The 55,162-nt window shown below is 54.8% G+C and carries 58 protein-coding genes, 3 tRNA genes and 4 pseudogenes (1 of these 65 running past the window's edge); 26 read left to right on the top strand and 39 right to left on the bottom strand.

Going from position 1 to position 55,162, the window contains the following annotated elements; genetic code table 11:
* A protein-coding gene (ispH, locus tag ELB75_RS10895) for a 4-hydroxy-3-methylbut-2-enyl diphosphate reductase (protein WP_064089908.1) crosses the window boundary here: on the top strand, positions 1-391 show its end. It extends 542 nt beyond the left edge of the window; only the last 391 of its 933 coding nucleotides appear in the window; its start codon lies beyond the left edge, outside the window; it ends in the stop codon at positions 389-391.
* A gap of 256 nt (positions 392-647) precedes the next feature.
* On the opposite strand, the gene ELB75_RS10890 is transcribed toward ispH, so the two are convergent.
* From ELB75_RS10890 to groES, 4 genes are all read right to left on the bottom strand, one after another.
* Entirely contained in the window at positions 648-1,178 is a 531-nt protein-coding gene (locus tag ELB75_RS10890) for a hypothetical protein (protein WP_126983917.1), read from the bottom strand.
* Positions 1,179-1,504: 326 nt separating this feature from the next.
* Positions 1,505-3,148, bottom strand: a complete 1,644-nt coding sequence (gene groL, locus ELB75_RS10885; RefSeq protein WP_126983916.1) for a chaperonin GroEL — start codon at positions 3,146-3,148, stop codon at positions 1,505-1,507.
* Positions 3,149-3,225: 77 nt separating this feature from the next.
* Positions 3,226-3,858, bottom strand: a complete 633-nt coding sequence (locus ELB75_RS10880; RefSeq protein ID WP_126983915.1) for a glutathione S-transferase family protein — start codon at positions 3,856-3,858, stop codon at positions 3,226-3,228.
* Between the two features lie 50 nt (positions 3,859-3,908).
* Complete coding sequence (gene groES, locus ELB75_RS10875; protein ID WP_003824210.1) at positions 3,909-4,196, bottom strand: co-chaperone GroES; 288 nt, start codon at positions 4,194-4,196, stop codon at positions 3,909-3,911.
* A 387-nt stretch (positions 4,197-4,583) separates the two neighbouring features.
* On the opposite strand from groES, the gene ELB75_RS10870 reads away from it, so the two are divergent.
* The 4 genes from ELB75_RS10870 (at position 4,584) to ELB75_RS10855 (ending at position 7,049) form a co-directional block, all read left to right on the top strand.
* Complete coding sequence (locus tag ELB75_RS10870; RefSeq protein ID WP_067524091.1) at positions 4,584-4,853, top strand: hypothetical protein; 270 nt, start codon at positions 4,584-4,586, stop codon at positions 4,851-4,853.
* Between the two features lie 93 nt (positions 4,854-4,946).
* The gene (gene glmU / locus ELB75_RS10865) at positions 4,947-6,317 is read left to right on the top strand and encodes a bifunctional UDP-N-acetylglucosamine diphosphorylase/glucosamine-1-phosphate N-acetyltransferase GlmU (protein ID WP_126983914.1); all 1,371 of its coding nucleotides are present in this window, start codon (positions 4,947-4,949) and stop codon (positions 6,315-6,317) included.
* 59 nt (positions 6,318-6,376) lie between these two features.
* Positions 6,377-6,574 (top strand): hypothetical protein, encoded by a 198-nt coding sequence (locus ELB75_RS10860; RefSeq protein WP_126983913.1) that lies wholly within the window; start codon positions 6,377-6,379, stop codon positions 6,572-6,574.
* 70 nt (positions 6,575-6,644) lie between these two features.
* Entirely contained in the window at positions 6,645-7,049 is a 405-nt protein-coding gene (locus ELB75_RS10855; protein ID WP_126983912.1) for a hypothetical protein, read from the top strand.
* Between the two features lie 106 nt (positions 7,050-7,155).
* Here the strand turns inward: ELB75_RS10855 and ELB75_RS10850 are convergent, their stop codons facing one another.
* The 13 genes from ELB75_RS10850 to ELB75_RS10790 all read right to left on the bottom strand — a co-directional run bounded on the left by ELB75_RS10850 (position 7,156) and on the right by ELB75_RS10790 (position 17,143).
* Positions 7,156-7,776, bottom strand: a complete 621-nt coding sequence (locus ELB75_RS10850; protein ID WP_126983911.1) for a hypothetical protein — start codon at positions 7,774-7,776, stop codon at positions 7,156-7,158.
* Between the two features lie 376 nt (positions 7,777-8,152).
* Positions 8,153-8,542, bottom strand: a complete 390-nt coding sequence (grcA, locus tag ELB75_RS10845) for an autonomous glycyl radical cofactor GrcA (RefSeq protein WP_126983910.1) — start codon at positions 8,540-8,542, stop codon at positions 8,153-8,155.
* Positions 8,543-8,623: 81 nt separating this feature from the next.
* Entirely contained in the window at positions 8,624-8,962 is a 339-nt protein-coding gene (locus tag ELB75_RS10840) for a cupin domain-containing protein (protein WP_126983909.1), read from the bottom strand.
* A gap of 437 nt (positions 8,963-9,399) precedes the next feature.
* A complete protein-coding gene (locus tag ELB75_RS10835; protein WP_126983908.1) occupies positions 9,400-9,846 on the bottom strand; it encodes a molybdenum cofactor biosynthesis protein MoaE in 447 nt (148 codons plus the stop codon).
* A 1-nt stretch (position 9,847) separates the two neighbouring features.
* A complete protein-coding gene (gene moaD, locus ELB75_RS10830; protein ID WP_070542654.1) occupies positions 9,848-10,102 on the bottom strand; it encodes a molybdopterin converting factor subunit 1 in 255 nt (84 codons plus the stop codon).
* The gene (gene moaC / locus ELB75_RS10825) at positions 10,086-10,559 is read right to left on the bottom strand and encodes a cyclic pyranopterin monophosphate synthase MoaC (RefSeq protein ID WP_126983907.1); all 474 of its coding nucleotides are present in this window, start codon (positions 10,557-10,559) and stop codon (positions 10,086-10,088) included. The genes moaD and moaC overlap by 17 nt, the downstream gene beginning before the upstream one ends.
* A 1-nt stretch (position 10,560) precedes the next feature.
* A complete protein-coding gene (locus tag ELB75_RS10820; protein ID WP_126983906.1) occupies positions 10,561-10,758 on the bottom strand; it encodes a hypothetical protein in 198 nt (65 codons plus the stop codon).
* 24 nt (positions 10,759-10,782) lie between these two features.
* Positions 10,783-11,388, bottom strand: coding sequence for a molybdenum cofactor guanylyltransferase (mobA, locus tag ELB75_RS10815; protein ID WP_126983905.1), 606 nt, complete (start codon positions 11,386-11,388; stop codon positions 10,783-10,785).
* 14 nt (positions 11,389-11,402) lie between these two features.
* Positions 11,403-11,924, bottom strand: coding sequence for a molybdenum cofactor biosynthesis protein B (gene moaB / locus ELB75_RS10810; RefSeq protein ID WP_126983904.1), 522 nt, complete (start codon positions 11,922-11,924; stop codon positions 11,403-11,405).
* Positions 11,925-12,911, bottom strand: coding sequence for a GTP 3',8-cyclase MoaA (moaA, locus tag ELB75_RS10805; RefSeq protein ID WP_126983903.1), 987 nt, complete (start codon positions 12,909-12,911; stop codon positions 11,925-11,927).
* A gap of 158 nt (positions 12,912-13,069) precedes the next feature.
* Positions 13,070-14,296, bottom strand: a complete 1,227-nt coding sequence (gene moeA / locus ELB75_RS10800) for a molybdopterin molybdotransferase MoeA (RefSeq protein ID WP_126983902.1) — start codon at positions 14,294-14,296, stop codon at positions 13,070-13,072.
* A 94-nt stretch (positions 14,297-14,390) separates the two neighbouring features.
* Positions 14,391-15,770: a NarK family nitrate/nitrite MFS transporter gene (locus tag ELB75_RS10795; protein ID WP_126983901.1), complete on the bottom strand. Its 1,380-nt coding sequence runs from the start codon at positions 15,768-15,770 to the stop codon at positions 14,391-14,393.
* Positions 15,771-15,892: 122 nt separating this feature from the next.
* Positions 15,893-17,143 carry an MFS transporter gene (locus ELB75_RS10790; RefSeq protein WP_126983900.1) on the bottom strand — a complete coding sequence of 417 codons (1,251 nt, stop codon included), beginning with the start codon at positions 17,141-17,143 and terminating at the stop codon, positions 15,893-15,895.
* Positions 17,144-17,464: 321 nt separating this feature from the next.
* On the opposite strand from ELB75_RS10790, the gene ELB75_RS10785 reads away from it, so the two are divergent.
* The gene (locus tag ELB75_RS10785) at positions 17,465-19,363 is read left to right on the top strand and encodes a histidine kinase (RefSeq protein ID WP_126983899.1); all 1,899 of its coding nucleotides are present in this window, start codon (positions 17,465-17,467) and stop codon (positions 19,361-19,363) included.
* On the top strand, positions 19,360-20,037 hold the full coding sequence (locus ELB75_RS10780) for a response regulator (protein ID WP_126983898.1): 678 nt from the start codon (positions 19,360-19,362) through the stop codon (positions 20,035-20,037). Before ELB75_RS10785 ends, ELB75_RS10780 begins: the two co-directional genes overlap by 4 nt.
* 141 nt (positions 20,038-20,178) lie before the next feature.
* On the opposite strand, the gene ELB75_RS10775 is transcribed toward ELB75_RS10780, so the two are convergent.
* Positions 20,179-20,655, bottom strand: a complete 477-nt coding sequence (locus ELB75_RS10775) for a hypothetical protein (RefSeq protein WP_126983897.1) — start codon at positions 20,653-20,655, stop codon at positions 20,179-20,181.
* Positions 20,652-21,447, bottom strand: a protein-coding gene (locus ELB75_RS10770) for an IS5 family transposase (protein WP_126982325.1) whose coding sequence is annotated in 2 segments (ribosomal slippage) — positions 20,652-21,080 and positions 21,082-21,447 — 795 coding nt in all. Because the reading frame shifts where the segments join, the coding sequence is not laid out codon by codon here. Before ELB75_RS10770 ends, ELB75_RS10775 begins: the two co-directional genes overlap by 4 nt.
* Before the next feature lie 165 nt (positions 21,448-21,612).
* Here ELB75_RS10770 and ELB75_RS10765 point away from each other — a divergent pair.
* The 13 genes from ELB75_RS10765 to ELB75_RS10705 all read left to right on the top strand — a co-directional run bounded on the left by ELB75_RS10765 (position 21,613) and on the right by ELB75_RS10705 (position 31,363).
* Positions 21,613-21,688: transfer RNA gene (locus tag ELB75_RS10765), tRNA-Phe, on the top strand.
* Between the two features lie 199 nt (positions 21,689-21,887).
* Positions 21,888-23,081, top strand: coding sequence for a tyrosine-type recombinase/integrase (locus ELB75_RS10760; protein ID WP_023887086.1), 1,194 nt, complete (start codon positions 21,888-21,890; stop codon positions 23,079-23,081).
* A gap of 53 nt (positions 23,082-23,134) precedes the next feature.
* Positions 23,135-23,959, top strand: a complete 825-nt coding sequence (locus tag ELB75_RS10755) for a DUF6387 family protein (RefSeq protein ID WP_126983896.1) — start codon at positions 23,135-23,137, stop codon at positions 23,957-23,959.
* Positions 23,960-24,131: 172 nt separating this feature from the next.
* Positions 24,132-24,395 carry a helix-turn-helix transcriptional regulator gene (locus tag ELB75_RS10750; protein WP_126983895.1) on the top strand — a complete coding sequence of 88 codons (264 nt, stop codon included), beginning with the start codon at positions 24,132-24,134 and terminating at the stop codon, positions 24,393-24,395.
* Positions 24,392-24,916, top strand: a complete 525-nt coding sequence (locus ELB75_RS10745) for a hypothetical protein (RefSeq protein ID WP_126983894.1) — start codon at positions 24,392-24,394, stop codon at positions 24,914-24,916. The genes ELB75_RS10750 and ELB75_RS10745 overlap by 4 nt, the downstream gene beginning before the upstream one ends.
* Positions 24,917-25,240: 324 nt before the next feature.
* Positions 25,241-25,435, top strand: coding sequence for a hypothetical protein (locus tag ELB75_RS10740; protein ID WP_126983893.1), 195 nt, complete (start codon positions 25,241-25,243; stop codon positions 25,433-25,435).
* Positions 25,432-25,839, top strand: a complete 408-nt coding sequence (locus tag ELB75_RS10735) for a hypothetical protein (RefSeq protein ID WP_126983892.1) — start codon at positions 25,432-25,434, stop codon at positions 25,837-25,839. The genes ELB75_RS10740 and ELB75_RS10735 overlap by 4 nt, the downstream gene beginning before the upstream one ends.
* The gene (locus ELB75_RS10730) at positions 25,836-26,231 is read left to right on the top strand and encodes a hypothetical protein (RefSeq protein WP_126983891.1); all 396 of its coding nucleotides are present in this window, start codon (positions 25,836-25,838) and stop codon (positions 26,229-26,231) included. Before ELB75_RS10735 ends, ELB75_RS10730 begins: the two co-directional genes overlap by 4 nt.
* 162 nt (positions 26,232-26,393) lie before the next feature.
* Positions 26,394-27,467 carry a DUF7146 domain-containing protein gene (locus ELB75_RS10725; RefSeq protein ID WP_126983890.1) on the top strand — a complete coding sequence of 358 codons (1,074 nt, stop codon included), beginning with the start codon at positions 26,394-26,396 and terminating at the stop codon, positions 27,465-27,467.
* Between the two features lie 13 nt (positions 27,468-27,480).
* Positions 27,481-29,445 (top strand): DUF927 domain-containing protein, encoded by a 1,965-nt coding sequence (locus tag ELB75_RS10720; RefSeq protein ID WP_126983889.1) that lies wholly within the window; start codon positions 27,481-27,483, stop codon positions 29,443-29,445.
* Positions 29,446-29,872: 427 nt separating this feature from the next.
* Entirely contained in the window at positions 29,873-30,226 is a 354-nt protein-coding gene (locus tag ELB75_RS10715; RefSeq protein WP_126983888.1) for a hypothetical protein, read from the top strand.
* Positions 30,227-30,720: 494 nt separating this feature from the next.
* The gene (locus tag ELB75_RS10710; protein ID WP_126983887.1) at positions 30,721-30,960 is read left to right on the top strand and encodes an antitoxin; all 240 of its coding nucleotides are present in this window, start codon (positions 30,721-30,723) and stop codon (positions 30,958-30,960) included.
* 4 nt (positions 30,961-30,964) lie between these two features.
* Complete coding sequence (locus ELB75_RS10705; protein ID WP_126983886.1) at positions 30,965-31,363, top strand: type II toxin-antitoxin system VapC family toxin; 399 nt, start codon at positions 30,965-30,967, stop codon at positions 31,361-31,363.
* Between the two features lie 131 nt (positions 31,364-31,494).
* Here ELB75_RS10705 and ELB75_RS13290 read toward each other — a convergent pair.
* The 15 genes and pseudogenes from ELB75_RS13290 to ELB75_RS10620 form a co-directional block, all read right to left on the bottom strand.
* A pseudogene (locus tag ELB75_RS13290) lies at positions 31,495-31,887 on the bottom strand (RHS repeat family protein); the annotation flags it as partial.
* A gap of 198 nt (positions 31,888-32,085) precedes the next feature.
* Positions 32,086-32,373 (bottom strand): hypothetical protein, encoded by a 288-nt coding sequence (locus tag ELB75_RS10690; RefSeq protein ID WP_126983885.1) that lies wholly within the window; start codon positions 32,371-32,373, stop codon positions 32,086-32,088.
* A gap of 168 nt (positions 32,374-32,541) precedes the next feature.
* Positions 32,542-33,648 (bottom strand): annotated as a pseudogene (locus tag ELB75_RS12945) (RHS repeat-associated core domain-containing protein); the annotation flags it as partial.
* A 275-nt stretch (positions 33,649-33,923) separates the two neighbouring features.
* Positions 33,924-34,607, bottom strand: a complete 684-nt coding sequence (locus ELB75_RS10680) for a hypothetical protein (protein ID WP_126983883.1) — start codon at positions 34,605-34,607, stop codon at positions 33,924-33,926.
* A 344-nt stretch (positions 34,608-34,951) separates the two neighbouring features.
* A pseudogene (locus ELB75_RS10675) lies at positions 34,952-35,446 on the bottom strand (RHS repeat-associated core domain-containing protein); the annotation flags it as partial.
* 540 nt (positions 35,447-35,986) lie between these two features.
* Positions 35,987-38,524 carry a phage protease gene (locus ELB75_RS10665; RefSeq protein ID WP_126983881.1) on the bottom strand — a complete coding sequence of 846 codons (2,538 nt, stop codon included), beginning with the start codon at positions 38,522-38,524 and terminating at the stop codon, positions 35,987-35,989.
* Positions 38,525-38,628: 104 nt separating this feature from the next.
* Entirely contained in the window at positions 38,629-38,886 is a 258-nt protein-coding gene (locus tag ELB75_RS10660) for a hypothetical protein (RefSeq protein ID WP_064084043.1), read from the bottom strand.
* Complete coding sequence (locus ELB75_RS10655) at positions 38,886-39,599, bottom strand: tyrosine-type recombinase/integrase (protein ID WP_126983880.1); 714 nt, start codon at positions 39,597-39,599, stop codon at positions 38,886-38,888. Before ELB75_RS10655 ends, ELB75_RS10660 begins: the two co-directional genes overlap by 1 nt.
* A 289-nt stretch (positions 39,600-39,888) precedes the next feature.
* Positions 39,889-40,113 carry a hypothetical protein gene (locus ELB75_RS10650; RefSeq protein ID WP_126983879.1) on the bottom strand — a complete coding sequence of 75 codons (225 nt, stop codon included), beginning with the start codon at positions 40,111-40,113 and terminating at the stop codon, positions 39,889-39,891.
* A gap of 1 nt (position 40,114) precedes the next feature.
* Positions 40,115-41,566 (bottom strand): hypothetical protein, encoded by a 1,452-nt coding sequence (locus tag ELB75_RS10645; protein ID WP_126983878.1) that lies wholly within the window; start codon positions 41,564-41,566, stop codon positions 40,115-40,117.
* Positions 41,559-42,911 (bottom strand): hypothetical protein, encoded by a 1,353-nt coding sequence (locus tag ELB75_RS10640; RefSeq protein ID WP_126983877.1) that lies wholly within the window; start codon positions 42,909-42,911, stop codon positions 41,559-41,561. The genes ELB75_RS10645 and ELB75_RS10640 overlap by 8 nt, the downstream gene beginning before the upstream one ends.
* On the bottom strand, positions 42,895-43,089 hold the full coding sequence (locus ELB75_RS10635; RefSeq protein ID WP_126983876.1) for a hypothetical protein: 195 nt from the start codon (positions 43,087-43,089) through the stop codon (positions 42,895-42,897). The genes ELB75_RS10640 and ELB75_RS10635 overlap by 17 nt, the downstream gene beginning before the upstream one ends.
* On the bottom strand, positions 43,086-44,732 hold the full coding sequence (locus tag ELB75_RS10630; protein WP_241236077.1) for a hypothetical protein: 1,647 nt from the start codon (positions 44,730-44,732) through the stop codon (positions 43,086-43,088). The genes ELB75_RS10635 and ELB75_RS10630 overlap by 4 nt, the downstream gene beginning before the upstream one ends.
* A complete protein-coding gene (locus tag ELB75_RS12550) occupies positions 44,729-44,899 on the bottom strand; it encodes a hypothetical protein (RefSeq protein WP_206501453.1) in 171 nt (56 codons plus the stop codon). The genes ELB75_RS10630 and ELB75_RS12550 overlap by 4 nt, the downstream gene beginning before the upstream one ends.
* A gap of 124 nt (positions 44,900-45,023) precedes the next feature.
* Positions 45,024-45,974, bottom strand: a complete 951-nt coding sequence (locus ELB75_RS10620) for an FmdB family zinc ribbon protein (RefSeq protein WP_126983874.1) — start codon at positions 45,972-45,974, stop codon at positions 45,024-45,026.
* Between the two features lie 92 nt (positions 45,975-46,066).
* On the opposite strand from ELB75_RS10620, the pseudogene ELB75_RS13285 reads away from it, so the two are divergent.
* A pseudogene (locus tag ELB75_RS13285) lies at positions 46,067-47,035 on the top strand (recombinase family protein); the annotation flags it as partial.
* Between the two features lie 543 nt (positions 47,036-47,578).
* Here ELB75_RS13285 and ELB75_RS10605 read toward each other — a convergent pair.
* Both ELB75_RS10605 and ELB75_RS10600 read right to left on the bottom strand, forming a co-directional pair.
* Positions 47,579-47,653, bottom strand: a tRNA-Glu gene (locus ELB75_RS10605).
* Positions 47,654-47,663: 10 nt separating this feature from the next.
* Positions 47,664-47,740 (bottom strand) — tRNA-Arg (locus ELB75_RS10600).
* Between the two features lie 265 nt (positions 47,741-48,005).
* Between ELB75_RS10600 and dapE the strand changes: the two genes are divergently transcribed.
* Positions 48,006-49,142, top strand: coding sequence for a succinyl-diaminopimelate desuccinylase (gene dapE / locus ELB75_RS10595; protein ID WP_126983873.1), 1,137 nt, complete (start codon positions 48,006-48,008; stop codon positions 49,140-49,142).
* 378 nt (positions 49,143-49,520) lie between these two features.
* Here dapE and ELB75_RS10590 read toward each other — a convergent pair whose 3' ends face one another.
* From ELB75_RS10590 to ELB75_RS10580, 3 genes are all read right to left on the bottom strand, one after another.
* Positions 49,521-50,324: a lysophospholipid acyltransferase family protein gene (locus tag ELB75_RS10590; protein ID WP_126983872.1), complete on the bottom strand. Its 804-nt coding sequence runs from the start codon at positions 50,322-50,324 to the stop codon at positions 49,521-49,523.
* Positions 50,325-50,345: 21 nt separating this feature from the next.
* A complete protein-coding gene (locus tag ELB75_RS10585; RefSeq protein ID WP_126983871.1) occupies positions 50,346-51,095 on the bottom strand; it encodes a GNAT family N-acetyltransferase in 750 nt (249 codons plus the stop codon).
* Between the two features lie 278 nt (positions 51,096-51,373).
* Positions 51,374-51,919: an RNA 2'-phosphotransferase gene (locus ELB75_RS10580; protein WP_126983870.1), complete on the bottom strand. Its 546-nt coding sequence runs from the start codon at positions 51,917-51,919 to the stop codon at positions 51,374-51,376.
* 357 nt (positions 51,920-52,276) lie between these two features.
* On the opposite strand from ELB75_RS10580, the gene rpmB reads away from it, so the two are divergent.
* From rpmB to lolD, 4 genes are all read left to right on the top strand, one after another.
* Positions 52,277-52,510, top strand: a complete 234-nt coding sequence (rpmB, locus tag ELB75_RS10575; protein WP_035579964.1) for a 50S ribosomal protein L28 — start codon at positions 52,277-52,279, stop codon at positions 52,508-52,510.
* A gap of 26 nt (positions 52,511-52,536) precedes the next feature.
* On the top strand, positions 52,537-52,692 hold the full coding sequence (rpmG, locus tag ELB75_RS10570) for a 50S ribosomal protein L33 (RefSeq protein WP_003822324.1): 156 nt from the start codon (positions 52,537-52,539) through the stop codon (positions 52,690-52,692).
* 386 nt (positions 52,693-53,078) lie between these two features.
* Positions 53,079-54,329, top strand: a complete 1,251-nt coding sequence (locus ELB75_RS10565; RefSeq protein WP_126983869.1) for a lipoprotein-releasing ABC transporter permease subunit — start codon at positions 53,079-53,081, stop codon at positions 54,327-54,329.
* The gene (gene lolD, locus ELB75_RS10560) at positions 54,322-55,002 is read left to right on the top strand and encodes a lipoprotein-releasing ABC transporter ATP-binding protein LolD (protein WP_064088683.1); all 681 of its coding nucleotides are present in this window, start codon (positions 54,322-54,324) and stop codon (positions 55,000-55,002) included. Before ELB75_RS10565 ends, lolD begins: the two co-directional genes overlap by 8 nt.
* The last annotated feature ends 160 nt before the right edge of the window (positions 55,003-55,162 follow it).

Genomic DNA, 55,162 nt, shown 5'->3' with positions numbered 1-55,162 from the left:
GCGGGCGCGTTTCCCCAATATCCGCAGCCCGCACAAGGAAGACATCTGCTATGCCACCACCAACCGCCAAGAAGCAGTGAAGCAGCTGGCGGCGGCCAGTGATGTAGTGGTGGTGGTGGGCTCGCCCAATTCTTCTAATAGCAACCGTTTGCGCGAAGTGGCCGCACAACATGGCGTGGATGCTTATATGGTGGACAATGCAGGCTACCTGAAAAAAGAATGGTTTGCCGGCAAAGAGCGGGTGGGGATTACGGCCGGAGCCTCCGCGCCGGAAGTACTGGTACAAGAGGTGGTGGACACTGTGCACGGCTGGGGCTTTGAGACGGTGCGGGAAGGCGAAGGGGAAGAAGAGAGCATTGTGTTTGTGCTGCCCAAAGAGCTGCGTGGATGAGCAGGGGCAGATTTGAAGCAACTGATATGCAAAAAAGGCTACCTGAAAAATATTTCAGGTAGCCTTTTGCTTGGTATGGAAAGGGTAGTGGATTCGATTTAAACCAGTATGGTGTTTGTCACATGCCGCAGCATACTCTTTGCGGCTCGTCACCTAGTGCTGATTGAAGTGGAATCCACTAAGCCTTTTAGCCACAGGAAAAAAGCAGGCTACCTGAAAAATCAAGCAGCCTAAAAGAACAGCTAGAGAGTAACTTTTACTGGGCGCAGATGCTTTCGATAGCCTGCGGGATGTCGCCGGCACAAGCCCAAATCAGCTGGCCTTGCGATTGCATCGGCAGCAGCAGAACTGCACGCTCGGCAGTGCTGCCGGCCGGAATAGCGGTAATCGCGCCTTGGCTGAGGGTAATGCTCTGCCAGAATTCCTTCTGGCTGGCGGGCACGTCGATTGCTTCGTTGATTTCATTCAAGCGGGTGCCTTTGGCCAAGCGGGTTTCCACCCATACCTTCGCCATATTCAGCGCTTCAACGGCTTTAGGATCGGTGATGGTGGGGGCGGCGGGAGCCTGTTGGGCGGCCGCACCACTGCCCATGTTGCCTTCATCAGCCGGTTCAGCCAAGCCGACCATGGCTTTTGCCTGCTCGATGATTTCCGGGTTCATATAGGCATAAACACCACCGCCCACCAGAATCAGAACCAGCAACAGGCCGATTGCGCGCAATGCGCCGCCGCTACTATTGCCGCTGCGTTTGCTGCGGGATTTGTTGTTACGGGATAATTTTCTCACTGCTGTAGTCATTGTATTGGGTTTCCTAATAATTGTTGGGATGTTGGATAGTTAGAAAAAGAAATTTCGATAGTAGATAAGCATAAAGCGTGCCAAAGTTTGATATTGGATTAGATTTGGCATGATAAATTTCTATTTTGATTGTTATTTATTGTTATATATGAATATTTATTTATGGAGATGTGGCGATTGGTGATGAGACGAGGCTACCTGAAAACGCTGTAAAGTTTCTGCGAAGCTAAAATTTCAGGTAGCCTTTAAACGACAAACGGCAGGCAAGAAAAAGCACCCTCGCTCGAGGGTGCTTTTGCATGGCGTTGGGATGATTACATCATGCCCATTCCGCCCATGCCTCCCATTCCGCCCATATCGGGAGCGGCAGGGTTGTCTTCCGGAATGTCGGCTACCATGCATTCGGTGGTCAGCATCAGGCCGGCGATAGAGGCAGCATTTTGCAATGCGAAGCGGGTAACTTTGGCCGGATCGATTACACCCATTTCCAGCATATCGCCGTAGCTGTCGTTGCCGGCGTTGTAGCCGAAGTTGCCGTTACCTTCCAGCACTTTGTTCACCACCACGCTCGGCTCGCCGCCGGCGTTGGCCACGATCTGGCGCAGCGGAGACTCAACCGCACGCAATACGATTTTTACGCCGGCTTCTTGGTCGGCATTGGCGGTTTCCACCGATTTCAACGCCGCACGGGCACGCAGCAGAGCCACGCCGCCGCCGGCCACCACGCCTTCTTCCACGGCGGCACGGGTGGCATGCAGCGCGTCGTCCACGCGGTCTTTTTTCTCTTTCATTTCCACTTCGGTGGCTGCGCCCACTTTGATTACGGCCACGCCGCCGGCCAGTTTGGCCACACGCTCTTGCAGTTTTTCCTTGTCGTACTCGCTGGTGGCAGTTTCAATCTGGGTACGGATTTCGGCCACGCGGGCTTCTACAGCGGATTTGTCGCCCAAACCATCGATGATGGTGGTGTTTTCTTTGCCCACTTCAATGCGTTTGGCCTGACCCAAATCTTCCAGCGTGGCTTTTTCCAAAGACAAGCCCACTTCTTCGGCGATCACGGTGCCGCCGGTGAGGATGGCGATGTCTTGCAGCATGGCTTTGCGGCGGTCGCCGAAGCCGGGGGCTTTCACGGCCACGGTTTTCAGGATGCCGCGAATGTTGTTCACCACCAGAGTGGCCAAGGCTTCGCCTTCCACGTCTTCAGCGATAATCAACAGCGGGCGGCTGGTTTTGGCTACTTGCTCCAACACGGGCAGCAGGTCGCGGATATTGCTGATTTTCTTGTCAAACAGCAATACAAACGGGCTGTCCAGTTCGGCCAGTTGTTTTTCCGGGTTGTTGACGAAATAGGGGGAGAGGTAGCCGCGGTCGAACTGCATACCTTTTACCACTTCCACTTCGTTTTCCAGCGATTTGCCGTCTTCCACGGTGATTACGCCTTCTTTGCCCACTTCGTTCATGGCTTGGGCAATGATGTTGCCGATGGATTCGTCGGAGTTGGCGGAAATAGAAGCCACTTGGGCGATTTCCTTGGATTTCTCCGGCACGGGTTTGGCAATATTCTGCAACTCTTTTACCAAAGCGGAAACGGCTTTGTCGATACCGCGTTTCAGGTCGGTCGGGTTCATGCCGGCGGTAACGTATTTCATGCCTTCGGCCACGATGGCTTGTGCCAACACGGTGGCGGTGGTGGTACCGTCGCCTGCCACGTCGTTGGTTTTAGAGGCAACTTCTTTCACCATCTGCGCGCCCATGTTTTCAAACTTGTCTTTCAGTTCGATTTCCTTAGCCACGGTCACACCGTCTTTGGTGATGTGCGGGCCGCCGAAAGCGCGGTCGATTACCACATTGCGGCCTTTCGGGCCGAGGGTTACTTTCACGGCGTTAGACAAAACGTTTACGCCGTTTACCATCTTCTGGCGGACTTCATTGCCAAACTGTACATCTTTTGCTGCCATAATCGGTTTCCTTTTAAAAATAAGTGTTAAAAATCAAAAACAGTGTTTGCAGGCTACCTGAAAAATACAGGCCGCCTTTATTCCAAGCCCATCTGTTTCGCAAGTTCCGCATCCAGCGTCTGCGCTTTGACAAAGGCGGGACGTGCCGCGTGGCGCTTCATAAACGCGCCCAATTCGCTATCCATATCCAGCACTTGCGCCCGCATAATGCCCCACGCAATCAGACCGCTCAAATACAGGTCGAGAGTGGTGAAATGGTTACCCAGCGCGTATTCTTTGCCGCGCAGAAACTTAGTCAGCGTGGCGACGACTTCGTCAAAGCTGCCGTAGCCGATGCTGCGCTTGCGTTCCGGTGTTTCGGGAATGCCGTGCCATTTGTCCATGAAGGCGTATTCGGCGTGCATGGCGAACATCAGCCAGCGGTAAAACTCGCCGCGTTCTGCGGTGCCGACGGCGGGAATCAGGTTTTTCTCCGGGAAGAGTTCCGCCAGAAAAACCACCAGCGCGGCGGTTTCGGTGATCACCGTATCGCCATATTTCACCGCAGGCAGTTTGCCCATGGGGTTGACGGCGAGAAAACCAGCGGATTTGGTGCCGTTTTCGCCGTAAGACACGGGGATAACTTCATAATCCGCGCCGCATTCTTCCAGCAGCCAGCGGATAACCCGGCCGCGCGAATTGGGATTGGTATAAAGCGTGATTTTTTCCATGTCGGATTTCCTGATTGAATTGCGAAACAGGCGTGCGGGCTACCTGAAACTTATTCCACAATGCCGAAGATATCTTCTTCGCGCATCACCAGCAGCTCTTCGCCGTCGGCTTTTACGGTTTGGCCGCTGTATTTGCCGAAAATCACGCGGTCGCCCACTTTCACATCCAGCTTACGGCGCTCGCCGCCTTTGGTGAGCTTACCGGCACCCACGGCCACCACTTCGCCCATATCGGGCTTCTCAGCGGCAGAGCCGGGCAAAACAATGCCGGAAGCAGTTTTTTCTTCGGCTTCCAGGCGTTTGATAACCACACGGTCGTGTAACGGACGAATTTTCATAAATCGAATCTCCAAATCAAAATGTTCCTACCCGATTAAGGGTAAACAGAAATGCGCCGCACCAAGCGCGGCACACCACTTGTGCGGGCTTGAAAATAAGGCTGGCGTCGGCGAATTCAAGGGCAGGGCGGGAAAAAATATCCGGCAGCCGGGTTTGCTTGGGCGGGAAGAGGGCAGGGGCGGCCTGGGAGGGGCGGTTTGATGCTGAAAAAGATTAGTCGGCAATTTTCAGGTAGCCTTAAATCCGACCACAAGCTAGCTGAGAACAGCGTGTCGGCATCGCCCGGCGTGCCGTCGGCCTAAAAACCAACAGCCAGCCCCGGCCGTTCGCGTTATAATTGGCAGCAAAAGCAACACCTGTCTCACAACTAGAAAAAGGATAAAGTCATGCGCCCCGCCGTTCTACTACTCGCCCTCATCGCCCTTTCCGCCTGCACCTGGGAAACCTACCAAGACCAACAAGGCAAAACCGGCCTGCGCCAGCGTTATGCCCCGGGCACGCCCGTGGTATACCAAGACGGCACTTTCGCCCGCGACCAACGCTACAACGAATACCGCCCCGTGCCCGTGCCTGTTACCCGCGAACAACACCAGCATAGCGTGCCGCGCACCACTTGGAGCGGCGACAGCGTGCCAGAAGCGCCAAGCAGCCATTAATATCGGCAGTTTGAATCCTCTTTTTTCAGGTAGCCCCCAGCAGGCTACCTGAAAACCATCATTCCAACGAAATCGTTCCAAGAAAGCCCACCCATGCACCAGCCCCTCCATATCGTCATCCTCGCCGCCGGCAAAGGCACGCGCATGTATTCCGCCCTGCCCAAAGTGCTGCACCGCATCGGCGGCCAAACCATGCTTGAGCGCGTTATCGATACTGCGCAAAGCCTCAGCCCGCAAAGTATCAATGTAGTCATCGGTCATGGCAAAGAGCAGGTGCGCGAGCAAGTGCGGCGCGAAGGCATCCGTTGGGTGGAGCAAACCGAGCAGCTCGGCACCGGCCACGCCGTGCAAACCGCCCTGCCGCACCTCGGCAACACCGGCCGCACCCTCGTGCTCTACGGCGACGTGCCGCTGATTAACCGCGCCACCCTGGAAGATTTGCTACAGGCCGCCGGCAATGAAATCGGCCTGCTCACCGACATCCCGCCCAACCCATTCGGGCTGGGTCGCATCATCCGCGAGGCCAATGGCCAAGTGGCCGCCATTGTGGAAGAAAAAGATGCCTCGCCCGAGCAAAAAGCCATCCGCGAAACCAACACCGGCATTTTCGTTTTGCCCAACACACACCTCGCCCGCTGGCTGGGCAGCCTCTCCAGCAACAACGCCCAAGGCGAATACTACCTCACCGACGTCATCGCCCTTGCCCGCGCCGACGGCGTGGCCGTGCATCCCGTTCAGGTAGCCTCCTCCTTCCTTGCTGCCGGCGTAAACAACAAAATCCAGCTCGCCGAACTCGAGCGCATCTTCCAGCGCGAACAGGCGCAAAGCCTGCTCCAAGCCGGCCTCACCCTGCGCGACCCGGCCCGCTTCGATCTGCGCGGCAGCCTTCGGCACGGCCAAGATGTGGTGATTGATGTGAACGTGGTGCTGGAAGGAGAAAACCAATTCGGCAACAACGTATCCATCGGCGTCAACTGCGTGATTAAAAACGCGGTAATCGGCGACAACACGGTTATCGAACCCTTCTCGCACCTCGAAAACTGCCGCATCGGCAACAGCGCCCGCATCGGCCCCTTCGCCCGCCTGCGCCCCAATGCCGATTTGGCCGACGAAGTGCACATCGGCAATTTTGTGGAAGTGAAAAACAGCACCATCGGCCGCGGCAGCAAAGCCAACCACCTCACCTACCTCGGCAACGCGCAAATCGGCAGCCGCAGCAACATCGGCGCCGGCACCATCACCTGCAACTACGACGGCGTGCACAAACACCAAACCGTTATCGGCGACGAAGTGCGCATCGGCTCCGGCAATATGCTGGTTGCCCCGCTCACCATCGGCCACCGCGCCACCACCGGCGCCGGCAGCACGCTCACCCGCAACTGCCCCGAAGGCGAACTCACCCTCACCCGCGCCCGCCAAACCACCATTCCCGGCTGGATACGGCCTGAGAAGGAGAAAAAATAGGCTGGGGTTTCGCTTCCGTGGCCTAAGGCTACCTGAAAAAATATATACCAAAGGAATCAATGGTTCCAAATTTTCAGGTAGCCTTTATTCTGCGCAGCCAGGCATGGGTAGGATGGACTATCGCCCTGATATGCCCGGTCGCAAAATCCGCATTGCTTTTGCCGGGCAGTCGAACGGTAGGAGAGAAAACAGCTTTTGCTGCCAGCCGCCCGATTGATTTGAAAGATTATTCAGAAGCGCAGCCGCCGCTGCCGTGATGCAGGGTGTATCCGCTCCGGACAGCCCGCGTTTCGGCAAACCCAGTTGTCCGCCACACAAGGAACCCCCGTGTCTAACCATTATTACGCCTGCTTCGAATGCCGCACCGCCCTGCGCCGCCCGCATGTTTACGGCAGGTGGGAAACCGCGCCGGACTGCCCCGAATGCGGCCAACGCTGCACCTTCGTTACCTACAAACTCGCCATTCCGCCCAAACGGCACAAATACGCCTGGCGGCAGTTACAGGCGGTTATGCAGCAATACCGGCAAGAGCGGCGCGCCTTCTTTGACAGCCGACCGTACGAACGGCTGGCGGCTCTGGAGCACCAATTTCGCGTGTGGAACACCAAACTCAACTGCGCCCAAACCGAAAACCAGCGCAACGCCTTCCGCCGCGAAATCGACCGCTGTCTGCAAGCCGTTGCCGATATTCAGAAAGAGATAAACCGGTTTCACGGGTTTACGGTGCGGTGAATGCCGCTATGCTTATCTGTTTTGTAGAGTATGAATAAAAAAATACTACTTCGTTGGCTTGCCTAGTTGTACTGAATAAATAGAGCTACTAGAAACGTTGGATTTATCAGCCTAAGCTATGCTTACTAAGTAAATCCGAAAACAAATGCAGGATAGGTTTTGCTTTTTGATAGGGTTTAATATGTGGAAATGAGAGCGCCTTATCTCTTCCCCACAAAATACCGCTTTCTACATATTTAATAAGTAAAGATTTCAGATATTCACTATCACCAACCATACCAAAAAATTCATATTTATAAATTGAGTCAAGATCTGCTTCTTCGTTTAGCTCCGGAATAAGAACCTCATATGAGCCATTATGTATATTCTTGATTTGTATTAGAGAGGATGCGGACGGTTCTTTGTTTTGAAGCCCATGCGCAAGGTTGTACATGATCATATACGTAAAGCTTAAGTATTTTTCTTGAGGAGGCCTTGTATTCGGGATTATTTTTTTCTCAGTGCGCAGGAAAAAGTCTTTAAGCTTACTGCTTGCACAAGAACGTGTCATTAAAATATCCACATTGTTCAGATCAATAGCCAAAAATTTCTTCTCATCAGGCTTTGTGAAGAAAATGTCAAAGAATTCGTAAAAAGTATTGCCACGATGTTGTACCAATGAGTAAACATTATCAGATATTTTAATTGTATATACTCCGTCCTGTGTTTTTCTTATTCGTTTTAGCATGATGATTCCTTAATTTATTTACCAAGGGATGTAGTATTCCTTTTGGAGGGCTACTGATGTTAGTCTGAATTTTGTATTTTTATCAAAATTAGAATATTTTTGTGACAATGCGTTCCGCATTATACCTCTTAATTTTGCTGTATTCGGGAGCCAATCCTAATTCATCAAGCTATGCTTATGCACCAGTCATATAGTTCTTCAGGTAGCCTCTTTGCCGTACGCACAAAAACCGACCCCGCCGTCTGAAACGGCGGGGCTGTGTTGTAGCGGATTAAAATAAACATGATACAAGGCGGCGAGCCGCAAGGCGTACAGGGAGTACGTCAAGACGAGCCAACGCGGTAACATGGCGATTTTAATCCGCTATAGTTCCGGCTTACATATGCTGTGTGAAAGTGCGGGTAATCACATCGCGCTGCTGCTCGGGTGTGAGGGAGTTGAAGCGCACGGCGTAGCCGGATACGCGGATGGTGAGCTGCGGATATTTATCGGGATTAGCGGCTGCGTCTTCCAGCATTTCGCGGCTCATTACGTTCACGTTCAGGTGCTGGCCGCCTTCCACTTTCGGGCGCACGTAGCTGTCTACGGCCACTTCTTGGTAGCTCACATTGCCCAAATCGCTCAGGGCAACGATTTGGTCGGCAGCGAAATGCTCGTCCTTGCTGCACAGGCAGCGTGCCTGCCGGGTTTCATCGTCCAACAGCCAGAAAGAGTGCACCAAGGCGGGGTGTTGGGCGGATTGGGTGATTTGAATGCCTTTAATCATTGGTTTATCTCCAAAAGTTGTGTTGTAAAACTATGGTTTTAAAGTAATACCGCACTGCCGGGCAATACGGCGTGAAAACGGTTAAACGCAGCAGCGGCCGAAGCGCAGTTTTTGGTTGAGCAGTGCGTGGTAGCACAGCTGTTTCACCACCAGCACGGAAGTGTTGTCTTCCAGGGCCACCAGGGCATGGGTTTCATGCGGCTCGAGTCGTGCCAGGGTCACCGGCTGCAAATCAATCTGCCCCTGCTCGGTTTTCAGGCACACCGCGCCGGAGAGCACGGTGATGGTGATGATGGCTTCGGCGGAGTAGGGCGGCACTTCGTTGCCTTTTTGCAGATTGAGCTGCACGATTTGCTGGTCTGCATCCTCCGCAATCACGCCGCCTACGGGTTGGTGTGGGTCTAGTTGATAGCCTCGCATGGTATTTCTCCTGCAAATTCGGATGCTGCCAACGCTAGGATAAAGCTACAACAGACCGTTGGAATGCGGCAACCGTTCGGTTTTAAATCAATCTCAGCAGAAAATGCTTCAGCAGCCAAGCTGGAGCGGCTTAGGGGGAATTAATGAAGTGAACAGTATTCCCAAGCTGATGTTCTAAATCTGCTATTGCCCGCTATTCTACAGATTTTGCTGATCTTTCTCAAATTTTAATTGGCCTCAAATTAGCATAGCTGGCTATATCTGATTAAAAAACCACACAAAATAAAAGCCTACCTAAAATCAGGCTATTTTGTTTTCAGGTAGCCTATAAACTTCAGCATGTAAAATCAGCTCCACACACTAACATGCCTCTTTTTTAAACTCATGCAAAAAGGCTACCTGAAACTTCAGGTAGCCTCTTCAATACTTGCCAAGCGCTATTTGAGCAGTCGGCGTTTGGCGTCGGCCGTTTGATTGTCCGGCCAGGCGGCAACCAGCTGGCCGCTGTAGAATTCCTGTTTCCAAATCGGCACTTCGGCTTTCACCGTATCGATAATATAGCGGCAGCCGGCGAAGGCCATGTCGCGGTGGCCGGCGGTTACGCCCACCCACACCGCCATATCGCCCACTTCCAACCGGCCGTAGCGGTGCACGCACACGGCGGCTTCCAAGCCGAAGCGGCGTTTGGCCTCCTCAATCACGGCCTGCCCCTGCCGACGCGCCAGCTCTTCATACACGCTGTACACCAAATAATCCACGCGCTGCCCGTCATTTTGTCGGCGCACCCAGCCTTCAAAGCTGAGGTAGGCGCCGCATTGCTCGTTGTTTAGAAGCTGTTGGCGCAGGGCTTGGCTGTCTATCGCTTGTTCGGTTAAATCAAACATTTCAACCTCCTGCCACCGGCGGGATAAAGGCCACGATGTCGTTGGCGGCAAGCGGCTGCAGCCAGTCGGCAAACGCATGGTTTACCGCCGCCCGCACGCGCTCCTGCGGCAGGGTGAAGCGGTATTGTTGCGAGAGTTGCTCGTATAAGGCCGCTGCGGTGCAGCCCTCGGCAACGTGGATTTTTTCTTGCTCTTTGCCGGCCTGTTCGCGCAGGGCGGCGAAATACAGCACGGTGATTTCAACGGTTGAACTCATGTTTGCCTCCGGATTTGTGTATTAGGCGGATGTCTTGGATTTGGATGTCGTGGCTCAGGGCTTTGGTCATGTCGTACACCGTGAGCGCGGCCACGGATACGGCGGTGAGCGCTTCCATTTCCACGCCGGTTTTATGGCTCACGGCCACTTCGGCGCGGATGTTCAGGCCGTGTGCGGCATCGTCGTATTCCAGCTCCAGCTTGCAGCGCTCCAGCATCATCGGATGGCACAGCGGAATCAGGCTGGCGGTACTTTTCGCCGCCATGATGCCGGCCAGCCGCGCCACTTCGGTAATCGCGCCTTTGGCGGTTTGCCCGTTGGCCGCCTGGATTTGGGCATACACTTCCGGCGGGAACACCACCCGCCCGGCAGCCACGGCCACACGGCGGGTGACGGCTTTGTCGCCCACGTCCACCATGCTGCTGCGGCTGTGTTGGTCTAAATGTGTCAGCAAAATTCTATCCTTGCATGAAAAACAAACTATTGGAGGCTACCTGAAAAACCATCCGCCGGTTTTCAGGTAGCCTTTCTATATTACTTTTGGCTTGATGCGGATGAATGGGGCTACCTGAAAAGCAATGCGGCCAAGCGATTTTGGCTTGGCCAAAGCCCGCTCCGTTTGTTTTCAGGTAGCCTTTTGTAATATGCGCAAGCAAACAGGCTACCTGAAAATGCACATTTCAACCCGCCAACAGCCGCTCCGCCTGCTCCACCGCCCGCTCAAACTCCGGCGGCGTGTTGAAATTGCACAGCGGCAGCCATTCGTCCGGCAGCGGCACAACGGCAAACGGTACGGTTTGCAGCCAAGCGGTTACGCGGCGCTGCCCGCTTTCCACGTATTGGCGAAGCGGGGCGGCCAGGGCGGCAGACCAATGCGCCAATAGCGGATAATCCCGCCCGCCGCCGCTCAGCGCGGCCACGCCCTGCTGCCAAGCCGCGCTGTTTCGCGCCTGTTGCAAACAGCCTGCCACTTGCTCAGGCAGCAGCAGGGTATCGCAGGAGAGTACATAAATGCCGGCATGGCCTTGTTCGGCAGCCAGCTCGAGTGCGGGCAGAATGGCGGATAAGGCGCCCTGCCGTTCGGGCAGGGCATCGGGCAAGTATAGCGCGGGGGGGAGATGGGGGAAACGCTGCCCGGCCGAAGCAATCCACAGCGGCCGGTTTGCCGCCGCGGCCAGGCGCTCAATCAGCGGCACGCCGCGAAACGGCAACAGTGGTTTGGGACTGCCCATACGCTGGCTGAATCCGCCGCATAAAATCAGCAGCGGCTCGGTAGCAATCTCCATGAGTCCGGTTTTACTCACTTGCCCCAAGCGTTGAACACGCGGGTGAAGCCGCAGCTGTTGATGCGCGGATCGAGCTGCGGGGCGATGACTTTTTCCCAAGCGGTACGGCAGGCGCCGGTAGAGCCGGGCAGGCAGAAAATGAGCGTGCGGTTGGCAATGCCGGCCACGGCACGCGATTGGATGGTGGACATGCCGATTTCCTGCAGAGACACGGCGCGGAACACTTCGCCGAAGCCGGGGATGGTTTTGTCGAACAGGATTTCCACCGCATCGGGGGTAATGTCGCGATCGAACATGCCGGTGCCGCCGGTAATCAACACAATGTCGGTTTGCGGCTCGGCAATGGCGGCGGAAACGATGGCGCGGATATCGTAGCGCTCGTCGCGGCACCAATCACGCGCGTACAACACGTGGCCTGCGGCCTGCAGGGCTTCGGCCAGATAGTTGCCGCTGCCGTCTTCGGCGGGGCTGCGGGTGTCGGTTACGGTGAGCAGGTGGATGCGGAAGGGGCGGAATTCGGGTGCGGAGCGGTGCATTTAGCCTCCGGTCATGGAAAGGTTGGTGATGAGGCCGACTTTTTTATCGTGCAGATAGTGGTGTTCGGGTTTTTCGGCAATGGTTTGATGCAGATAACGGCGCAAGCCTTCGGCATCGCCTTCGCGCAGATGGGGGCGCAGGTCGTAGGCAATACCGCCGAACAGGCACAGGTGCATTTTGCCTTGGGCGGTAACGCGCAGGCGGTTGCAGCTTTTGCAGAAATCTTCGCTGTAGGGGGCGATGAAGCCGATGCTGCCGGAGAAATCGCGGTGGAAATATTCCCGTGCGGGGCCGGCGTGCGGCTGGCGCGGCAACAGCTGCCAGCCTTGCGCCTGCAGGCCGCGTTCGATTTCGGCGGCGGAGAGGTGCTGGCTGTTGAAGAAGCTGCCGTTGTCGCCGGTTTGCATCAATTCGATGAAGCGCAAGGTTACGGGGCGCTCGCGCACGAAATCGAGCGCGTCGGCCAGCGTGCGCTCGGCGTAGCGGCGCAGCAGCAGGGTGTTGACTTTGACGTTGCAGAAGCCTTCGGCCAGGATGTTGTCGAGCGCGCGCAGGATGTTGGTGCATTCGCGCTTGCCGGTGATTTCGAAGAATACGTCCGGGTCGAAGCTGTCGATACTGATGTTAATTTTGTCCAGTCCGGCAGCGCGGTAGGCTGGGAAGAGCTGCGCCAGTCGGAAAGCGTTGGTGGTAAGTGCCACGTTTTCAATCAGCGGGTTGGCTTTGCACACGGCGATGATGTCGGCCAAATCGCGGCGCAGGGTGGGCTCGCCGCCGGTGAGGCGGATTTTGCGCGTACCAGCGGCAGCGAACACGTTTACCAGAGTTTCGATTTCTGGCAGGGTAAGTTCGTCGGGCTTGGCTTTGCCTTGGTAGCCGTCGGGCAGGCAGTAGGTGCAGCGGTAGTTGCACAGGTCGGTAACCGACAGCCGCAGGTAGCTCAGGCGGCGGTTGTAGGGGTCGGTGAGTGTGTGGGGCTGGGTCATGATGGTTTCTGTTTGGTGTGTTGGTTTGCTTGATATTATTTGCGGGGGTAAAGGCTACCTGAAACTCGGACGGCCGGTTTTCAGGTAGCCTCATTTGCCCAAAGGGCATACGGGCTACCTGAAAATGTGCCAAGCGCTTTCAGGCAGCCGCTCCGGCTTTACAAAAATGCTTCGGCGAAAGGCTGCACGGTGACTTCCGCGCCGGCGGGCAGCGAGCCGCTTTCGGCGGGGAGAACCAGGTAGGCATTGGCGCGGCTTACCTGATAAATACGGTGCGAATCCTGGCTGCCGCAGGGGGCGGCCAGCCAAGTGCCGTCTTCCTGACGGCTGATGATACCACGCTGGATGTCGGTGCGGCTGTGGTTTTTCTTCACCGGCTCGGCCAGTTTGGCCGTAAAGCGCACGGGCTGCGGGATTTCGGCCGCGCCGCACAGCTGCCACAGGGCGGCTTTGAGGAAAATATCGAAGCCCACAAAGCCGGATACCGGATTGCCCGGCAGGCCGAAGCACCAAGTGGTCATGATTTGGCCGAACACGAAGGGTTTGCCCGGTTTGAGGGCGACTTTGTAGTGATGGATGCTGCCCACGCGCTCCACGGCCTCGCGCATGAAATCGTAATCGCCCACGGATACGCCGCCGGTGGTAATCAGCACGTCGGCTTGGTTGATGACTTTATTCAGCATTTTCAACACGTCTTCCAGCCGGTCGGCCACTTGGCCGAAGTCGATTACCTCCACCGGCAGGGGCGCGAGCCGCGCCATCAGCATATAGCGGTTGCTGTCGTAGATGCGGTCGGTGCGGCTGCCGGCCGTGCCCGGCTCGAGCAGTTCGTCGCCGCTGGAGAGTACGGCCACACGCAATTTGCGGCGCACTGCAATTTCAGCAAAGCCTAGGGCGGCCAGCAGCATGATGTCGGCCTGGCGCAGAATCCGCCCGGCTTGCAACACAGTATCGCCCGCTGCGATTTCTTCGCCGCAGCGGCGGATATTGCCGCCCTCGGTCGCGTCTTTTTCCAAACGGATCACGCCGTCTTGCAACTGCACATTTTCCTGAATCACGATGCTGGTGCAGCCTTCGGGCACCACTGCGCCGGTCATGATGCGCACGCAGCTATCGGCAGGCAGGCTACCTGAAAACGGCTGCCCGGCCACCGATTCGCCCGCTATTTTCCATTCGCTGCCCGCCGCTGCGGCCAAGGGCAGGGCGTAGCCGTCCATAGCGGAAATATCGGCGGGCGGAATGCTCACCGGCGCGGCCACGTCCTGCGCCAGCACGCGCCCCACTGCCGACACCAGCGGCACGGTTTCGGTTTCCAAGGGCTTTTGCGCGGCGGCGATTTTATCGTGAATCAGGGCTTGCAGTTCGTGAACGGGGGTGAGTGCCATGACGGGTATCCTTAGTTAGTAGAAATAACGGGGTAGGCCAAACGGTTAAAAGGCTACCTGAAAACCTTGCGGCCTTTTCAGGTAGCCTGCCGTTTTAGCACTTGGCTTCGGCGTTTTTGCGGGCGTAGTACCACCAGTTGAGCCCGGCGCAGATGATGTAGAACAGGATGAAGCCGATCATCGCGCCGTCCACATTGCCCAGCAGGGCCAGCGAAGTGCCGAAGCTTTTGGGGATGAAGAAGCCGCCGTAGCCGGCAAAAGCGGCGGTGAAGCCGATAACGGCGGCAGCTTCGCGGTTGGCATGCTGCACACAATCTTCTTGCGGGATTTCGCCGCAGTCGGCACGTTTTTGGTGGAAGCCCAGAAAAATCTGCGGCACTTGCACGAAGGTGGAAGCATTACCGATGCCGCTCAAAGCGAACAACACCATGAAACACACGAAGAAGCCCACGAAGTTGCCGTTGCCGTTGGCGGGCAAGAACAGCATCACGCCGAGCACGCCGATAATCATGCCCACAAACACGATCTGCGTGGTGCGCGCGCCGCCGCCGAGTTTTTTGCATACCCAGCCGCCTGCGGAGCGGGTGAGCGCGCCCACTAAGGGGCCGAGGAAAGCATATTTGGCGGGATTGATTGCCGGAAACAACAGTTTAATCAAGAACGGGAAACCAGCAGAGAATCCGAGGAAGGAACCGAAAGTGCCCAAATAAAGGATGCACATGATCCAGTTGTGCTTGCGCGAAAAAATAACAGACTGCTCTTTGAAGCTGGCTTTGGCACTGGCCAAGTCGTTCATGCCGAACCAGGCCGCCAAAGTGGCCAAGATAATGAACGGTACCCACACAAAACCGGCGTTTTGCAGCCAAATTTGCACGGTTTCGTTGTTTTTCATCATGGTTTGCGGTTCGCCGCCCAACGCACCGAACAGGCCGGCGGTAATGGCCAACGGTACAACGAACTGCACGGCGGATACGCCGAGATTGCCCAAGCCGGCATTCAGGCCGAGTGCGCTGCCTTTTTCCGCTTTGGGGAAGAAGAAGCTGATGTTGGCCATGCTGGAGGAGAAGTTGCCGCCGCCGAAACCACACAACAGGGCAAGAATCACCATGGTGCTGTAGCTGGTAGTCGGGTCTTGCACGGCAAAACCGATGCCCAGTGCAGGCAGCAGCAGGCTGGCGGTGGTAATCGTGGTCCATTTTCGGCCACCGAAAATCGGCACCATAAAGGAATAAAATGCCCGAAGTGTCGAACCGGATAAAGCGGGCAAAGCAGCCAGCCAGAATAATTGGTTTTTACTGAAATTAAAGCCGATATTGGGCAGGTTTAGAATGGTTACGCTCCATACCTGCCACATGGCAAAAGCCAAAAACAGCGCGGGGATGGAAATCCACAAATTGCGCCGCGCGATTTTACGGCCGGTGTTTTGCCAGAATTCGGGATCTTCCGGCCGCCAGTCTTGAATCAAATGGGACATATGTTTTCCTATGGGTTGTGAAAATTCAGCGTTTTTCGGGTGGTACGGTTTAGGGCGGAGGCTACCTGAAAAAAGGCTACCTGAAAAGCCAGTTTGCGGTTTTCAGGTAGCCTTCAGACGGATTATTGCTCACGTTTGGATTTGAAAGAGAAGTGCATCCAAACCAGCGATACGCATACTGTGCCGTAGAGCAGCATGAAGGTGGTGGATCGGATGCCGGTGAGGTCGAGCAACATACCGAACATAATCGGCAGGAGGAAGCCGCCCAAGCCGCCGGCCAAGCCGACGATGCCGGATACCGTACCGATGTCGTTCGGGTAGTCGTCGGCCACGAATTTGAACACGGAGGCTTTGCCCACCGCCATGGCGATACCGGCGGTAAACATCAAAACGGTAAACAGCACCACGTTCAGGCCGATGTGCAGGCTTTGCGGGCCGTGCGTGGTGGCAATCACGAGGTCGGTTTGCGGGTAGGACAGGATAAAGAAGCACACCCACAGCACCCACATTACGCCCCAGGTAACTTTATAGGCACCGTATTTGTCCGACAGCCAGCCACCCACTGCGCGCAATACGCCGCCGGGCAGGGAGAAGCAGGCAGCCAGCATACCGGCAGTAGCGATACTCAGGCCGTATTCGTTGATATAGTATTTGGTCATCCACAGAGCCAATGCCACATAGCCGCCGAACACCACAGAATAATACTGGCTGTAACGCAGCACGCCGGGGTCTTTCAGCATGGCCAGCTGGTCGGCGAGCGAGGCTTTGGGCGCGGTATTGGGGTTATGCGGGGTGGGGTAGGTGGTGAACCAGAACAATACGGCGGTAGCGGCCATGATGACGGCGTACACTTTCGGCACGATTACCCAGGCAGCCGCACCGGCACCGGCCGCAGCCGAATATTTAATCAGCGCAGGGGCAACGAATTTGTTGATGGCGCTACCGGCATTGCCCGCGCCGAAAATGCCCATGGCCAAGCCTTGCTGGTGTTTCGGAAACCAGCGTGCCACATAGGGGGTGCCCACGGAGAAGGAGCCGCCGGCCAAGCCCATCATCAGGCCGATGGCGATGAAGTGCCAGTAGTGGGTGGCGTAGCTCATCAGGAAGATGGCGGGCACGGAAAGCAGCATCAATACAAACATTACAATACGGCCGCCGAATTTGTCGGTCCAGATGCCCAGCGGTACGCGGATCAGCGAGCCGGAGAGTACCGGCACGGCCATCAGGATGCCGGTTTGCGTTTCGTTCAGGCCGAGCTGCTCCTGCACTTTCACGCCAACAATCGCCAGCATCATCCAAATCATGAAGCAGACTGCGAAGGCAAACGTGCTGAAAATAAGCACGGAGTAGCGTTTGTAATTTTCTGATTTCATTTTTTGTTTTCTCTATACTAAGGGGAAATTTCGCGGTTTGCACGCCCTGATAAGGAAGAGGCTACCTGAAAACCGCCGGTTGAAGCACGCGGAGCCAAACCGTTTATTTTTCAAAATAAAAAAATCACGTTGGAAAAATAAGGGTTTCAACTGTTGAGAATTGTAAAACAACGGTTTGGATTAAATAAGCCCTGTTGTATCTAGGTCTTCTAATCCGAAAGTATTAGAGCAGTAACCATTTTCACTAAGCCGATAGTTAAGCTTCATGGATTAAACGCGTATAATGAGCGATTGCACTTTTTGATTTCCCCGCCTATCTCCATGAATTTCTTAAAAAGCCTGTCTGTTCGGCTCAAGCTGCTGACCCTGCTGTGGCTGGTGATTGCCGTGGCTTCCATCAGCTATACCCTGCTGCTTTCCTGGCGGCTGGAGGGCAGCGCCGCCGCCATCAACGACATCGGCAGCTTGCGCTTGAGGAGTTTCCGCATCGCCCTTTTGATTCGTGAAAATGCCGGAGCGGAAGAAATCGAACAGCGGCTGCGGCAATACGACAGCGTCCTCGACAACGTGCGCCACGGCGACCGCTCCCGCCCGCTTTTTTTGCCGCCCGATAAAGTGGTGTGGCAGCGTTTCAACGAATTAGACCGGCAATGGCGGCAAAACATCCGCCCGGCTTTTCAGGTAGCCTACCGGCAAAACCGCCCGGTTACCGATAAACAGCTGCAACCCTTCCTCAGCCGTTTGGACGGTTTGGTTTCCGCCGTGGAGCAGGCCAACACGCGCTATATTTCCTGGCTGCGCCTGTTTCAAAGCTGCCTTTTGGTGTTGGTGGTGATGAGTTCCGCCTTTATGGTGTTTTTGCTGTATTGGTGGATTATCAAACCTTTGCAGCATCTGCAACAAGGCGTGGCCGCCATTCACGACGGGCAGTTCGGCATCCAAATCCCCATCGACCATTCAGCCGAGTTCGCCCGGGTAGACAACGGCTTCAACCAAATGAGCGGCAGCCTGCATAAGCTCTATTCCCATTTGGAAGAGGAAGTGCTGGAAAAAACGCGCGATTTGGCCAGCAAGCACCACACGCTCGAAACCCTGTATTTCTTCTCGCGCTTCCTCAGCCAAACCCAAACCACCACCGAAGCCGCCGAAGTATTCCTGCAAAAAATGCTGGAAATGGTGGCTGCCGACGCCGGCAGCATCCGCTTAATCGACTTCAAGCGCCAACGCATGGATTTGGTGAGCCAAATCGGCCTGCCCGATAGCCTGCAAACCGCCGAAGCCTGCCAGCGCTTCGACGACTGCCTGTGCGGCCACGCCGTGCTGCACGACGACTGGCAGCCCATCCGCTTCGTGCGCGAACCCGACGGCCACGCCTTCGACACCGACAACAGCGAATGCAGCCGCATGGGCTTCCGGCAGCTGCGCATTTTCAAAATACAATATAAAGCGCAAGATTTCGGCATGGTTACGCTCTATTTCAAACAGAAAGAGCCCGTGGCCATGGCCGATACCGAATTGTGGGAAGCCCTGTGCAGCCAGTTTGGCGTGGTGGTGAGCAACCTGCGCCTGATTGATGAGAGCCGCCAGCTGGCCGTATTGCAGGAGCGCAACCTCATCGCCCAAGGCCTGCACGACAGCATCGCCCAAGCCCTCACCTTCCTCAACCTGCAAGTGCAGATGTTGGAAAGCGCCCTGCAAAACCAAGAGCAGGAGCAAATCAACGAAAACCTGCACTACATCAAAGACGGCATCCAAGAGTGTTATGACGACGTGCGCGAACTACTCATCAACTTCCGCACCAAAATCAACAATAAAGATTTCACCGAAGTGGTACAGACCCTGACCGACCGCTTCCAGCGCCAAACTCAAATCGGCGTGCGCCTGCATTGGCACGGCAATGGCCCCCAGCTCAACAGCGAGCAGCAGCTGCAAGTGGTGTTTATTTTGCAGGAAAGCCTTTCCAACATCCGCAAACACTCCCAAGCCACCGAAGTGGATATCCGCTTCGACAACCGGCAGGATTTTGTGATGGAAATTGAAGATAACGGGCGCGGCTTCGATATCGAAGGGCTTAAAGAGCGGCATTCCGGCAACCATGTGGGGCTGAACATCATGCACGAACGCGCCCAACGCATCCGTGCCCGCCTTTCCCTACACTCCAAACCCGGCAGCACCCGGGTAACCCTGAATCTGCCTTACGAAGAAAGAAGACAGGTATGACTGAAAAAATCCGCATCGTACTCATCGACGACCACACATTATTCCGCAGCGGCATCAAAGCCCTGCTTGCCCGGCAGGAAAACTACGAAGTAGTGGGCGAAGCCGCCGACGGCCTCAGCGGCGTGAAGCTGGTGAGCCAGCTGGAGCCCGACGTGGTACTGCTCGACCTCGACATGCCCGTGATGAACGGGCGCGAAGCGCTGGCCCAAATCCTCAGCAGCCGCCCCGAACAGAAAGTGGTGATGCTCACCGTATCGGAAGACGGCGAAGACTTGGTGGAATGCATGCGCCTGGGCGCGTGCGGCTTTCTCTTGAAAAACATCAATGCCCACTTCCTTATCGACGCCATCGGCAAAGCCGCCAACGGCGACAACGTGTTTTCCCCCGAAATGATGGCCTGCATGGTGCAATCCCTCATCCGCCCGGCCCAACCCGCCGCCGAAAGCGCCCTCGACACCCTCACCTCGCGCGAACTCGAAGTGCTGCGCTACCTCGCCGTGGGATACAGCAACAAAATCATCGCCAAGCGCATGGATTTGGCCGAATCCACCGTGAAAGTGCACGTGCAAAACATCCTGCGCAAACTCGAACTCGGCAGCCGCGTGCAGGCCGCCGTGTATGCCGTTCAGCACAAACTGCCCCTGCCGGACGAGGAAGAAGAAGCAGAAGATTGAGGCTGCTTGAGCATTGCGGCGGAATTTGGCGGCCTGCCGGTGCCGGATTGTTAAAAAGGCTACCTGAAAACTCATCAAGCGAGTTTTCAGGTAGCCTTTTGCTTGTACTGTTTGTACTGTGGGTGGCCACAGGCCGCTTGGTCAGTTCAGGCGAATAGAACGGTCACAGCCACGAGCGTGGCGGCCGTACATGATAGTACGGAATCTCATAATTTTGTTGGCGGCATCATAGGCATATTCAGTATGGTGCTGGGCCAGATTGCCCGGTTCGTCATCCAGATTCAGGTAGCAGTAATTGGGCAGGTCGCGCACCGTGGTGCGGCCGCTGGCCTTATGGCGTTGTACCACCCGCATCTTGCAGGTTGAGTAGGTAGGCTGTGCCCTGGTTGTACCGTCGCCATTGGGAGGAACCAGACAGGTACCGCCGGGTAGATCGTTATTATTCAGCATCAAGAAAATATAGTGGTTCTCGGCGGTATCGGCTTCGGCCAGCAGGGCGAACGCCACATCCCGCGGTCGCAGGCGGTTGCCCCATACTTCGCGCACGGTTTGCGCTTGTTGCGGGGTGCCGGTCTTGCTGTAGAAATTAAAGGTTAGACCTCTTGCGAAAATATTCATCCCATCGCATTAACCAGTCCTGCAATCAGATTTGCCCTTAACCCGAACCGTTTCCGCCTGTTGCGGTAAGGCAGCGACAATATTTTGAATATCTTCAGTTTCCTGTTGATGTGCTCGATGACGGTTCTGAGTTTGCCTAACCGCCTGTTCGCCTCTTTATCCTGTTTGTCCGGCGGATGACGTTTGGATTTCTTTTTCGGGGTCTGTAATCCGGTTTTGGCCAATCCTTGATAACCCTTATCCGCAATGACTATTTTGTAGGGATAAAGCTCTGCAAGGTGCCTCTTGGCTAAACGCATGTCATGCCGGGCACCCATCCCCGTCCGGATGCTGATGATTTTTTCCGTTTCCCTGCCGTATATGACCCGGATTTTAACCGTGTGCCGCCTTTTCTTGCCGCTGTAATACTGCCGCTGTTTTTTTGGGACGTTCAATCGGGCTTTCGGTAACGTCAATGATGACCGTTTGGTCGCCCGGATTCTTGTGCTTTGGCAGGGAGAAGCGTTTGCAACGGATGAGGGCGTCCTCGGTTTTACGGATGGTGCGGCAGACATTACTTTCGGAAAGGCCGTAGATGGCGGCCAATTCGAGTTGGGTATGGTAATGGCGCAGATAGCTTAGGGTAAGCAGCAGTTGGTCTGCCAAACCGAGCGTATGCGGCCTGCCCGACTTGACCTTCCGGCTTTCTGCTTCTGTGGTGACTTGCAGCATTTCGTGAAAAAGGACGGGCGTTACACCTGTGAGCCGTTTGAATTCGCTATCGCTTCTTTGGATGAGGTTTTCGTATTTCATTTGGGAATTGTAAATCTTCAGGATACTTTCGCAAGAGGTCTAATAGTAAAAAGCTGCTTGGAAAAATATTTGATAAAAGAAAGTGTTTGCTAATTAGCAAGAATATTTTGCCGAAAAAGCTTGACTCAAATGTGGATAACTGGTGTAATAGCAAACTTCAAAAGCGGCCAGATAGCTCAGTTGGTAGAGCAACGGATTGAAAATCCGTGTGTCGGCAGTTCGATCCTGCCTCTGGCCACCACTAACCGCATTTTAGCGGTTGTTTTTTTGTCTAACGCCGTCTATCCAAATCTACAAGACCCAATCCCAGCAAGGCTTTCAGCCATGTTTAGGGCTTGTTCGGTATCTACCGCCGTCTATCCGAATTGCATTGAAGCAACAGAATTTTTACGGTATCTTTTACGGTATTTTGAAAATACCGCCGAAAAAATACCGTAAAAATGCCGCTAACCGACCGCCAAATCAAGAATGCCAAGCCTGCCGACAAAGCTTACAAGCTGACTGACGGTAGCGGGCTGTATCTGCAAGTTACCCCTGCGGGTGGCAAATTATGGCGGTTTGATTACGCGATAGCCAATAAGCGAAAAACACTATCAATCGGGAAATATCCCCTTATCTCCCTGCTCGAAGCGCGGGAAGCCGCCGAAAGCGCACGCCGTCTGCTGGCTGCCGGGCAAGACCCGGGCGAAGCCAAGAAGCAGGCTAAACAAGAGCGCATTGCCGCCCTGCAAAACACCTTCCGCAATTTGGCCGCCGAATGGTACGAACACCAGCGCGCCGGCTGGACGGCAGGCCATGCCGCTAAAGTGTGGCGCAGCTTCGAGGTAGATATTTTGCCCGCGCTTGGCAGCCTGCCGATAGCGGAAATCCGTATTAAAGACGTGAAGGCAACCGTTGATGCGGTGGCCGCACGCGGTGCATTGGATACGGCAGCCAGCGTATTGCAGCGCATCAAAGCCGTATTCAATCATGCCATCCGCACGGAGCGAGCCGAAAACAACCCTGCCGCCGCGCTAACCGGCACAATCAAACTGCCCAAACAAAAACACCAGCCCGCCTTGCCGCAAGCCGAGTTGGTGGAGTTTTACCGCCGTTTGCTGGCCGAAAAAATCCGGCAGCCAACCCGGATAGCCATGCTGCTGATTATGCTGGTGTTTGTGCGGGCAGGGGAATTGAGGCGGGCGGAATGGGAGGAAATCGACTTTGAGGCGGCAGAGTGGCGCATTCCCGCCGAGAAAATGAAGATGAAAGCCCCGCATATCGTGCCGCTGGCCGATTGGCCGCTGGAACTACTGGCCGAACTGCGGGCGATAACCGGCTACAGCCGCTATTTATTTCCCGCCGTGAGCCATGCCGATAGGTGTATGAGCGAAAACACCCTGTCTTACCTGACGGGCAGGATGGGCTATAGCGGTATAGCCACACCGCACGGCTTCCGCAGCTTGGCTACCGATATTTTGAATGAAAACGGCTGGCCGCCGGACGTTATCGAGCGGCAATTAGCCCATGTGGAGCAAAACAAAGTGCGTGCCGCCTATCACCGCACGGAATATCTGCCGCAGCGCAAGGAAATGATGCAATGGTATTCGGACTTTTTGCGGGAGCGGTACGAACAAGCCAAACAGGCTACCTGAAAAGTTTACGGCCACACCTAGCCCGCGATTAGCTACCAAAGGCGAAAAGCAGGATGCAGCCCCAAGCCTGCCGGTGTGGCCTCCCTATGCTGTGGGGCGGAAATATGGGGCATTTTATGGGCGGTTTTGCGCCTGCATGGTTTGATTTGGGCTGTTATGAGAAAACCAGAAAATACAAACGTAGGGAATGGGCGGCAGATTTTCAAATTCGGCGTGAACTGTATAGGCAGCTACTGGAGTTGCGGGAGGATTATGCATTTGCAGCGGCGCAGGAGCCTTTGGGGTTTCGTCTTGAAGATTGGCAACGCTATACGTCCGTACAGTTGTTACAGATGGAATTAAAGGCTACTGCCACATTCCACTTCAATTTATCAGGCACTCCGGGAGACACCAGTAAAGCAGTTGATAGGTTGATATTGAGTTATTTTGACCTACTTCGAGAAGTTGATAAGCTTATAGAAGCTTCTGCCCAGCAATCGGCAGATTTTGCCTATGATAAATATAGCTATTTAACGGATTGGAGCGTTACAGTTGATTCCAGCCGCAGTGATACGGCCATTATTGAGGATTTTAAGCAATGGTTGGCAACGCAACGTAAGATAAATGGGTATGGCAATACCAAGGCGCTTGATAACGGCGTAGTAGCGCGGCTGTATGAAAACCGTGTATTGCCTTATTTGGATTGCTGGCTATGGCAGGAAATCGGGCAGTATGAAGAAAAGGCTTCGGCTTATTCGTGGGCGCAAAAATTGGCTGTTATTTTCCCTTCCGACAGTTTAAGCAAAGCGGAAGCCGCCGTTAAGACAACCGAAACATTGAGGAAAACAACACATAGGCTGGCAATGGATATATTGCGGCGTGATGTCTTGCCTTTTTAAGACAATATAAACATTTTTTTAACAAGTTTAGTTAAATTTTGGGAAATAACACCCGTTTTTCGCCTTCCTATGAAGCCGCCCATGTGGGCGGCTATCCTTTTGCCTGTGTATTCCTACTGCTACTTAGCAGCAACGGGATACACGGGCATTTTAATTTTGGAGAGCAAGAAACATGGAAAATATCACGATACGAATGTTGCGCCTGCCCGATGTGATGGCGATTACCGGCTTGAGCCGGGCGGCGATTTATGCCAAAGGCAATCCGAAAGACAAGGCGCGGTACGACCCGGATTTTCCGCAAAGGGTGCAGCTATCCGCCAATACGGTAGCTTGGCCTTCCGACAGACTGCAAATGTGGCTGGATAAGCGTATTGCGGCGAGCCATGCCGCCCATAACACCAGCGCCGCCGATAAGGGCGGGAAGGGGGCGAGATGAGTAGCCAAGCCGTATTGTTGTGCGACCGGAGCAATCTGACTTTTGCCCTTACGGATAGAGCGGGGCTGCTGGCCGCCATAGAAACCGGCGTATGGCCGGCAGATACCCAAATCCATAGTTATGACCGGCACGATGCGCTCCTTTGCTTAAGCGTAGAGGTGGAAAAATGCGCGAAACAGGCGGGAGCGGTGTGCCTTGTCCGCTATTTTGACGATGTGCCGGCAATGGAAAGCCTGAAAGTAGCCTTGCTGGTGTATGACGTGATAAGCAGCGGGCAGATACCGCCGGATGATGAAATCAGGGCTGTCCGCGAACAGTTGGCACGCGGGCGCATTCTGCCGGTGTGGCTGGAAGGATTGCCGTTTGCAGCGGCCTATCAGGCGATTGAGCCGTATTACAACCCGCCGCCGATGGTAGAACTGGCGGAGCGGGCGGCTTTGCGCGGTAAAAACGCACTACGCGGCAATCCGCCGCCGCTGTTCGCGGTGGTGCATCTGGGCGAAGCGGAAAAGGCTACCTGAAACCCCCACCGCCCCTTGACAGCACTATTCTACCGGGCAATAATGGCTGTGCCGTTTTCAATCAAACGGCCAGCCGTGAGAAGCTGACACAATACGGCAAGCAGCCGCCCACCGCGCAAGGTGTTTCCGACACCTGCACGCCAAGCGGTATTTTCATGCTTGCATTCCCCTTGCTTTACCTTTCAGAGGCAGGCGGGGGCAAAGTAAGGCGCAAGCCTTGCCGATTCGTATTGTCGGTTTCTCACCCTTTGCCCTTTGCCCTGCCGCCCCACCGCGTGAGAACGGAAAGGCGGTGCCAAGCCAATACGAAAGAGGTAAGCAATCATGAACAAAATCCGACAGGGCTATTCACGCCCGCTTGTTTCCCATCCTATCCGCACGTTTCCCAGCCTGATACAGGCTGCTGCCTTTATCGACCGCCTAACGGCCTCCCGTGCCGACCATTACCGCTTCAATATCCAGCAATCCGCCGCCGACAAATGGACGGTGTGCCGTGTGGTATCGGGAGGTGTGGCATGAATACCGGCAAACCCGACACCAGCCGTATCAATATGGCGCTATATGGCGGCTTGGCCGGCTTGTTGGCCAACCGTGAGTATCTTGCAGCGGAGTATGTGGTTGATTTATCCGATACCGAGCTGGACAACCTGCTTGAGCTGTCGGAAGTGGCCTCCCGGCGCTTGGGCTTTATCCTGGAAACGGTAGGCCGCCTGCTGGAACACCATGCCGCCCTGCCGGCTTCCCAGCAAGAGCTTGGCGCAGCGGAAAGCGCCCGCCTGTCTAATGCGCTGATGGCGGAATTGGGTGCGGCTTTGCCCTATCTGCACGAGCTATCCGGTGTGCTAACGGAGCAATACGGCTTCCGCCAAGGATTCCAACAAGCTTTGAGCGGTACGCAAAAGCAGGAAGGGAGCAAACGATGAACCCTTTAGCCATTAAGCCGTTGTTTGCCTTTGGCAGCCTTGCCGAAACGGCGGAGGCGATAGCCGCATTGGGCGGCAACCGGCCGGAGGGCGCGCGTATCGGCGTGTTGCGACAGGGTGGGCGCTGGTGTGTGTATCTGTGGGACGTGTCTGCCGGCGCGGTGGTGCTGGACAGGCGCAATCCTGCGGCGCTGGCGGGGCTGCTGGAGTGCGGCAGCTTTGCTGAAGCGGCGGAATATGCGGCGGCGCATGAGGCTAGCAATCCCATGATTTTGCAGTTGGCGGGTGGGGCTTGGCTGGTGTCGGGCAATCAGCTGGCCTACCGGCGCAGCCAAACGCCAGCCCGGCAGCCTGCCGCTGCAAGCAACCGGCATAAACGCCGCAAGCGATAAATGCGCGGTAAACGGCTTAAATTTGCGTTTATAGCGCGTTTAGACCGTGCGGCAGTAATTTGCCTATCTTTCCATTCTATCCCCTTAATTTCGTAAATCAGGCCGCCTAGCGCACGTTTTGGCACTAGGCAGGGCGGTTTGCAGCCTGAAGAAGGCCAAATCATGAGTTATCCAAACGAAAAACGGCCGCACTTCCCCCTAGCCGAAGTGAAGGCGGCGGCACGCGGGCGCTGGCCGGCCATCTTGGCGGCCTTGGGCGTGGATGCCCGTTATACCGATACACGCAAACACCAGCCCTGCCCCGCCTGCGGCGGCAAAGACCGCTACCGCTTTACCGACCATAAGCAGGGCGGCGGCTTTATCTGCAACCATTGCGCCCCGGATGGCGGCAGCGGCTTTGATTTGCTGATGCTGGTGTCGGGTTATGACTTCAAGGAAGCGGTGCGGGCGGTGGCCGGGGTGTTGGGTATGGGCGGCGGTCAGCCTGCGCCGGTGTTGGCCAAAGCCGCGCCACCTGCGCAAGAAACGGTAAGGGATGAGGCCAAGCGGCAGCGGCTGGCGGCTTTATGGGGCGAATGCGAGCCGTGGAACGGCAGCCGGCTGATTGCGGATTATCTGCACGGGCGCGGTATTCCCTACCCGGAACAGTTGCCGATAAGCGGCGATTTACGCCTGCATCCGCGTTTGGCCTATTGGCACGCGGGGCGGGTTATCGGGCGTTTTCCCGCTATGGTGGCGGTTTACCGCGATACGGCGGGCAAGCCGTGCGGGCTGCATCAAACCTATCTCACGGTGGCTGCCGGCAGCGAAGTGGCCAAGGCGGCGCTATATGAGCCGCGCAGCCGGCAACGGCTACCGGCCAAGAAAATGCAGGCGGTGGGCGCGGGCAGCCTGACCGGTGCGGCCATGCGCCTATTCCGCCCGCAAAACGGCCTATTGGGTGTGTGCGAGGGTATCGAGACGGCGATAGCGGCGCGGTATATATCGGGCGTGCCGATGTGGGCTTGCGGTTCGGCACACGGGCTGAAATCGCTGGTGTTGCCCGATAGCGTGCGGGAGCTGGTCATTATTGCCGATAACGACCCGAATAAAACCGGCATTCAGGCCGCGCGGGCATTGCAGCGGCGATATAGCGGCAAATTGGACAGCATTAGGATTTGGCAGCCGGACGGTATCGGCACGGATGCGCTGGATGTGCTGGCGGCCAATACGGCTAAAGGCTACCTGAAACAATAGAGGCTACCTGAAAATGAGCGACAACAGAGACGACAGAAACGAAACAGGCGAAAACGATGCGGCAAACGGCCGCCAAGGCGCAGCCAAGGGCAATCAGGGCGGCGGCAAGGATAACGGCCGCTTGAAGCTGGTTAAGGGCGAACGCAGCGATTTGGAGGCATTGGCCGCCATTCGGGACAGCGAGCCGCAGCCGATAGCGCCCTATTACGAAGTGATTTGGCACAATGCCACCTTGTCGGCGGGGGTGTGGTATCACGGTGTGAGTACGGATAAGGACGGCGTGGAACACTTCAAAAAGCCGCAAAAGCTGGCCGACCCATTCGAGATTGTCGGGCGCGGGCAGGATTTCGAGGGCAACGAATACAGAGTAATCGAGTTCAAACGCAATGGCCGTACGGAGCGGCGCGCGCTGCCGATGGATATAGTAGGGCGGCCGGACGGGTGGGGTTTCCTGCGCGGTTTGGGTATCGGTGTGAAGCAAGGCAGTATGTTGATGGGGCTGCTGGCCGACTATATCCAATGGGAAGGCAGCGCCGAGGTGTGGCAGGTAGTGAGGCGCGGCGGCTGGTGTGATAAGCATTTCAGCGCCTATGTATTGCCCAGCGGCGAGGTGTTGGGCAGCCCGGAAGGCAAAGTTATCTATATCGGCGACACCAGCAAGCAGGAAGCGTTTCAGTCTGCCGGTAGCGTGGCGCAATGGCAGGCGGAAATTGGGCGTTATTTGGCCGGCAACAGCCGCCCATTGCTGGCTTTGGGCATGGTTTTTGCCGCACCCCTGTTGCGGTTGGTTAAGCAGGAAAGCGGCGGTTTCCATTTTTTCGGTAGTTCGTCTATCGGCAAGAGCATATCGGGGCTGATTGCGGTGTCCGCGCTTGGCGACCCTTCCCGCCTGAAAGTGCAATGGAAAGGCACTTCGCTAGGTTTTGACAATGAAGCTGCCTCCAATAATGACGGCCTGTTGTTTCTCGATGAAATCAGCGAGGCCGACCCGAAAACCGCCAAAGAGGTAGCCTATTCGGTATTCAATGGGCAATCCAAGCTGCAAGGGGCGGCTAAGGGCGGCAATAGAGGCCGCTTGAGCTGGACGGTGGCGGCCATTTCCACCGGCGAATACGATTTAGAAAATTATTTGCGCGCTGCCGGCTTCGAGCTGAACGCGGGGCAGGCAGTACGGCTGCCGTCTATCCCGGCGGATGCAGGCAAGGGCTACGGCGCATTTGACGAACTGCACGGCTTCGCTGACGGCAAGAGCTTGGCGGTACATTTGGAGGAAGCGGCCAAAAGCCTGTATGGAACGGTATTTCGCGCTTATGTAGCGGAGCTGGTGCAGCGGTTGCACACCGAACCGGAAGCGCTTAAGGGGCGGCTGAAAGCCTTACAGGGCGAGTTTGAAGCGCAATTGCCGCCGGATTTGGCCAGCCAGCCAGCCCGTGCCGCGCGGCGTTTCGTGTTGGCGGCGGCAGCCTTGGAATTGGCAACGGAGTGGGGCATAACCGGACTTGAAAGGGGGACGGGCTTTGCTGGTGTTTTATCCTGTTTCGGCGCTTGGTATGAGCGGGACGGCGGCGGCAACCGTGAAGACAGGATAATCCGCAAGAGCGCGCGCGATTTCCTACAGGCCTACGGGCAGGGCAGCAAGTATTTTGTCAATTTGGCGGATGTGGGTATTGGCGGCAATTACCAACCCGATTATGCGGAGTTTTGGGGCTTCGTTGTGCCGGCAAACTATGAAGACGGCAGTACGGGCAAACCGCGCTATTTCCTCACGGATAAGGTGTTTGAAGAATATATCTGCAAGGGCTTTGACCCGCGCAAGGTATGCCAAGTCTTAACGGCGGATGGCTGGATGCGCAAAGACGGCAAGCATAACCGTATCAAGCTGCCGCGTAAGGCGGTGGAGCTGAACCTGCTTTGCGTGAAGCGGATGTATTGCTTTGTTGGGGACGTGCCGCCGGATGAGGCGGCGGAGCAAATTTGACGGTGCGCGCCGGGCGGATATGAGCCGGCAAGGCAAGCGTGGGGTGTGTGCATTTTTAACACCAGCTATCACACGCGCGAGAAGAATAAGTGGGGAAGGTGGGGACAGGTTTAATATATAGTAGTTAATTAACTTATAAATCAATAGCATATGTCGAAATGTGCCGCTTAATAAAAAGTGGGGAAGGGGTGGGGACACGGTGGGGAAGGTGGGGAAGGTGGGGAAGCGTTTCAGGTAGCCTGCCCTTCCTGGCGGCTGGTGTCCCCAGCCCCTTCCCCACGCCTGTCCCCACCCCTTCCCCACCTGAACGACCTTGTAATCAATTGATTATATTTGATTTCCCCACTTTCCCCACTTTCCCCACCATGTTTTGTATATATAGAAAAAATAAAATCAGGGTGTATTTTATAAATTCAGGAAAAACAATATGATAGATGGTATCGTTAGCGGTAGACTGCAATTAAAGCCGAAAATGCTGAAAACCAAACGGGGAACAGACTACCTAATTGCGAAGCTGACGGTGTACGGCTACCGCAGCGGCAACCTGCCGGCTATCGAGCTGAACGCTGACCTAATCGCCTTCGATAGGCGGCTGTGTAGCAGACTGATGGAGTGCGATGCCGGGCAGATAGTGAGCATAGCCGGCATTATCCGGCCGGCGGAGCAGGTAGAAATGGGCGGGCGGGAAATCGTGCTGAAGATTACGGCTAAGGCAATGGTAGACGGTTATTTGTATCGGCAGAGCCGGGGCAAGGGAAGGCTGTTTGATTTGATTGGTTGAAACGGTAAAAGGTACTCCGCCGCCTGCCAAGAACGCGGGTAATACGGCGCGCAATTTTTGACAAGCGGGGCGGTGTGATGACTTCCTTCCTTGGTTTGGCCTGCGGATAGGCAGGGGGGTATGAAAAGTTTGGAGCTATGCACTTCCTAGACCGCCCGCATTCTCATTTATATTTTTTATCCTGTTTTCAGGCGGGTTTGTTAAAGGTTTCCTGTTAAAATATAGGGATAAATTATTGTTTATTGTTTTAAAAAGGGTTTATTCTGCATAAGCGCCGATTGGAAAAACAGCGTGAACATTACTGCAAAGGGATTAACCCCAGCCCTCCCATTCCTGCCGGCTACCAACAGGCTACCTGAAAAAAATGCGACCCTTACCCGGAAGCAACCGATGCGCTAGGGCAAACGACGGCAGGCGTATTGGTATATCTCTTGATATATATCTTGCGGTGTACTACACTAAACGCCAACCGATATTTAGAGAAGGGGATAGCCATGCAGACCGCCAAATTGTTTACCAACGGTCGCAGTCAAGCCGTGCGCCTGCCTGCCGCCTTCCGTTTTGAAGGCGATACGGTGTATATCCGCCGAGATGAAAACGGCGATGTCGTTTTATCTGCCAAGCCTGCCGATTGGCAGGGGTTTAATGCCGCCGCCCGAGAATTGGCGGGAGAAGGCATAGAACGCGCCCAAGGCAGCCAAGAGCGCGACGTTTTCGCAGATTGGCAGGAATAGCGCCATGCGCCGCTATATGTTGGATACAAACGCCGTGAACCATGCTTTGAAGCAACACCCGGCCTTTATGGAGAAACTGACTGCCCAGCCGATGGCTGCCGTGTGTATTTCCGCCGTTACCCGCGCTGAAATCGCCTACGGCTTGGCTAAGCGTCCAGATGCCGTAAAGCTGCATAGAGCGGTGTCCGAGTTTCTGAAGCGTATAGATACCCTGCCATATACGGAGCAGGATGCGGCGTATTACGGGCAATTCAAGGCCGCCGTGGAGCAACAGGGGCGAAGTTTGTCTGCTTTGGATATGCTGATAGCCGCCCATGCTGCCGGCAACGGCTTAATACTGGTTAGTCATGATGGCGCATTTGGTAAAATTGACAATTTAGCCGTTGAAGATTGGGCTACCTGAAACTGTGTCTAAAAATGTCTAAAAGTCCAAAAAAAGCCTAGACATTGCAAATTTACGGTATTTTTTACGGTATTTTCGGATTTTTGAAAATTTGCGTCTTTATGTTTCAATAAGTTATCTGTTCATTTCGATAGAGCCTCTGCCAATATATCGCATTTGAACTCGGTAATCCGCAGCGGGGTTTGGCTGTTGAGGCCGTCTGAAAGCGGGGCGGCATCTTTTTTGGCAATGGGCTGTTCGCCCGGCTGCGCCATCAGTTTGGCGGAGGGGGAGGCGTCGTCGCCGAATTCGCGCTGCTCGACCAGTTCGTTGCCGGCATTGTAGCGGTAGCCGGTCAGCTTATGGTCGAAACCGCTTTCGGCAATCAGGCGGTCGAGGACGTCGTAGGCAAAGCGGTAGCGCGCACCGTTTTCATTGGTGAGGCCGACTAGGCGGCGGGCTTTGTCGTAGTGGTAACCAAAGGTATGGCCCAGGGCATTGGTGCGTCGGGTCGGCAGACCGTCTTGGCCGTATTCGTAGGCGGTTTTGGCTTAGATTGTTACGGAATAAATATTTCAGAAGACCTCGAAAAAGGGTTGAGGTCGTCTGAAAAGCTCAAACCGCGTGCGTACATATCGCACATGCCCTACGTCGGGGTTGGAGGTTTCATGGGGGCTGCTGCTTGCTTCTTAGGCTGTTAATTCTTGATCCAACCTATGGTTACTAAATTTTTATTTATTACGTTACATATTTTCATTAAATGCTTTGTGTAAATTTTCCAAAATCTCAGCATCTGAAATGCCTAATAATCTTAATAACTCAATTGCCCATGTAAAATATTCATCAATTTCTGCTTGTGGTTCAGTCTGAAATAGTTGGTGTATAAAACGAATAATAGGCATTTTTTTAGGATTATATGTTGCATCCTGATTATCAAGAGAATTCCATATCATACTTCTTATTTTTGACATTTCTTCTGGTGTAATTTCATGTTTATACCAGTATTTTTCAGCTAAATCTAAAGAATTCAAAAAATCATTTAGTATCTTGTGCTTTAATTTAGGAATAAATAAAAAAAACAAAATTTGATATATTTTTTATAATTATATAATAAAGAATTATGCTTTTCTGCATAATCAATAATATTCCAGAATTTATCATAAAAATTTGAATTTTTCATATTCCTACTGATAAGGATTCTATAAATTAATCTTAAAAGCAGCCAATAAAGGTTCACATGAAGGACATGGGATGCGTATATGCCCATGTTTTGCGCCTCCAACACGTGCAATTTCTATTTTTTCTCCATCTAATTTATGGCCTTTCTTTAAAGCCTTATTGATAGCAGCTACTTCCGCACAATGTCCATACCAATCCACTCTTTGACTTTTGGGGATATTGTCTAATACCTTTTTTAAACTCGGGTGTAATTTACCAACCCTTCCACTAATACCTATAAATCGTTTATTACCGACTCTTAAAATAGCAACAGCTCCACTATCTTTACCTAGTGTATTTTTAGTAAAATTAGCTAATGCAACTATTGGACTATTTCTTATAAGTCCTAAAGTATCTATCCATATTTGCGTGTTTTTAGCAAATTGATACAGATTTTCTCCACCGTTTAACCCAATCGGATCCTGATTCACAAACCGACCCGCTTCAGGCTCGTAATACCTGAAGAAGTTGTAATGCAGCCCCGTTTCTTCATCGCAATACTGGTTTTGTAATCGGAAGGGTTGGTGTGCGCTATCCGCCACCTCGGTTTCCTCTTTCAGACGGCCCCAGCCGGTGTAGTTGCCGAACCACAGCAAATTGCCGTCTTTATCGGTCATCTCTCTTGGGATGCCGAGTTGGTCGCAGTGGAAATAGTTGATTTCCTGTTTGCTTTCGCCTTCTCTGTTTGTCCGGTTGCGGACTTGCGCGAGCGGTTCGTAGGAGTCTTGGTCGGCGTAGATGTAGGTATATCTGCCGTCCGGTTGGATTTCTTGCAAGAGGTGGCTGCCGTCCCAAACGAAGCGGGTTTCCTCTTCGAGGCTACCTGAAACTTCCTGACTGGTTTTCAGACGGCCTTTGCCTATCCTTCTGCCCAAGGCGTCGTAGCTGTACGCCCAAGTTTCTTTGCTGCCGTCTTTTTTGAAGATTTCGGCCTTAACCAGTTGGTCGTGCAGGTCGTAGAAATAGTTCTGCACTTCGCCGTCAGCGAGTTCGCGGTGGATGAGGTTGCCGAGGTCGTCGTAGTAATAGGTCGTGCCGTTGTAGGTTTTCAGGCGGTTGTCGGTGATGGGATTGAGGCCGGCTGAAAGCGGCGCGGTTGCTTTGCCCTCTCCCCGACCCTCTCCCACGGGAGAGGGGGCAGGGTATGGCTTGGCCTTAGGGCGGAAGATTTGTGCGGCTACGGCTTGCTTTGAATGTGCAGGCTGCTTTTAAACCGTTTTGGGGCTTTGAAAAGCAGCCTGCACTTTTTCAGGTAGCCTGAAGGGGGACGCTCACCCCGCGTCGGGACTGAGGTCGTTTGAACAGAAACCGCGTGCGTGCGTACCGCACGCACCCTACGTTGGGATTGGAGGTTTCATGCGGGCTACGGCTTGCTATTATTATCATTGCGGATCTCAATATTTTTTTTATGTGCGAATAATAAATCTAAAATTTTAGATATATTCTTTGAGTCAGGGAATTTTCTAGGATTTTTTATATTTACGAAATTATTAATTTCCAAGTTGTGTAAATGACTTATTAGTAAAATTGTAGATAGTGGGTATTTATATGAGGAAGGATTTTTTAAAATATCCTCTATTGCTAAATTACTTCCAAAGTAATAATTTTTCATTGGTAATACATAATTATAAAATATAGCAATAATTATCTCATTAATTTCATTTTCAGATGTTTCTGGATATAAAGAAATAATGCCAAAATCTTTGAAAATAGAATCAAATTTTCCAAGTTCTGAACCATGTACTTTAAAATTACTTGGTGTGTCATTTTCATCAAAAATATCGTTTATTTCAGGGTAAAATTTTGGAATAATTGTGCTTAATTCTATAAATTTTTGGTCTAGAATATTTTTCTCATTTATATAAGAAACGATAGAAAATGAGCATAGTGCCACAATTTTCACATGCTTACCTTTTTTAAATTGAAAATTAATTTTTCCAAAAAAAATATCATTAAAAAAAAGTGAAATAATACAATCTTGTTTTTTAAATGAAATATGGTTAGCTTCCAAATATGAGCAGAAGCTATTTAATATTTTTTTCTTCATTTTTTATACCTCAATAAAATAAATGTTATGTTTCTTCCATTTACATTAACAACTTTGCCTTTAGAAGTTAAAATAGTTCCTCCTCCTTTTCTTGATGTATTTGCATTTGCACAACGACCAGTTGGAAACGCGTTTGATGCTCTTTGATTTTTAGTAAGCCTACCTGAGCCAAATTTTGATTCAAATACATAAGTCTTTCCGCCACGTTCAGCAACAATATCAGCAATAATATTTTGCCCATTAACAGTCATGGGTACTTGTGTTCGAATATTTTTGAATCCATTTCTTGCAACATCAAATAGAGCATGGGTCTCTCCTCGTCTACCATTAAAATGTGGAATTCCTAATAAACCCAAGGGATCTAACCACATTTGAACATTTGGCGCAAACCAATACAGGTTATTCCCACCCATCAACCCAGTCGGATCCTGATTCACAAACCGACCTGCATCAGGCTCATAATACCTGAAGAAGTTGTAATGTAACCCTGTCTCACGGTCGGCGTACTGGTTTTGCAGGCGGAACGGCTGGTAAGCGCTATCCGTTACCTTGGTTTCCTCTTTCAGACGACCCCAGCCGGTGTAGTTGCCGAACCATAAGAGGTTGCCGTCTTTATCGGTCATTTCTCTTGGGATGCCGATTTGGTCGCAGTGGAAGTAGTTTGTTTCTTGTCGGCTTTCGCCTTCTTCGGTTGTCCGGTTGCAGATTTGCGCCAGCGGTTCGTAGGAATCTTGATCGGCGTAGATATAAGTATACCTGCCGTCCGAGTGGATTTCTTGCAGTAAATGGCTGCCGTCCCAAACGAAGCGGGTTGGGTTTTCGAGGCTACCTGAAACTTCCTGGCTGTTTGTAGAAATCAACAGCGTTGTTTACACTTTCGACTTTTGCTTGAAGACCTGTTTGAGCAGCTACCTGGCATTATCAAGAATGTTGATAGACACGGGAAAACCGCTCTGTTCTTGATAATGACGGATAGCTGCCTAAGAATCATTCAAGCAAAAACAAAAGCTATCCGCCGTAGAAAAAGTATAAACAACGCGACGATTTCCTACAGGCGGTTGTCGGGCTCGGGTTCGTTGTGAGAGAACAGCGGCCATATGGCGACAATAATGACTATGCCAACGGGCAGGATTTTAGGGAATGGGTTCATCGTCCTTCTCCATAACGGGCGGCAAATTTGAAAACCTGCGTAAAGAATGTTCAAAATAACGCAAGATTTAAAGCGGCAATAGGGGTGTTCGCATTGTGGCGGCGGCCAGTTGTCCGGCAAATCCTCGGTGCGGTGGATATCGGCCAGCATCCTGCTGTGCCGGCAAAATTGGGAACGAGGGATAATCTCCAGCCCGTAGGCATCCGAATGGATTTTCAGGTAGCCTAATTCATTCAAATAATGGTTGCGGGTTAATGCAACCGTTTCTTCCATCGCATGGGAACGCTGCTTTTCGTCCAAATAAATGCCGATTTGTCGGCCGCGCTCGGTCGGGCGGTAGAGCTGATGCTGGGAAACAATGTCTGCTGCCATTGGCCACCGTATAGCTGGTATTGCCGCGCACGCCCATGATGATGCGGCCGTCGCCCATATCGGTATGCAGCGCATTGGTCGAGTAGGCGGGGATGTCCTTAATCTTCATCAGATCGCCGCCGCCGGTAGTATCAGAGCCGCTGCGTTTCAAACTCACTACAAACTGCTCGGCATTGCTGATGGTGTCGTTCAACACCGGGCTCATCAGCAGGTAGTCCACGTGCTCGTAACGCTGGCCGCTCATGCTTGCCTTGGCCGCACCCACTTCGCGCAGCAGGCCGTTCAGGTGTTTCTCCAGTGTGTTACCACTGGCCACATCCAAGTTGAACAGCACGATGTTGGTGGCTTGGCTGTAGGAGATTTTCACGCCGGTAGCGCCTGCCTTAGGTGCACCCAGTTGGTTCACCAGCTGGAAAATACCCTGGTTCAAATCCACGATTCGGAAGTAGTCGCCGGCAGGTTGGGCATTGGTGCCGTCGTAGGCTTTAACCACGGTGGCGCCAATCTTGATGGTGATCGGGTTTTCCGCCTCGCCCACGGCTGCGCCCTGCAGAGTCAGGTTCTGATGCGGGCGCACCACCGGGAATTTCGCGGTTTTGAAAATGCCGCTGGTGGCGTTCGGGGTAACCGCCTCGTCGGTAATCGTAACCGCGGCGTAGCTGTCGCTGGCACGCTGGATTTCGTTGATCAGGCGGCGAGCAACCAGCTCGCGCAGGATGCGGGCGTTGGTTTCGATGTTGCGCCCCAATGCGTCCCAGTTGATAACGGATGCGCGGGTGAAATGCACCACCTCGTTGGTTACCGACAGCGCCAGTTTCATCTGGTTGATGTAGGCCAAATCCATTTTCTGGCTCACACCGGCAAACGGAATCGGCTGGCCTTCAAACACCATGCCGTCGTTGTACACCGGCGCCAAATCGCGCTCTTCATAAGGAATCTGAGTGGTCTGATTGGCGCTGAAGTCGGTCAGCGTCTGCACCAGCTGCAGCACGTTCAGGTCATGCAGCGCCTGGCGGATCACTTCGCGCTGCACACCGTAGGGCAGTTGGCTGCGGTTCATATCCATTTCGCCGCCGGACAGCAGCTTGCGCTCGGCGTGCAGTTCGCGGGCAAAGATGCGGTCGAACTCGGACAGCACCTTCTTGGCAAACGGGCTGTCTTGGTCGGTAAAATTCAGGCTGCCTGAAAGCGTGGACTGCTTCAGCTTGTCCTGATAAATCTGGCTCAACTGTTTTGCCCCTTCGTCCGGCACAGTAATGTGCGGCGAACCGGCCACACTGTAACCCATCGCCGCCAGCGAAGAAGCGGCGGCCATGCGGTTGCCCATATTGATTTGGTGCTGCGCCAACTGTTTCACCTGTGCTTCGGTGGCATGGTCGGACAGCAGCGCTTTGGCGCCTTCGGCCAATTCTTTTTTCAGCTCGTCAGACAAGCCTTCGGCCTTGCTGATTTCTTCCGCCAGCAGTTTTTCGTTGGCTTCACGTGCCTGTGCCTGCTGCGCTTTAGCCTGCTCAGCTTCCGCCAGCTTTTTCGCCACCAGCGCCTCCAGTTCGTCTTCACTCAAGGTTTTCGCCGGAGCGGCGGCCTGTGCCGGAGCAGCAGTCGGAGCGGCGGGAGTGGCAGCCGCGGCCGGGGCGGCTGCTTTCTTTCCCTCGTCTTCGGCGGCAGCCAGGGTTTTCGCCATGCCTTCCAGTTCGGCAATCACTGCAGCGGCCTTTTCCTCGCCGGTATTTTCGTCCACCGCCGCTTCAGCCAGTTTTTTCACCTGTGCCTGCACTTTGGCGGAATAGCCGGATTCGGCCAGTTTTTTCAAAAATTCTTTCAATTTATCCATGTTCGCTCTCGCTTTTTTCATCAAATCGTCGGCCAGCTCGGCCAGAATCAGGGTATCGCCGCCGGATTCGCACGACAGCGTGATCGGATCTAGGCGCTTAATGACGGGCCGTACCGTCAATCCAGCACCCAGTAAAGTCGGGCCGTGAAACGCACCGCCCTCGTTGTCTTGCCAGTTATCCGCAAATTCGGCGGAAAGATAGGTGAAACCACGCTCCCGCACCGCCTTCAGGCCGTAATCGGTCCATTCGGCCAGTGCCCGCAGGCGCGTGCCCTCCACCCTCAGCTTTAGGATTTTGGCGGCAGCACCGTCGCCCGGTTTATGATTCACATCGATGTAAATCTCCTGCCCCACCACCTGCTCGTCGAAGTTCTTCACCATGCTCAACAGCATTGGTGATGTGATTTCAAACGGCCCGTAGCGCGGGTCGGTGAACGAACCGGTGCGGGTAATCGTCACCCATGAGGTCTGCTTGCCAGACAGCGGCGGCGTGGCCGCTGCCGACAACACACGGCGGCATCTCGGTTTCGCTTCGGATAAGCGGTAAATTCGCGGTTTCATTGAAACTCCCTCTGACAATAATGGCAGATTAGGCGGTTTCCGCATGACAAAACAGGGATATTTTTGGCAAAAGAAAACGCCCCGCAGGGCGCGGGGCGGATGGATCAGCAGCAGGTATGGTCGTAGTAGTCGTCCGTTACCCGCTGAATCATTTTCTCGCACAGGTTCAGGCGCAGGCCGAAAGTCTTCAACCATTGAATCAGCAGCTCGATATCCACTTTGTCCGAATTGGAACAGGACAGCAGCGTCACCATGCCGTCGAAGGCCACGCGGCAGCCGAAAATCTCATCTGCCACATCATTCAAACTGGGGCAGCAGGCTACCTGAACCGGCGTATCGGTGAGCGGGGTTTTCAGTTCCATCAGTATACCTCCTGTCTGCTGCTGTAATACATTTTTCTCAGGTTGGAAAGCGTACGGCGCGGCGGTTTGGCCGGTGCCGGATCGGCGAAGGCATCGGTCAGCGCCTGCTCCAGTTCCTCCTTGGTGGCGTGGGCGTAAATGCGCGTGCTGGCCGGGCTGGTATGCCCCAATGCCCGCTGCACTGTGCCCAGCTTGTCTTCCGCCCGGCTGGCGCGCAGTACACGCATGGCGCAGGTGTGGCGCAGCCAGTGCGGTGTGGCCTCCTGCGGCAGGCCGAACACCACCATCCATTGCGCAAAGCGCAGCTGCAGTGCACGCGGCGTGATGGCGCGGCTGCCGCGCCCCAATACCAGCGGCTCGCCGTCGGACTGGCTGCCGCCGAATTCCGGTTGCAGTGCCAGCAGGTCTTCCAGCGCCTGCCGCAGTTTGGCGTGCAGCAGCACCTTGTGGTCGCGCCGCCCGCCCTTGCGGTGTTCGGCGGGGATGTAGATATAGCGGGTTTCCAGCGCCGAGAAGGCTTGGGCGCAGGTCATTTTGGTGAATTCGCCGATGCGCATGCCCGAATAAAGCAGAAAGCGGATCCAGGCGTAATCGCGGCGGTCTTCTTTGGCGGCAAAGCGGGCTAAGCCGTTCAGCAGGGTTTGCTCCTGCTCGCGGGTGAAGTAGCGGTCCATGCCGCAGGAATCGGCGGCGAAGAAAGAGAGGGAGTTCATGATGAGTCCTTTCGTGGGGAATGTAGCCCGTTCACGCTGTCAAACGTGAGGCGGGGCGCAAAGGATGGGTTGACAGACCGGAGAAAGGTATCCGGCAGGCTCTCGCCTCCCATCCAGTGCGCCCCGTAGAGGGTACATCTGGAGATTACAGACACAAAAACACCGCTAGGCATTCGGGATGCTCGGCAGCGGCTGTGTCTGCCTTTCGTTTCGGGCTGTCAAACCCGTGTGGCCGATTGAGGCCACGGCGCAATCATAGTTCAGGCTGCCTGAAAGGTCAAGCGGTTTTTCAGGTAGCCTGTATCAGGGCCAAAGCCTCCTGTTCGGAAAGTTCGTACACATACACATTGGCCTGGATAAAGCATTCGTCCCACCAGTAGCCGGATTCGCTGTAGTCCCACTGCCGGGTGTGCCGGTTGAAGAAGGCGCAGTCGAAAACGTTGCCTTCTTCGTCTTCGTCGCCGCGCACGATGATGTCGGGGCGGCCGGCCACCAGCCGGTATTGGTATTTCATTTCACCTGCTCCTTACCTTGGCCCGGATGCTGCGGATGCCGGGCGGGTTGGGGATCTGCCGGCTCAGTTCCGCCATCTGCCGCCGCAGCTGCGCCCGCCTCTCGGGATGGGTGGCGCGGTCACGGGCTTCTTCATACAGTTTGTGCAGATCGTTGTGTTTCAGCCGGAAGCTCTGCTCAGTATGGAATTGTACCTCAAACATCTGCCCGTTGCGGCTGACCGTGGTGTTGATCCCCTTGTATACCGCGTCGTTGCGCCAAGTGTTGGATACCCCGATGGTCTGGTAGCCGCGCGCGGCCAGCTGCTCCTGTATCTGCCGGTATTGCTTCACGAAGTCCCGCTCGTCCAGCAGCACCGTGTAGCGCAGCGCGTCATTGATCTGCCGCCCGATTTCGGCAGGCGTTTCCCGCCGCGATGCCATCTGCGCCTCAATCTTGCGCAGCAGCGAATCGCGGCCTTTGAAGCGGTGCTCCAGCCCGGCCAGCCGGGCGCGGTTGGCGGCGGCTATGCTTTGCAGGTCGGCGGTTGCCGCCGGCTCGATGGCGGCGGCGCGCCCCAGCAGCGCATCGGCCTCCTCCGCCATCGCCTTGCGCACCGCGCCCACTGTCGGGTTGGGCGTGCCCATATCCTCCACCTTCACTATTTCCGTATAGCTGAAGGTGTTGGGATGGGCGGGGTAGGGGATCAGGTCGAGCGGGTACACCCCTTGCCCCATACCGTATAAATCCGCCGCCGCGTGCTCGTCGCAAATATCCACCCGCGGATGCTGCGGCCCCAGCATAAAGCGCATCCCGACCACGCCGGGGGTGTTGCGGGCGATTTCCCGCTGCCGCTCGAAATGCGCGCGGTTGATTTCGGTGCGCAGCACGCGGCGGAATTTCATCGCCGCATTGTTCGGGTTGGTCAGCAATCCGGCTTCCAGCCGTTTGGCCACGGCGCCCGCGCCGGCTTCCTCCAGCGCCTGCCGCAGCTCCGGCGTGAGTTTCAGCGTGCGCTGCAGGGTGTGCTCCGCATCCCAGCCGCGTTGCACCGCCACATCCACAATACTTTTTAAGTCGCGCGCCGCGCCGGCATGGATGCGCCACAGTCGCGCCGACAAGTTCAACCCATCCTTCTGCGGCGTATCCAGCAGGTGCCGCACCAGTAGCCGTTCTGCTTCCGGCTCACGCCGGCGGCCGCGCCAGCCCAATGCTGCTGCCGCCGCTGCGGCCAGCATGCCATCGTGCAGCAGTCTATTCTGTACCTGTTCCAGCTGCTTCAGCTCGCTATCCAGCAGGCGGTGGATTTCCGCCAGTTCGACAATGCCGATGTGCTCGTAATCGGCCACCTGCTGCCGGATGCGTTTGCCGGCGGCACGGTAGGCTGCCCGGCTGGACTGCTCCATCGCCGCCACCAGTGCCCAGGTTTCGGCCAAATCAGGCCGCGAATGCGGTGCGCGAGGGATATCATCCATGATTGCCCACGCTCGTCATACTCTCTCCCTTCGGTGCGTTACCCGGCGTTACCTTCACGCTCGGCACATGCGCATCCTCTGGGTAAGGGTCGTAGTTCTTTTCATCGTTCTCACGCCGCTGTTCCACATCGGCCGGGTTGTAGCCCAGCTCCTCCCAAATCATCGACTGCGGCAATTGCAGTGCTTTCAGTTTCAGCGCCCGGTCGGTGGTCTGGTTCAGTGTTTCGGTGCGCCGTTCGGCAAATGACACCCTGAAATTTTCCGCATCGGCCGGGATGCCCTGCAGCAGCAGGTGTAAGCGGAAGCCCTGCTGGTACACCATCGCCAGCACGTCCTGTATCTGATCCACTTCGTCGTAGTAGTCGCGCTTCAAGTCTTCCAAGATGTCGCGCGCCAGCCCGTCGGTATAGCCAGCCAACCCTTTCGGCAAAGGGCTGCCTGAAAAAAAGCTGTCCAGCAAATACACCACATCGGCGATTTCGCCCATTGTGGCGTCGCCTTGTACCGCCTGCACCCCGCCCTTTTTGTTGCTGTAAAAGTCGGTGGTGATCTGGTCTTTGTTCGCCTCGGTATGCTGGCGGTATTCTTCCAAATCCTCCGCGCTCGCCCCTTCCAACACATGCGACAGGCGCATCGGGCTGCGGTGGTGGCGGCGGATCACTAAGTCGGTGTCCGTCAGCCGCAGTTTGCGCCAAATCTCGCGGCTGGCATCCAAAAACGGCCGGCCGAGAGAAGAGAGGTCATCAAAGTTGTCCGGGTCTTGCCGCGCCAGTGTCAGCTGCCACAGCCCGAACACTGCTATGTCTTGACCACGTTGGAAATCGTATTGCGCATAAGCCGCCGACACATCCTTGAAGCGGCCGTCGTTGCCCACTATTGGGCGGATGGTTTCCGCCGGCATGCGCACCGCTGCCACCACCTGCCCTTTATTATCCAGCACCCACTGCATCGGCAGGTTACCTTCCATCACCAGCCCGCGCGCATCCGATTTCAGTTTCTGCGCATTGTCCAGTTGCAGACGGCGTACGAATTCGCGCCATGCCTGCTGTACCCGCGCGCTCGGGTCGGCCTGCAGCAGCACCAATCCGCCGCGGGTCACGTCGCGCGCTACCCGGTTATGGATGCGCTTTACCCGCCCGTCTTCGCGATCCATGCGCCGGATATCCAGCACCACCGCGCGGTAGTCGTAGTCAATAGTTTCCCAGCTGTATTCCAGCCGCTGCTGCCGCTCCGGCGTTGGCCGCATCCCGATTTCGCTGGTTATGCCGTGCGCTTCCTCACCGGTCAGCATGGCATCGGATTGGCTGCGCCCGAAACGGCGCAGCAGCCTATTGATGATCCCCATTTTCGATTCGCTCCACTTTAACGATTGACCGCCAACCTTCGATCAGTCCCGCCTCATATAACCGGCGAATCATGTCGTCGTCCTCGCCGAAGGCGGCAATCCATTCCGCCCGCTTACGGGCCACTTCGATTTTTTCCTGCTCGGAAAGAGGGCGGGGTGGCGGTCGGTTCGGTTTCATAATTGCCCCAGTAGTTGCTCTTGGCTGATGCGCCGCGTCAGCACCACGCCCGGCTGGTAATTCTCGATACCGGCGGTAACCATTGCATATACCGCCGCGCAGGCCGCATCGAATAAGTCGTCGCCGATTTTCGGGTTCGCCATCTTGTAGGTGTTGTAGGCAGCGTTTTTCGCCGGCGCCGATTTCACATTACCCAGTTGCCTGATAAACAGCGCGAAATCGCTGCTGTCGGCACCGATTTCATCCAATCGGCTCGGCCCCCAACTGGTATTCGCCGCGTTTTTTGTCCGTAGCGCGTCGCTGCCGTCGTCCATATACGGGATGGCGGCCTGCCCGTTGTGAAAGGCGGTGCGCAGCAAGCTGGCCATATTATGTTTGGTCATCCCCTCGAAACGTATCGGGGCGAATGGCCAGTGCATCCACGTCGAAGCAGTCGATTGCCCATCACCGATACTGCGTCGGTCGATATCGGTGAGACCGCGAGCAAACAGCATATCGTTCAGGTTGGTCAGCATACCCAAGCCATAGGCGTCGCCCATCGCGTAATCCGGGCGGAAATACTCCCAAAAGCCGAACAGGTCACGCTGCACCACCGCATCATCGGTTCCCGCCGGCCACGTTTTCACAAACGGGAAGGTGGCAAAATTCCCCACCTGCTCGCACACCACCAAAGCAGACTTGGAAGCATGTGCGCTCTCGCCGTGGCCGGAATGGTCATAACCGAAACTGAGCAATCCTTTCTTACGGTAGCGGCCGCCTGGCAGCGGGCAGGCAGCCTGCAAACCGGCCGACAAGCCCACCGCCATCGCCCGGCGAATGTATTTTTCCCAAATATGGTTCTGCGCCGAAGCGTTGATGCACAAGAACTGCCGTATCCACTCTGAATCCGGTAACTGTTCCTTCATCTCATCCACAAACGCCTGATTCAAAATCCCCAGTTCGATACCGAGATACACGTCTACCGGCGGCAATACATGGTAGCCGCCGGTATCAATCAACTGGGTCAGCACGTCCGCCCCTTTGTACACGCCGGTGATACGGATCTGCGGGTCGAAACTCACCGAGCTGTCCACCCCCAGGCGCCGGGCCGAACCCAGCATCGGCAGGAAGCGGGAAAATAGCCGGTCGGCCGGCATGTCGTCGATTTCTTCCAGCGAACCGATACTCAGGCCGTCACCGTCAATTTGGCTCATGATACCGTAGCAGACGGCCTTGCTGCCGTTGTGGAACTGGTAACGGGTATCGGCAATCTGTCGCCGCCCGGATTTATAGCCGATCCAACCACTCAAAATCGGGCTGCGTCGGATGGCATCGATGTGATACATCAGGTTGGTTTGGCTCTGCTGTAAGCGTGGCGCCACAATCCCTTCTTCTTGGAAAGGGGTAGTAGCCAAATATTCCAGGCAGTACATTTCTTTCACTGCAGTTTTACCGGTTCGGCGGCAGGAAAAATCCACCGTATTGCGGTGGTCGTCCATCTCCTGCATCTTCAACACCTGCATCGGGTCGAGATCGACGTTGTGCACATGCTTGTGCCACAAGGCATGCGGCCTGATGCCGGTAACCGGGTCGGGGCGGGCATAGCGCATGATTTCCTGCTCGGCACTATGCTGTATTTGGATGCGTTGGGCGGCGGTCGTCATGCAGCCTCCGTCTGTGGAGCCAACTGCGCCAAATAAGCCGCCCATTCCTCATGGCAGTCGCGGCACACGTCCAAATATTGCAACTGCTCGTGCCCGTCCAATTTGGCGCCGCAGTCGGCACAGTATTCCGACGGCAGCATCAATCCACCTTTAACCCGAAAAAACATACATAAAATACCGCGGCGAATACCAACCAACCGCAATGCGGTACCCGTTCTTTCGCCGACAGATAGGCTACATACACGATTGCCACCTTGCTACCCAGAAACAGGGCGCTGATTGCAAACTCTTTCATGATTTATCCCCGTTCTGCTGCCGGTATTCAATCAATACCGGGTCTTGCTGTTTGCGTTCGTTAGCGCGTTTTGCCAGTACCGATAAATTTTCCAGCGCTTTGGCACTGCGCTCGGAGTATTCCAAAAGCGACTGCTGGGTGGCGGCATCCTGTTTCAGGTGGCCTAATGCCTGCTCTTCCTGCTCGATGACTTTCGGTGTCATACCCATATCGGCCAGCGACAGACCGTTTTTGCTCAAGAAATCCTGCAGGCTGCGAATCAGCGGATGGGAGTGGACTTCGTAAATCACCTTCATCTCGCCGCTGGCCCGGTCGAGGTATTCGCCGATCACTACATTGCCTTCCTGATCCACCTTCCATGCCGGTGCGCGCAAGACCACGCCGTCCGCCACAATCGTCTGCAGTATCTGCTGGACGATAGCGGTAATGGCCGCCTGCATATCGGCATAAATCTCGGTCAAATACCGTGGGTCGCGCTGCTCGAACGCGGCGTGGTGCAGCATAAACAGCTGCGTCTGCTTTACGCAGGCCGGCTGGCTGCGGCAGTATTCGCGGTCCACCGTACAGGTGCGGCAGGCCGGGTAGCCGTCCGGCTTGGCCGGGAAATAGGTGGCGGTGCGGGCATTCATGCCGTGCTTGAGCGCATTGAAGCGGGTCCTCCGTGTTTCCTCCGGCGTCGGGTGGCCTTCCAGATTCTTACGCACCGCCGCCTTGCCTTCCGCCGTCTTCGGACCGGTGGCATTCGCCCAACCCTTCATTAGGTTGCGGTGCCAGGCCGCCTGGGCGCAGGTCTCCCCGCATTTCGGGCAGGCTGCCTGATAGGCAAACGGGTGCCACTCGTATTCAGGCGCATCCAGCACCGTTTGCGGGGCACATTCAAAAGTGTGCTTGCAGGCGGTGCAACGGAAAACAACGGTGTCGAGGGATTGGGAAGAATGGTCGGTCATACGGGCATTAAACGACCAAAGACAAGAACAAAACAGGGGTATTTTTGGCACAAGATAGGCAGTAAAATTTGCCCGGAACAGGAAAGGGAAGTATGAAACGAGCAATTATCTACGTGCGGGTCAGCACTGCCCGCCAAGCTGATGAGGGCATTTCCATCGATGCCCAAACCGATCAATGCAAAAAGAAAGCCAAAGAGCTTGGCGCCAGCGTGTTACAGATATTCCGCGATGAAGGCGTCACCGGCACTTCAGCCATGAAGCGCCAGGCATTCCAGCGCGCCATCCATTACTGCGCGGTAAACGATGTGGACTATTTCATTGTGTGGTCTACTTCGCGATTTGCCCGCAATAAGCTGGATGCCGCCAGCTACAAACTGCTGCTGCGTGAAAGCGGCACCCGCCTGGTATATGCATCGATGAATATCGATAGCGACACTGACGAAGGCTGGTTCACCGATTCGATTATGGAGATTATGGATGAGCAGGTGTCGCGCCAAATCAGCCGAGACACCCGCCGCGCCATGCTGAAAAACGCGGAAGAAGGCTGGTTTAACGGCGGACGCGCACCGTTCGGCTATCAAATAACCAGCCAGGGCAAACGCCGTAAACTGGTGCCGAACGATGCCGAAAAAACATTGGTGCAGGAAGCCTTCCGCCGTTTTGCGGCGGGGGAGGGTGCCATTGCCATCGCCCGCAGCTTTACTGGGCGCGGCTATACCCGGCGCGGGGCTGAATGGCAGGCCGCCAGTCTGTCGCATATGCTGAAAAACCGTGTCTACATCGGTCAGACCGTGTATAACAAACGCAGCGGCAACAAACCCAACCCGCCGGAAGAGTGGATTATTCGGCAAACCCACGAGCCGTTGGTTTCGGAAAAAGATTTCGAAGCTGTACAAAAACGCTACCGGCCGGATTATAAGCAAACCGGCAGCCCTTCCAGCCGTTTCCTATTCACCGGTTTGCTGCGGTGCGGTCACTGCGGCAAAGCCATGAGCATTGAAACCGCTACCAGCAAAACCAAACGTCGCTACAATTACTACAACTGCAGCGGCTTCAAGAAAGGTTGCAATTGCATATCGCGCCGCATATCGGCCGAAAAGCTGGATGACTACCTGCTAAATATTGTGGTCGATAAACTGCTTACCCAAGAAGTGGTCAGCGATTTTATTGGTGAGGCTTATCGGAAATACGTCGAAAAACGTACCAATAATGCCGAGCAGCGCAAACTACTACAGCAAGAACTCACCGAACTACGCCGCCGGCGCAATACCCTGTTTGAACTGGTGGAATCAGGGCTATCCGGTTCAGACAGCCGCTCCCTGCTTGAGCGCGTGGCCGGTTATGATGAACGGGAACAAACCCTGCTCATCGAACTCGATAAGCTGGCTGGCGCGCCCGATGTTGATGCAATCCCGGAGATTGATGTCGACAGCGCATTACGCACACTGAAAACTATCCTCCTGAATACTGCAAATGAAAAAAAGCTCCGCATTTTATTGCAGAGCTTTATCAGGAAAATTGATATAAATCCCACTGAAGTGGTTATACACTACAACCCGGAACGAATTATCAACGATTCTATAGGGGTTCATAGTACGGAAAGTTGGCACGCCCAGGGGGAATCGAACCCCCGTTACCGCCGTGAAAGGGCGATGTCCTAACCGCTAGACGATGGGCGCGGATAAATTGTGGCGCACCCGGAGCGATTCGAACGCCCGACCCTCTGGTTCGTAGCCAGATACTCTATCCAACTGAGCTACGGGTGCGCTATGAAGTTTTGAATTATAGTCAGGCTTATTTTTTAAGTCAAGCTATTTCGCCGGAAATATTCTCTCATCTGTGTATAATGTTGGCTAGCTGTTTCATTTATCGGTAAAAATAAATGTACCGGGAGCTGTTTTATCAACAGCCCTAAATTGTGGCTTAATCTTCAGGTAGCCTTTCCCAGTTTGCAGGCTACCTGAAACTTGGCAAATTCCAGTAAACCCGCTATAAACCGTCTCATTATTATCTATTCCAAACTTTGCCCATATGTCCGAAACCGCCTCCCTCCAACTAGCCAAACAACTTATCGCCCAAGCCTCCGTTACCCCGGACGACCACGGCTGCCAAGAGATAATCGCCGAGCGCCTGCGCGCCATCGGCTTTACTGTCGAGCCCATGCCCTTCGGCCAAACGCAAAACCTGTGGGCGCGGCGCGGCAACGGCACGCCTCTGGTGTGCTTTGCCGGGCATACCGACGTTGTCCCGCCCGGCCCGGCCGAAGCCTGGGCTTCTCCGCCGTTTCAGCCCGCCGAACGCAACGGCCAGCTCTACGGGCGCGGCGCAGCCGATATGAAAACCAGCATTGCCTGTTTCATCACCGCCTGCGAACGCTTCCTTGCGCAATATCCGCAATTTTCAGGCAGCCTCGCCCTGCTGATTACTTCAGACGAAGAGGGCGACGGCAAAGACGGCACCGTGCGCGTGGTGGAAACCCTGCGTACACGCGGCGAGCATATCGACTACTGCATCGTCGGCGAGCCGACTGCCGAACGCGAATTGGGCGACACCATCAAAAACGGCCGTCGCGGCTCGCTTTCAGGTAGCCTCACCATCCGTGGCAAACAAGGCCACATCGCCTATCCCCACCTAGCCGCCAACCCCGTCCACCTTGCCGCCCCCGCCCTGGCCGAACTCACCACCGAGCATTGGGACAACGGCAACGCCTACTTCCCGCCCACCGGCTTCCAAGTCTCCAACATCCACGCCGGCACCGGCGCCACCAACGTCATCCCCGGCGAGCTATCCGTCCGGTTCAACTTCCGTTTCTCCACCGAATCCGATGCCGAGAGCCTGCAACGCCGCGTGGAAGCCATCTTGGAGAAACACCGTCTGCAATACAGCCTCCAATGGCAGCTCTCCGGCCAACCCTTCCTAACCGAAACCGGCCGCCTCACCCAAGCCGCCCAAGCCGCCATTGCCGAAGAGTGCGGCATTCAAGCCGTGCTCTCCACCGGCGGCGGCACATCGGACGGCCGCTTTATCAAAGCCATTGCCCGCGAACTCATCGAGCTTGGCCCGGTGAATGAAAGCATCCACCAGATCGACGAGCACGTCGAACTTGCCGCCATCCCCCGCCTCTCCGCCGTCTACGAAAATATCCTGCGCCGCCTGCTGCTTGGTTAGGCCCGTTGGATATCTCAAATTGAATGCCACAAAATTTCAGGTAGCCTGCTCTGCCCACAGGCTACCTGAAATTTAGCTTCCTACAGCGTTGGCTTGCTTTGCCGTGCTACTTACTGTCTGCTCTTCGCTGTATTGGTGTGAAGAGATCATTATAGTGAATTATAGTAAATTAAATTTAAACCGGTACAGCGTTGTCTCGCCTTGCCGTAACGTGTGTACTGTCTGCGGCTCGCCGCCTTGTCCTGATTTTTGTTAATCCGCTATATTTCAGCGATGGCTGCCGATTTTTGATTGGAGGCTACCTGAAAATCCTAAAGTTACTAGGCCAGACAAAAGCCGCCCCGACAAACGGGACGGCTCAATAATCATCACAGCGGATTAAGTCCGCTCAACAAACACGGCACCTTTTTCTTCTACCACACTCTCGGGTGGCAGGCCGCGCAGTTCGGCCAGTTTGGCCGCAATTTGCGCTTGGGCGGCGGTACACAATTCTTGCCGCGTTTTGCCTTCCGGCGGAATCGGTTCCAGAAAATACAGCACGCCTTCGCTGCGCTTTTGCGGCAGGATGCGGCAAAACGACTCCCACAGGCTGGTGTCGCCGCAATAGGCCATATTGGTGTTCGGGCTGCCGTCTTCGTTCGGGTAGTACACCAATACCGGCCACACCGGCTGTTTGGCAATGATGGCGGTATCGAACAGCCCGCTCTTAAACGGTTTGATGCCGTGCCCGTCGGTGCTCGTGCCTTCGGGGAACACCACGGCGTAGTCCTTTTCCGCCAAAATCTGCAACAGCACATCCATCACCTGCTGTGACGATTGGCGGTTGCCGCGTTTGATGAATACCGTGTCCACCCGCGCCACCAGCCAGCCGATTACCGGCCAGTCGCGCACTTCCTGCTTGGCCACAAAGCGCACGGCCTGTACGGAGTTGATGAGGAAAATATCCAGCCAGGAGATGTGGTTGCCCACCATAAACTGGCCGCCCTCGGCGAAAAAACGCTCCGCACCGTGCACGGTCAGTTTGGTGCCGAACACTTTCATGCACCGGCGCGACCAGCGCTGAATCCGCCATTGGCGTTTGGCCTTGTCTTCACGGCCGAAAAACAAGGCTACCTGAAAGCAGCCCCACAACAAAACGGCGGCCACTCCAAATAGCCTGACAATCAGTCTGAGCTTACGCATCAGCTAACCTTATCTCCTGACTTATTTAACAAAATGTTTGGCATAACGCGGATGGATATTGGCCATCGGCATCATCACCAGCATATCGGCACTGCCGAAATCCTTGTCCCAATGCGGCTCGCCGCAAATCCATACGCCGGCGCGCAGATAGCCCTTCATCAGGGGCGGCGCTTCCACCTCCAAATCCTGCCGCAGTTCGTTCAGCGGCAGCGGCACTTTCGGGAATACGCGGTATTCCTCGGGCGAATAATGGGTTTGCTTGAGCTGGTTAAACAGGCTGGCGGCGTAGTGCCCGCCGTCGTCCACATGCACACTGCCGCAGCCGATCATGTATTCCAGGCCGTGCGCCTGCATGAAGCTGATCAAACCCATCCACAGCAGCGAAATCGTGCCGCCGGTGCGGTAGTCCTTATGTACGCAGGCGCGCCCCAGCTCCACGGTTTTGGGCAGAATGTGGCGGATGCGGGAGAGGTCGAATTCGGAATCGGAATACCAGCCTCCGGCAGCTTTGGCCGCCTCTTCGGTAATCAGGCGGTAGGTGCCGATGATGCGGCCGCTGGTTTTGTCGCGCACAATCAGGTGGCGGCAGAATTCATCATAACGGTCGATGTCGCGGCCGTTTTCGCCGTGTATGCCGGCGCCCATCTCGCGGCCGAAGATGTCGAACCGCAGGCGTTGTGCTTCTTCCACGGCATCAGCTTCGCGGGTTACACTCACCTCAAGATTGCCGCCGTCCACCAGCAGCCATTCTTGGTCTTTTGTCTGTTGCATGGGTGTTTCTCCTGAGAAACGTGCATTTTGCACAGGCCGAACTGTAAAGCCACAAGGCGCAAGTGGCAAGTAGATTGTTTGCCCGTGCGGCGGAAATGGCGGATTTAACAAAGGCTTTACTCAACAGTGGAATGGCACACTGTAGATTATTCAAGAATATTGCCGGCCAAATGGTTGCTCTAAAGTTAAAGTTTGTGCCTTCTGGCAGCCCTATCAATCCATAGCTAACAGGCTGCCTGAAAGCCTGCCTGAGTAATCGAAAACTTTCAGGTAGCCTCTTACGTTCTCCGTAAAAACCGTGGCGGTACTTCCTTAATCAGCCACACTTTGTTGGCTGTTAAGTAAAACACAAAACCCTGCCGCCACATCAGCCCGGCCTGCACTTCCAACACTAACGGCTTGCCGTGGCGGCTACCCACCGACACAGCCGTCTCCACATCACCTGACAAGTGCACATAATGCCGACTACCCGGCAGCAAGCCTTGCTCTTCAATAGCTTCGGCAAAACGCTGCGCCGTGCCGTGATACAGGATTTCCGGCGGCTCGGTTTCGGTGTAGGCAATATCCACTTGTGCCGTGGAATGCCCTTGCTCAGCACGGATTTTGCGGCCATCGGCAGACAGCGTAAACCGTTTTTTATTGTTGGTGGCCACCACTTCATGCAATAGTGGCAGGCTGATGTTGCGCCCGTGTGCCGCCGCTTGGGTTAATAATTCATCCACATCTGCCCAGCCTTCGCCATCCAGCGTCAAACCGATGGCTTCGGGATGGTGGCGCAGGATATAACTGAGAAATTTGCTTACGCCGGCGGTTGATTTGTCCATTGTGTTGCCTTTAAATCTGGTGTTTGGCTGAGCTTTAAGTATCGCACTGAGACTGAAAACGGGAAATATTAAACGAGCCCTACCGCATTTATCAAACCGTACCAGCTTAGTGAGGCTTCGCTCCGGCCAATCAGGGCTACCTGAAAACAAGGTTATCAGGTTAATCTAATAGGTAAGGCAATAATTTAAATACATTCTTCAACCGATGTCTCGTTTTAGGCTCGCCGCCTGCAAGATGTTGTATCCAGCAGCACATTCGATAAGTTCATCGCGATAGAACTTGAACCGGAAATGCTTTTTATGGTATAAAGCAAGCTTCGTTTCTATCTAATATTTTTTGAAGTTTGGAGAATAACCATGGCACGAGTTTGCAAAGTAACCGGGAAGCGGCCGATGTCCGGTAACAACGTATCGCACGCCAACAACAAAACCAAGCGCCGTTTTTTGCCGAACCTGCAATCGCGCCGTTTTTGGGTTGAGAGCGAAAACCGCTGGGTGCGCTTGCGCGTTTCCAACGCGGCTTTGCGTTTGATCGACAAAGTTGGCATTGATGCCGTTCTGGCTGATCTGCGCGCACGCGGCGAAGCCTAATCACATTAATTTAAGGAATTAGAGTCATGCGCGATAAAATCAAGCTGGAATCCAGCGCCGGCACAGGCCATTTCTACACCACCACCAAAAACAAGCGGACCACCCCCGGCAAATTCGAAATCAAAAAATTCGATCCGGTTGCCCGCAAGCACGTGGTTTACAAAGAAACCAAGCTGAAATAATCCTTCAGCCATACTTTCTACCCAAACTGCATTTTCTGCTTGGCAGAGAATGCAGTTTTCTATATCTGCCGTACTCGGGGTGTAGCCGCACTCAGGGCGTATCTGCCGTTAAATAGGGCAAATGCGTGTAATCCGAATGCCCGCCTGGAAAATAGCCTGTATACTGTGCGCCGTTTTTTGCAATCTAATGCTTAGCCAAGCTGGCATCAAGCTTGCATATTTATATGTCACACTACTGTATCAAATGCACAACTGAAGCATATTTTGCAAACAAAGCGAACCCATGCGTCGCATGAAGTGAATTTTTAGCCATACAAAGGCTACCTGAAACCCTGCCAATCCCATGATTGCAGCCTGCTTCGGCAGCCTGCGGAGCCCATTTCACTATGCTTCCCTTAGAAACCTGGATCGGCCTGCGCTATATGCGCGCCAAAAAACGCAACGGGCTGATGTCTGTTATCAGCATTATCTCGATTTTCGGCATTGCCACCGGCGTAACCGCGCTGATTGTGGTGCTTTCCGTCATGAACGGTTTTCAAAAAGAAATCCGCGGCCAGCTGCTGAAGGTTACCCCGCATATGCAGATGAGCTATCTACAGGCCGATCCGGGCGATACCTGGCAGGGTCTGGCCAAAATCGCCCAAACCAACCCGCGCGTGCTGGGCGTGGCGCCCTATGTGAGCGGGCAGGCGCTGTTGGCTAATTCCGGCGAGGTTCAGGGCGTGCAGGTAAAGGGGATCGACCCGGCCGAAGAGCCGAAAGTATCTGCATACGGCGAAAAACTGCCCAACGAGCTGTATCAGCAGCTCAAACCCGGCCAGTTTGAAATGATTTTGGGTAAAGATATTGCCGACCGCTTAGGCGTGCAGCCGGGCGAAAAAGTAACCCTGATTTCGCCCGAAGGCAACGTTACGCCGGTGGGCATGGTGCCGCGCATGAAGCAATTCACCGTGGCCGCTACCGTTTCCACCGGCATTTTTGCCGTAGATAACAGCTTGTCCATCATCCATATTGAAGACGCCAAAACCCTGTATCGCGCCGGGGATGGCGATGTCGGCATTCAGCTGCGCCTCTCGCAACCGGAAACCGCACCCGACGTGACCGCCACTATTGTGCCCGCCGAGCAGCGCAACCACATCGCCGCCTTCGATTGGACCTACCAAAACCGCGACTACTTCCAAGCCGTGGAAGTGGAGAAGAAGATGATGTTCGTCATCATGTTCTTCATCAGCCTTGTCGCCTCCATCAACCTGATTTCCACCCTCATTATGACCGTAACCGAAAAGCAGGCAGCCATCGCCATTTTGCGCACCCTCGGCCTGCCCCCGCGCGGTATTATGAAGATTTTCCTGGTACAGGGTACACTGCTGGGCGTGGTCGGCACCGCCATTGGCGTGGTGCTGGGCGTAACCGTGGCACTAAACGTGGGCACTATCGTTTCCGCCATCGAGCAGATGGCCGGCCGCAAGCTGGTTACTTCCGCCATCTATTTCATCGACTATATGCCTTCGCAAGTGAAACTGTCCGACGTGCTGGCGATTGTTGCCATTTCCCTCGGTCTTTCCTTCGTGGCCACCCTGCTGCCCAGCTGGCGCGCATCCAAAACCCAACCCGCAGAGGCCTTGCGCTATGAATAAAGAAGCCGTTATCCAATGCCAAAACGTTGGCAAAACCTACGACGACGGCAGCCTCAAAGTGGAGGTGCTGCGCAATATCGATTTTCAGGTAGCCTCAGGCGAAGGCATCGGCATCATCGGCGCCTCCGGCAGCGGCAAATCCACCCTGCTGCACATCCTCGGCGGGCTGGATAAACCCACCAGCGGCGAAGTGAAAATCCAAGGCCAGGGCTTAAACAGCCTCTCCCAGGTGGCCATCGGCCGGCTGCGCAACCGCCATTTGGGCTTTGTTTACCAATTCCACCATCTGCTGCCTGAGTTTTCCGCACTAGAAAACGTGATGATGCCGCTGTTGGTGGCACGCAAAAGCCGCGCCGAAGCGCAGGCGGCCGCTGCCGAAATTTTAGAAAAAGTCGGCTTGGGCAGCCGCAAAACCCACCGCCCCGGCGAACTCTCCGGCGGCGAACGCCAACGTGCCGCCATCGCCCGCGCCTTGGTAACCAAGCCTGACTGCCTGCTGGCCGACGAGCCCACCGGCAACCTCGACCGCAAAAACGCCACCCACGCGCTGGAAATGATGCTGGAGCTCAAACACGAGCTCGGCACCGCCCTCATCGTGGTTACCCACGACGAACAACTGGCCAAGCGCTTCGACCGCGTGCTCACCATGGACGACGGCAGCCTGCGCGCTTAATTTCACCCGTGAATCCGGCTGTGCTGCCGGGCGAAACGGTTGCAGAATAGAAAGGCTACCTGAAAACGGCTGGGCAGGTTTTATAGTGAATTAACAAAAATCAGGACAAGGCGGCGAGCCGCAGACAGTACACACGTTACGGCAAGGTGAGCCAACGCTG

This window comes from Eikenella corrodens, assembly GCF_003990355.1.
GTDB classification, from domain to species: domain Bacteria; phylum Pseudomonadota; class Gammaproteobacteria; order Burkholderiales; family Neisseriaceae; genus Eikenella; species Eikenella corrodens_B.
Note: the sequence above shows the minus strand (reverse complement) of the source record. Positions and strands in the feature narration are given on the sequence as shown.

What these genes read in the sequence shown, in the direction of transcription:
- groL (WP_126983916.1), bottom strand. Translation starts at nt 3,148, where the DNA reads ATGGCAGCAAAAGATGTACAGTTTGGCAATGAAGTCCGCCAGAAGATG.
- ELB75_RS10880 (WP_126983915.1), bottom strand. Translation starts at nt 3,858, where the DNA reads ATGGAAAAAATCACGCTTTATACCAATCCCAATTCGCGCGGCCGGGTT.
- groES (WP_003824210.1), bottom strand. Translation starts at nt 4,196, where the DNA reads ATGAAAATTCGTCCGTTACACGACCGTGTGGTTATCAAACGCCTGGAA.
- ELB75_RS10870 (WP_067524091.1), top strand. Translation starts at nt 4,584, where the DNA reads ATGCGCCCCGCCGTTCTACTACTCGCCCTCATCGCCCTTTCCGCCTGC.
- glmU (WP_126983914.1), top strand. Translation starts at nt 4,947, where the DNA reads ATGCACCAGCCCCTCCATATCGTCATCCTCGCCGCCGGCAAAGGCACG.
- ELB75_RS10860 (WP_126983913.1), top strand. Translation starts at nt 6,377, where the DNA reads ATGGTTCCAAATTTTCAGGTAGCCTTTATTCTGCGCAGCCAGGCATGG.
- ELB75_RS10850 (WP_126983911.1), bottom strand. Translation starts at nt 7,776, where the DNA reads ATGCTAAAACGAATAAGAAAAACACAGGACGGAGTATATACAATTAAA.
- grcA (WP_126983910.1), bottom strand. Translation starts at nt 8,542, where the DNA reads ATGATTAAAGGCATTCAAATCACCCAATCCGCCCAACACCCCGCCTTG.
- ELB75_RS10840 (WP_126983909.1), bottom strand. Translation starts at nt 8,962, where the DNA reads ATGCGAGGCTATCAACTAGACCCACACCAACCCGTAGGCGGCGTGATT.
- ELB75_RS10835 (WP_126983908.1), bottom strand. Translation starts at nt 9,846, where the DNA reads ATGTTTGATTTAACCGAACAAGCGATAGACAGCCAAGCCCTGCGCCAA.
- moaD (WP_070542654.1), bottom strand. Translation starts at nt 10,102, where the DNA reads ATGAGTTCAACCGTTGAAATCACCGTGCTGTATTTCGCCGCCCTGCGC.
- mobA (WP_126983905.1), bottom strand. Translation starts at nt 11,388, where the DNA reads ATGGAGATTGCTACCGAGCCGCTGCTGATTTTATGCGGCGGATTCAGC.
- moaB (WP_126983904.1), bottom strand. Translation starts at nt 11,924, where the DNA reads ATGCACCGCTCCGCACCCGAATTCCGCCCCTTCCGCATCCACCTGCTC.
- moaA (WP_126983903.1), bottom strand. Translation starts at nt 12,911, where the DNA reads ATGACCCAGCCCCACACACTCACCGACCCCTACAACCGCCGCCTGAGC.
- moeA (WP_126983902.1), bottom strand. Translation starts at nt 14,296, where the DNA reads ATGGCACTCACCCCCGTTCACGAACTGCAAGCCCTGATTCACGATAAA.
- ELB75_RS10795 (WP_126983901.1), bottom strand. Translation starts at nt 15,770, where the DNA reads ATGTCCCATTTGATTCAAGACTGGCGGCCGGAAGATCCCGAATTCTGG.
- ELB75_RS10790 (WP_126983900.1), bottom strand. Translation starts at nt 17,143, where the DNA reads ATGAAATCAGAAAATTACAAACGCTACTCCGTGCTTATTTTCAGCACG.
- ELB75_RS10785 (WP_126983899.1), top strand. Translation starts at nt 17,465, where the DNA reads ATGAATTTCTTAAAAAGCCTGTCTGTTCGGCTCAAGCTGCTGACCCTG.
- ELB75_RS10780 (WP_126983898.1), top strand. Translation starts at nt 19,360, where the DNA reads ATGACTGAAAAAATCCGCATCGTACTCATCGACGACCACACATTATTC.
- ELB75_RS10775 (WP_126983897.1), bottom strand. Translation starts at nt 20,655, where the DNA reads ATGAATATTTTCGCAAGAGGTCTAACCTTTAATTTCTACAGCAAGACC.
- ELB75_RS10760 (WP_023887086.1), top strand. Translation starts at nt 21,888, where the DNA reads ATGCCGCTAACCGACCGCCAAATCAAGAATGCCAAGCCTGCCGACAAA.
- ELB75_RS10755 (WP_126983896.1), top strand. Translation starts at nt 23,135, where the DNA reads ATGCAGCCCCAAGCCTGCCGGTGTGGCCTCCCTATGCTGTGGGGCGGA.
- ELB75_RS10750 (WP_126983895.1), top strand. Translation starts at nt 24,132, where the DNA reads ATGGAAAATATCACGATACGAATGTTGCGCCTGCCCGATGTGATGGCG.
- ELB75_RS10745 (WP_126983894.1), top strand. Translation starts at nt 24,392, where the DNA reads ATGAGTAGCCAAGCCGTATTGTTGTGCGACCGGAGCAATCTGACTTTT.
- ELB75_RS10740 (WP_126983893.1), top strand. Translation starts at nt 25,241, where the DNA reads ATGAACAAAATCCGACAGGGCTATTCACGCCCGCTTGTTTCCCATCCT.
- ELB75_RS10735 (WP_126983892.1), top strand. Translation starts at nt 25,432, where the DNA reads ATGAATACCGGCAAACCCGACACCAGCCGTATCAATATGGCGCTATAT.
- ELB75_RS10730 (WP_126983891.1), top strand. Translation starts at nt 25,836, where the DNA reads ATGAACCCTTTAGCCATTAAGCCGTTGTTTGCCTTTGGCAGCCTTGCC.
- ELB75_RS10725 (WP_126983890.1), top strand. Translation starts at nt 26,394, where the DNA reads ATGAGTTATCCAAACGAAAAACGGCCGCACTTCCCCCTAGCCGAAGTG.
- ELB75_RS10720 (WP_126983889.1), top strand. Translation starts at nt 27,481, where the DNA reads ATGAGCGACAACAGAGACGACAGAAACGAAACAGGCGAAAACGATGCG.
- ELB75_RS10715 (WP_126983888.1), top strand. Translation starts at nt 29,873, where the DNA reads ATGATAGATGGTATCGTTAGCGGTAGACTGCAATTAAAGCCGAAAATG.
- ELB75_RS10710 (WP_126983887.1), top strand. Translation starts at nt 30,721, where the DNA reads ATGCAGACCGCCAAATTGTTTACCAACGGTCGCAGTCAAGCCGTGCGC.
- ELB75_RS10705 (WP_126983886.1), top strand. Translation starts at nt 30,965, where the DNA reads ATGCGCCGCTATATGTTGGATACAAACGCCGTGAACCATGCTTTGAAG.
- ELB75_RS10680 (WP_126983883.1), bottom strand. Translation starts at nt 34,607, where the DNA reads ATGAAGAAAAAAATATTAAATAGCTTCTGCTCATATTTGGAAGCTAAC.
- ELB75_RS10665 (WP_126983881.1), bottom strand. Translation starts at nt 38,524, where the DNA reads ATGAAACCGCGAATTTACCGCTTATCCGAAGCGAAACCGAGATGCCGC.
- ELB75_RS10660 (WP_064084043.1), bottom strand. Translation starts at nt 38,886, where the DNA reads ATGGAACTGAAAACCCCGCTCACCGATACGCCGGTTCAGGTAGCCTGC.
- ELB75_RS10655 (WP_126983880.1), bottom strand. Translation starts at nt 39,599, where the DNA reads ATGAACTCCCTCTCTTTCTTCGCCGCCGATTCCTGCGGCATGGACCGC.
- ELB75_RS10650 (WP_126983879.1), bottom strand. Translation starts at nt 40,113, where the DNA reads ATGAAATACCAATACCGGCTGGTGGCCGGCCGCCCCGACATCATCGTG.
- ELB75_RS10645 (WP_126983878.1), bottom strand. Translation starts at nt 41,566, where the DNA reads ATGGATGATATCCCTCGCGCACCGCATTCGCGGCCTGATTTGGCCGAA.
- ELB75_RS10640 (WP_126983877.1), bottom strand. Translation starts at nt 42,911, where the DNA reads ATGGGGATCATCAATAGGCTGCTGCGCCGTTTCGGGCGCAGCCAATCC.
- ELB75_RS10635 (WP_126983876.1), bottom strand. Translation starts at nt 43,089, where the DNA reads ATGAAACCGAACCGACCGCCACCCCGCCCTCTTTCCGAGCAGGAAAAA.
- ELB75_RS10630 (WP_241236077.1), bottom strand. Translation starts at nt 44,732, where the DNA reads ATGACGACCGCCGCCCAACGCATCCAAATACAGCATAGTGCCGAGCAG.
- ELB75_RS12550 (WP_206501453.1), bottom strand. Translation starts at nt 44,899, where the DNA reads ATGTTTTTTCGGGTTAAAGGTGGATTGATGCTGCCGTCGGAATACTGT.
- ELB75_RS10620 (WP_126983874.1), bottom strand. Translation starts at nt 45,974, where the DNA reads ATGACCGACCATTCTTCCCAATCCCTCGACACCGTTGTTTTCCGTTGC.
- dapE (WP_126983873.1), top strand. Translation starts at nt 48,006, where the DNA reads ATGTCCGAAACCGCCTCCCTCCAACTAGCCAAACAACTTATCGCCCAA.
- ELB75_RS10590 (WP_126983872.1), bottom strand. Translation starts at nt 50,324, where the DNA reads ATGCGTAAGCTCAGACTGATTGTCAGGCTATTTGGAGTGGCCGCCGTT.
- ELB75_RS10585 (WP_126983871.1), bottom strand. Translation starts at nt 51,095, where the DNA reads ATGCAACAGACAAAAGACCAAGAATGGCTGCTGGTGGACGGCGGCAAT.
- ELB75_RS10580 (WP_126983870.1), bottom strand. Translation starts at nt 51,919, where the DNA reads ATGGACAAATCAACCGCCGGCGTAAGCAAATTTCTCAGTTATATCCTG.
- rpmB (WP_035579964.1), top strand. Translation starts at nt 52,277, where the DNA reads ATGGCACGAGTTTGCAAAGTAACCGGGAAGCGGCCGATGTCCGGTAAC.
- rpmG (WP_003822324.1), top strand. Translation starts at nt 52,537, where the DNA reads ATGCGCGATAAAATCAAGCTGGAATCCAGCGCCGGCACAGGCCATTTC.
- ELB75_RS10565 (WP_126983869.1), top strand. Translation starts at nt 53,079, where the DNA reads ATGCTTCCCTTAGAAACCTGGATCGGCCTGCGCTATATGCGCGCCAAA.
- lolD (WP_064088683.1), top strand. Translation starts at nt 54,322, where the DNA reads ATGAATAAAGAAGCCGTTATCCAATGCCAAAACGTTGGCAAAACCTAC.